This window comes from Rhodanobacter sp. C03, from assembly GCF_002001175.1.
In the GTDB taxonomy this organism is placed as follows: Bacteria; Pseudomonadota; Gammaproteobacteria; order Xanthomonadales; family Rhodanobacteraceae; genus Rhodanobacter.
In genome coordinates, this window is the sequence record NZ_MUNT01000006.1 from 804,995 (window position 1) to 859,903 (window position 54,909).

General features: G+C 64.1%; 59 protein-coding genes and 1 pseudogene (2 of these 60 only partly in view). 27 read left to right on the top strand and 33 right to left on the bottom strand.

What is annotated here, in order from left to right; translation table 11 throughout:
* The 10 genes from trpB to prmB form a co-directional block, all read right to left on the bottom strand.
* A protein-coding gene (gene trpB / locus B0E48_RS11875; RefSeq protein WP_077518279.1) for a tryptophan synthase subunit beta crosses the window boundary here: on the bottom strand, nt 1–335 show its 5' end (the start). It extends 877 nt beyond the left edge of the window; 335 of the gene's 1,212 nt are visible here — the first part of the coding sequence; the start codon lies at nt 333–335; its stop codon lies off the left edge, out of view.
* 78 nt (nt 336–413) lie between these two features.
* The gene (locus B0E48_RS11880) at nt 414–1,040 is read right to left on the bottom strand and encodes a phosphoribosylanthranilate isomerase (protein ID WP_077518280.1); all 627 of its coding nucleotides are present in this window, start codon (nt 1,038–1,040) and stop codon (nt 414–416) included.
* Nucleotides 1,037–1,819: a tRNA pseudouridine(38-40) synthase TruA gene (gene truA / locus B0E48_RS11885; RefSeq protein ID WP_077518281.1), complete on the bottom strand. Its 783-nt coding sequence runs from the start codon at nt 1,817–1,819 to the stop codon at nt 1,037–1,039. The genes B0E48_RS11880 and truA overlap by 4 nt, the downstream gene beginning before the upstream one ends.
* 102 nt (nt 1,820–1,921) lie before the next feature.
* Nucleotides 1,922–4,321: a FimV/HubP family polar landmark protein gene (locus B0E48_RS11890; protein WP_077518282.1), complete on the bottom strand. Its 2,400-nt coding sequence runs from the start codon at nt 4,319–4,321 to the stop codon at nt 1,922–1,924.
* Between the two features lie 164 nt (nt 4,322–4,485).
* On the bottom strand, nt 4,486–4,791 hold the full coding sequence (locus B0E48_RS11895) for a hypothetical protein (protein WP_077518283.1): 306 nt from the start codon (nt 4,789–4,791) through the stop codon (nt 4,486–4,488).
* A 2-nt stretch (nt 4,792–4,793) separates the two neighbouring features.
* Nucleotides 4,794–5,825, bottom strand: coding sequence for an aspartate-semialdehyde dehydrogenase (locus B0E48_RS11900; protein WP_077518284.1), 1,032 nt, complete (start codon nt 5,823–5,825; stop codon nt 4,794–4,796).
* Nucleotides 5,826–5,841: 16 nt separating this feature from the next.
* Complete coding sequence (locus B0E48_RS11905; protein ID WP_077518285.1) at nt 5,842–6,855, bottom strand: D-glycerate dehydrogenase; 1,014 nt, start codon at nt 6,853–6,855, stop codon at nt 5,842–5,844.
* Nucleotides 6,856–6,870: 15 nt separating this feature from the next.
* Nucleotides 6,871–7,974 (bottom strand): chorismate synthase, encoded by a 1,104-nt coding sequence (gene aroC, locus B0E48_RS11910; RefSeq protein ID WP_077518286.1) that lies wholly within the window; start codon nt 7,972–7,974, stop codon nt 6,871–6,873.
* Nucleotides 7,975–8,032: 58 nt separating this feature from the next.
* A complete protein-coding gene (locus B0E48_RS11915) occupies nt 8,033–8,584 on the bottom strand; it encodes a GNAT family protein (protein WP_077518433.1) in 552 nt (183 codons plus the stop codon).
* Between the two features lie 13 nt (nt 8,585–8,597).
* The gene (prmB, locus tag B0E48_RS11920) at nt 8,598–9,524 is read right to left on the bottom strand and encodes a 50S ribosomal protein L3 N(5)-glutamine methyltransferase (RefSeq protein ID WP_077518287.1); all 927 of its coding nucleotides are present in this window, start codon (nt 9,522–9,524) and stop codon (nt 8,598–8,600) included.
* Between the two features lie 72 nt (nt 9,525–9,596).
* Here prmB and asd point away from each other — a divergent pair, with 72 nt between their 5' ends.
* Both asd and B0E48_RS11930 read left to right on the top strand, forming a co-directional pair.
* Nucleotides 9,597–10,436: an archaetidylserine decarboxylase gene (asd, locus tag B0E48_RS11925; RefSeq protein ID WP_077518288.1), complete on the top strand. Its 840-nt coding sequence runs from the start codon at nt 9,597–9,599 to the stop codon at nt 10,434–10,436.
* 152 nt (nt 10,437–10,588) lie between these two features.
* On the top strand, nt 10,589–11,029 hold the full coding sequence (locus B0E48_RS11930) for a hypothetical protein (RefSeq protein ID WP_254423945.1): 441 nt from the start codon (nt 10,589–10,591) through the stop codon (nt 11,027–11,029).
* 22 nt (nt 11,030–11,051) lie between these two features.
* Here B0E48_RS11930 and B0E48_RS11935 read toward each other — a convergent pair whose 3' ends face one another.
* Nucleotides 11,052–12,536, bottom strand: coding sequence for a transglycosylase SLT domain-containing protein (locus B0E48_RS11935; protein ID WP_077518435.1), 1,485 nt, complete (start codon nt 12,534–12,536; stop codon nt 11,052–11,054).
* Nucleotides 12,537–12,742: 206 nt separating this feature from the next.
* On the opposite strand from B0E48_RS11935, the gene B0E48_RS11940 reads away from it, so the two are divergent.
* A complete protein-coding gene (locus B0E48_RS11940; RefSeq protein WP_077518289.1) occupies nt 12,743–13,987 on the top strand; it encodes a hypothetical protein in 1,245 nt (414 codons plus the stop codon).
* Complete coding sequence (gene greB / locus B0E48_RS11945; RefSeq protein WP_077518290.1) at nt 13,984–14,484, top strand: transcription elongation factor GreB; 501 nt, start codon at nt 13,984–13,986, stop codon at nt 14,482–14,484. Before B0E48_RS11940 ends, greB begins: the two co-directional genes overlap by 4 nt.
* Before the next feature lie 32 nt (nt 14,485–14,516).
* On the opposite strand, the gene phnD is transcribed toward greB, so the two are convergent.
* The 3 genes from phnD to rimO all read right to left on the bottom strand — a co-directional run bounded on the left by phnD (nt 14,517) and on the right by rimO (nt 17,791).
* Nucleotides 14,517–15,563 (bottom strand): phosphate/phosphite/phosphonate ABC transporter substrate-binding protein, encoded by a 1,047-nt coding sequence (gene phnD, locus B0E48_RS11950; RefSeq protein WP_254423946.1) that lies wholly within the window; start codon nt 15,561–15,563, stop codon nt 14,517–14,519.
* 65 nt (nt 15,564–15,628) lie between these two features.
* A complete protein-coding gene (locus B0E48_RS11955) occupies nt 15,629–16,444 on the bottom strand; it encodes a DUF3025 domain-containing protein (RefSeq protein ID WP_077518292.1) in 816 nt (271 codons plus the stop codon).
* Between the two features lie 9 nt (nt 16,445–16,453).
* The gene (gene rimO / locus B0E48_RS11960) at nt 16,454–17,791 is read right to left on the bottom strand and encodes a 30S ribosomal protein S12 methylthiotransferase RimO (protein WP_077518293.1); all 1,338 of its coding nucleotides are present in this window, start codon (nt 17,789–17,791) and stop codon (nt 16,454–16,456) included.
* A 109-nt stretch (nt 17,792–17,900) separates the two neighbouring features.
* On the opposite strand from rimO, the gene B0E48_RS11965 reads away from it, so the two are divergent.
* From B0E48_RS11965 to pcp, 8 genes are read left to right on the top strand one after another with little or no spacing between them, the layout of a single operon-like run.
* Nucleotides 17,901–18,569, top strand: a complete 669-nt coding sequence (locus B0E48_RS11965; RefSeq protein ID WP_077518294.1) for a dienelactone hydrolase family protein — start codon at nt 17,901–17,903, stop codon at nt 18,567–18,569.
* Entirely contained in the window at nt 18,566–18,991 is a 426-nt protein-coding gene (locus B0E48_RS11970; protein WP_077518295.1) for an HIT family protein, read from the top strand. The genes B0E48_RS11965 and B0E48_RS11970 overlap by 4 nt, the downstream gene beginning before the upstream one ends.
* A 7-nt stretch (nt 18,992–18,998) precedes the next feature.
* Nucleotides 18,999–19,697: a 5-oxoprolinase subunit PxpB gene (pxpB, locus tag B0E48_RS11975; RefSeq protein WP_254423947.1), complete on the top strand. Its 699-nt coding sequence runs from the start codon at nt 18,999–19,001 to the stop codon at nt 19,695–19,697.
* Entirely contained in the window at nt 19,694–20,677 is a 984-nt protein-coding gene (locus tag B0E48_RS11980; protein WP_077518297.1) for a biotin-dependent carboxyltransferase family protein, read from the top strand. Before pxpB ends, B0E48_RS11980 begins: the two co-directional genes overlap by 4 nt.
* A gap of 14 nt (nt 20,678–20,691) precedes the next feature.
* Nucleotides 20,692–21,456 carry a 5-oxoprolinase subunit PxpA gene (locus B0E48_RS11985; RefSeq protein ID WP_077518298.1) on the top strand — a complete coding sequence of 255 codons (765 nt, stop codon included), beginning with the start codon at nt 20,692–20,694 and terminating at the stop codon, nt 21,454–21,456.
* 31 nt (nt 21,457–21,487) lie between these two features.
* Nucleotides 21,488–22,183, top strand: coding sequence for a DUF969 domain-containing protein (locus tag B0E48_RS11990; RefSeq protein ID WP_077518299.1), 696 nt, complete (start codon nt 21,488–21,490; stop codon nt 22,181–22,183).
* A gap of 2 nt (nt 22,184–22,185) precedes the next feature.
* A complete protein-coding gene (locus B0E48_RS11995) occupies nt 22,186–23,154 on the top strand; it encodes a DUF979 family protein (protein WP_077518300.1) in 969 nt (322 codons plus the stop codon).
* Nucleotides 23,155–23,170: 16 nt separating this feature from the next.
* Nucleotides 23,171–23,827 carry a pyroglutamyl-peptidase I gene (gene pcp, locus B0E48_RS12000; protein WP_077518301.1) on the top strand — a complete coding sequence of 219 codons (657 nt, stop codon included), beginning with the start codon at nt 23,171–23,173 and terminating at the stop codon, nt 23,825–23,827.
* A 103-nt stretch (nt 23,828–23,930) separates the two neighbouring features.
* On the opposite strand, the gene B0E48_RS12005 is transcribed toward pcp, so the two are convergent.
* The 4 genes from B0E48_RS12005 to apbC form a co-directional block, all read right to left on the bottom strand.
* Complete coding sequence (locus B0E48_RS12005) at nt 23,931–24,407, bottom strand: hypothetical protein (protein WP_077518302.1); 477 nt, start codon at nt 24,405–24,407, stop codon at nt 23,931–23,933.
* Between the two features lie 97 nt (nt 24,408–24,504).
* Entirely contained in the window at nt 24,505–25,071 is a 567-nt protein-coding gene (gene dcd, locus B0E48_RS12010; RefSeq protein ID WP_077518303.1) for a dCTP deaminase, read from the bottom strand.
* A 96-nt stretch (nt 25,072–25,167) separates the two neighbouring features.
* Nucleotides 25,168–25,707, bottom strand: coding sequence for an NADPH-dependent FMN reductase (locus B0E48_RS12015; RefSeq protein WP_077518304.1), 540 nt, complete (start codon nt 25,705–25,707; stop codon nt 25,168–25,170).
* A complete protein-coding gene (apbC, locus tag B0E48_RS12020; RefSeq protein ID WP_077518305.1) occupies nt 25,704–26,798 on the bottom strand; it encodes an iron-sulfur cluster carrier protein ApbC in 1,095 nt (364 codons plus the stop codon). The genes B0E48_RS12015 and apbC overlap by 4 nt, the downstream gene beginning before the upstream one ends.
* A gap of 162 nt (nt 26,799–26,960) precedes the next feature.
* On the opposite strand from apbC, the gene B0E48_RS12025 reads away from it, so the two are divergent.
* A complete protein-coding gene (locus B0E48_RS12025; protein ID WP_077518306.1) occupies nt 26,961–27,407 on the top strand; it encodes a DUF2147 domain-containing protein in 447 nt (148 codons plus the stop codon).
* Between the two features lie 95 nt (nt 27,408–27,502).
* On the opposite strand, the gene B0E48_RS12030 is transcribed toward B0E48_RS12025, so the two are convergent.
* From B0E48_RS12030 to B0E48_RS12040, 3 genes are read right to left on the bottom strand one after another with little or no spacing between them, the layout of a single operon-like run.
* On the bottom strand, nt 27,503–28,294 hold the full coding sequence (locus B0E48_RS12030) for a DeoR/GlpR family DNA-binding transcription regulator (protein ID WP_077518307.1): 792 nt from the start codon (nt 28,292–28,294) through the stop codon (nt 27,503–27,505).
* The gene (locus tag B0E48_RS12035; RefSeq protein WP_077518308.1) at nt 28,287–28,949 is read right to left on the bottom strand and encodes an HAD family phosphatase; all 663 of its coding nucleotides are present in this window, start codon (nt 28,947–28,949) and stop codon (nt 28,287–28,289) included. The genes B0E48_RS12030 and B0E48_RS12035 overlap by 8 nt, the downstream gene beginning before the upstream one ends.
* 26 nt (nt 28,950–28,975) lie before the next feature.
* Nucleotides 28,976–30,130: an MFS transporter gene (locus tag B0E48_RS12040; RefSeq protein ID WP_077518309.1), complete on the bottom strand. Its 1,155-nt coding sequence runs from the start codon at nt 30,128–30,130 to the stop codon at nt 28,976–28,978.
* 181 nt (nt 30,131–30,311) lie between these two features.
* Between B0E48_RS12040 and B0E48_RS12045 the strand changes: the two genes are divergently transcribed.
* On the top strand, nt 30,312–30,854 hold the full coding sequence (locus tag B0E48_RS12045; protein WP_077518310.1) for a metal-dependent hydrolase: 543 nt from the start codon (nt 30,312–30,314) through the stop codon (nt 30,852–30,854).
* 62 nt (nt 30,855–30,916) lie between these two features.
* Nucleotides 30,917–33,040, top strand: coding sequence for a methionine--tRNA ligase (metG, locus tag B0E48_RS12050; protein ID WP_077518311.1), 2,124 nt, complete (start codon nt 30,917–30,919; stop codon nt 33,038–33,040).
* A 66-nt stretch (nt 33,041–33,106) separates the two neighbouring features.
* Here metG and B0E48_RS12055 read toward each other — a convergent pair whose 3' ends face one another.
* Nucleotides 33,107–33,718, bottom strand: a complete 612-nt coding sequence (locus B0E48_RS12055; RefSeq protein WP_077518436.1) for an ATP-dependent Clp protease proteolytic subunit — start codon at nt 33,716–33,718, stop codon at nt 33,107–33,109.
* A 172-nt stretch (nt 33,719–33,890) separates the two neighbouring features.
* Here B0E48_RS12055 and B0E48_RS12060 point away from each other — a divergent pair, with 172 nt between their 5' ends.
* On the top strand, nt 33,891–34,511 hold the full coding sequence (locus B0E48_RS12060) for an RnfABCDGE type electron transport complex subunit B (RefSeq protein ID WP_077518312.1): 621 nt from the start codon (nt 33,891–33,893) through the stop codon (nt 34,509–34,511).
* Nucleotides 34,508–35,146, top strand: a complete 639-nt coding sequence (nth, locus tag B0E48_RS12065; RefSeq protein ID WP_077518313.1) for an endonuclease III — start codon at nt 34,508–34,510, stop codon at nt 35,144–35,146. Before B0E48_RS12060 ends, nth begins: the two co-directional genes overlap by 4 nt.
* 12 nt (nt 35,147–35,158) lie before the next feature.
* Here the strand turns inward: nth and B0E48_RS12070 are convergent, their stop codons facing one another.
* Entirely contained in the window at nt 35,159–35,767 is a 609-nt protein-coding gene (locus B0E48_RS12070; protein ID WP_077518314.1) for a class I SAM-dependent methyltransferase, read from the bottom strand.
* A gap of 161 nt (nt 35,768–35,928) precedes the next feature.
* Between B0E48_RS12070 and B0E48_RS12075 the strand changes: the two genes are divergently transcribed.
* Nucleotides 35,929–37,536, top strand: coding sequence for a DUF1800 domain-containing protein (locus B0E48_RS12075; protein ID WP_077518315.1), 1,608 nt, complete (start codon nt 35,929–35,931; stop codon nt 37,534–37,536).
* A gap of 53 nt (nt 37,537–37,589) precedes the next feature.
* Complete coding sequence (locus tag B0E48_RS12080; RefSeq protein ID WP_077518316.1) at nt 37,590–38,792, top strand: DUF1501 domain-containing protein; 1,203 nt, start codon at nt 37,590–37,592, stop codon at nt 38,790–38,792.
* 8 nt (nt 38,793–38,800) lie between these two features.
* Here B0E48_RS12080 and B0E48_RS12085 read toward each other — a convergent pair whose 3' ends face one another.
* Together B0E48_RS12085 and B0E48_RS12090 are read right to left on the bottom strand one after the other, a co-directional pair.
* A complete protein-coding gene (locus tag B0E48_RS12085; RefSeq protein WP_077518317.1) occupies nt 38,801–39,703 on the bottom strand; it encodes a sensor domain-containing protein in 903 nt (300 codons plus the stop codon).
* Nucleotides 39,703–40,065 carry a PadR family transcriptional regulator gene (locus B0E48_RS12090; RefSeq protein WP_077518318.1) on the bottom strand — a complete coding sequence of 121 codons (363 nt, stop codon included), beginning with the start codon at nt 40,063–40,065 and terminating at the stop codon, nt 39,703–39,705. The genes B0E48_RS12085 and B0E48_RS12090 overlap by 1 nt, the downstream gene beginning before the upstream one ends.
* Nucleotides 40,066–40,214: 149 nt before the next feature.
* On the opposite strand from B0E48_RS12090, the gene B0E48_RS12095 reads away from it, so the two are divergent.
* The 4 genes from B0E48_RS12095 (at nt 40,215) to B0E48_RS12110 (ending at nt 45,150) form a co-directional block, all read left to right on the top strand.
* Nucleotides 40,215–41,165: a peptidylprolyl isomerase gene (locus B0E48_RS12095; protein WP_077518319.1), complete on the top strand. Its 951-nt coding sequence runs from the start codon at nt 40,215–40,217 to the stop codon at nt 41,163–41,165.
* Between the two features lie 120 nt (nt 41,166–41,285).
* Nucleotides 41,286–41,873 (top strand): phospholipid methyltransferase, encoded by a 588-nt coding sequence (locus tag B0E48_RS12100; RefSeq protein WP_077518320.1) that lies wholly within the window; start codon nt 41,286–41,288, stop codon nt 41,871–41,873.
* Between the two features lie 122 nt (nt 41,874–41,995).
* Nucleotides 41,996–44,152 (top strand): AsmA family protein, encoded by a 2,157-nt coding sequence (locus tag B0E48_RS12105; protein WP_077518321.1) that lies wholly within the window; start codon nt 41,996–41,998, stop codon nt 44,150–44,152.
* A gap of 68 nt (nt 44,153–44,220) precedes the next feature.
* Nucleotides 44,221–45,150 (top strand): DMT family transporter, encoded by a 930-nt coding sequence (locus B0E48_RS12110; RefSeq protein ID WP_077518322.1) that lies wholly within the window; start codon nt 44,221–44,223, stop codon nt 45,148–45,150.
* 15 nt (nt 45,151–45,165) lie between these two features.
* Here the strand turns inward: B0E48_RS12110 and B0E48_RS12115 are convergent, their stop codons facing one another.
* On the bottom strand, nt 45,166–46,062 hold the full coding sequence (locus B0E48_RS12115; protein ID WP_077518323.1) for a LysR family transcriptional regulator: 897 nt from the start codon (nt 46,060–46,062) through the stop codon (nt 45,166–45,168).
* Nucleotides 46,063–46,193: 131 nt separating this feature from the next.
* On the opposite strand from B0E48_RS12115, the gene B0E48_RS12120 reads away from it, so the two are divergent.
* Nucleotides 46,194–46,835, top strand: coding sequence for an NAD(P)-dependent oxidoreductase (locus B0E48_RS12120; RefSeq protein WP_077518324.1), 642 nt, complete (start codon nt 46,194–46,196; stop codon nt 46,833–46,835).
* Between the two features lie 102 nt (nt 46,836–46,937).
* On the opposite strand, the gene B0E48_RS18070 is transcribed toward B0E48_RS12120, so the two are convergent.
* The 5 genes and pseudogenes from B0E48_RS18070 to B0E48_RS12145 form a co-directional block, all read right to left on the bottom strand.
* Entirely contained in the window at nt 46,938–47,156 is a 219-nt protein-coding gene (locus B0E48_RS18070; protein WP_254423948.1) for a GDCCVxC domain-containing (seleno)protein, read from the bottom strand.
* A gap of 55 nt (nt 47,157–47,211) precedes the next feature.
* A pseudogene (locus tag B0E48_RS12130) lies at nt 47,212–47,808 on the bottom strand (cytochrome c); the annotation flags it as partial.
* Between the two features lie 8 nt (nt 47,809–47,816).
* Nucleotides 47,817–48,746, bottom strand: a complete 930-nt coding sequence (locus tag B0E48_RS12135) for a copper resistance protein B (protein WP_077518327.1) — start codon at nt 48,744–48,746, stop codon at nt 47,817–47,819.
* Nucleotides 48,743–50,506, bottom strand: a complete 1,764-nt coding sequence (locus B0E48_RS12140; protein ID WP_077518437.1) for a copper resistance system multicopper oxidase — start codon at nt 50,504–50,506, stop codon at nt 48,743–48,745. The genes B0E48_RS12135 and B0E48_RS12140 overlap by 4 nt, the downstream gene beginning before the upstream one ends.
* Nucleotides 50,507–50,582: 76 nt before the next feature.
* The gene (locus B0E48_RS12145) at nt 50,583–50,996 is read right to left on the bottom strand and encodes a hypothetical protein (RefSeq protein ID WP_077518328.1); all 414 of its coding nucleotides are present in this window, start codon (nt 50,994–50,996) and stop codon (nt 50,583–50,585) included.
* Nucleotides 50,997–51,137: 141 nt separating this feature from the next.
* Between B0E48_RS12145 and rlmJ the strand changes: the two genes are divergently transcribed.
* The 3 genes from rlmJ to B0E48_RS12160 all read left to right on the top strand — a co-directional run bounded on the left by rlmJ (nt 51,138) and on the right by B0E48_RS12160 (nt 53,908).
* Nucleotides 51,138–52,073: a 23S rRNA (adenine(2030)-N(6))-methyltransferase RlmJ gene (rlmJ, locus tag B0E48_RS12150; RefSeq protein ID WP_077518438.1), complete on the top strand. Its 936-nt coding sequence runs from the start codon at nt 51,138–51,140 to the stop codon at nt 52,071–52,073.
* 349 nt (nt 52,074–52,422) lie between these two features.
* Complete coding sequence (locus B0E48_RS12155) at nt 52,423–52,935, top strand: Slp family lipoprotein (RefSeq protein WP_077518439.1); 513 nt, start codon at nt 52,423–52,425, stop codon at nt 52,933–52,935.
* 64 nt (nt 52,936–52,999) lie between these two features.
* Entirely contained in the window at nt 53,000–53,908 is a 909-nt protein-coding gene (locus B0E48_RS12160; RefSeq protein WP_077518329.1) for a cation diffusion facilitator family transporter, read from the top strand.
* A 30-nt stretch (nt 53,909–53,938) separates the two neighbouring features.
* On the opposite strand, the gene B0E48_RS12165 is transcribed toward B0E48_RS12160, so the two are convergent.
* Both B0E48_RS12165 and B0E48_RS12170 read right to left on the bottom strand, forming a co-directional pair.
* Nucleotides 53,939–54,643: an aquaporin gene (locus tag B0E48_RS12165; protein WP_077518330.1), complete on the bottom strand. Its 705-nt coding sequence runs from the start codon at nt 54,641–54,643 to the stop codon at nt 53,939–53,941.
* Nucleotides 54,643–54,909, bottom strand: the 3' portion of a protein-coding gene (locus B0E48_RS12170; RefSeq protein WP_077518331.1) for an arsenate reductase ArsC. The gene runs 117 nt beyond the window's last position; only the last 267 of its 384 coding nucleotides appear in the window; its start codon lies beyond the right edge, outside the window — the gene reads right to left on this strand; the stop codon is at nt 54,643–54,645. The genes B0E48_RS12165 and B0E48_RS12170 overlap by 1 nt, the downstream gene beginning before the upstream one ends.

Here is a 54,909-nt window from a genome sequence, read left to right on the forward strand (position 1 = left end):
TTGCCCATGCGCTTGGCGACCAGCGCCTGGCCCACGGTGTTGTTGATCTTGTGCGCGCCGGTGTGGTTCAGATCCTCGCGCTTGAACAGGATGCGCGCACCGCCGACATGCTGCGACAGCCGCTCCGCGTGATAGATCGGGCTGGGCCGACCGACGTAGTGTTTCAGGTCGCGGTCGAGCTCGGCGATGAAATCCGGATCGTCGCGCAGGCGCAGATAGGCTTCGGTCAGTTCGGCCAGCGGCGCCATCAGGGTCTCGGCGACATAGCTGCCGCCGTAGTTGCCGAAGCGCCCGTGCGCATCCGGGTAGGCGTTGAAATCCACGATCTTGCTCATGCTGTCATTCGCGTGTAGGAGCGCACCCTGTGCGCGAAAAGGAACTACCTCGACGTCCATCGCGCTCAGCGGGCGCTACTACGGGGAGGCTTGCCGCACTGCGGCAATGAAAGCGGCCATCTTAGCGGCATCCTTGATGCCGGGCGAAATTTCGATACCGCTGGCCACGTCCACCGCCCACGGGCGCGCTGCCTGCACGGCGGCGGCCACGTTGTCCGGATGCAGCCCACCAGCCAGGATCAGCGGTTGCGCCAGCTCGTTCGACAGCAACGACCAGTCGAAAGCCTTGCCGCTGCCACCCACCTCACCAGGATCGTGACCATCCAGCAGCAGGCCGGCTGCCTGCGGGTAGTCATGCAGCCGTGGTAGCGCGGAAATCCCTGCGCCCATCGCGATGGCTTTCAGAAACGGACGATCGAACTGCGCGCACCATTCGTCGGACTCGTTGCCATGAAACTGCAGCAGCGTCGGGCGCACTTCGTCGAGTACCTGTCGCACCAGGCTCGCCTCGTCGTCCATGAACAACGCGACGGTGGCGACGAACGGCGGCATCGCGGTGACGATCTTCCGCGCCTGCGCCAGGCTCACCTGCCGCCGGCTGCGCGCGGTGAACACCACGCCGATCGCATCGGCACCGAGCCGGGCGGCCAGCAGCGCGTCCTCGACGCGGGTCATGCCGCAGCACTTGATCCGCGTCCGCCTCACGGATCGGCTCCGACCAGGCACACATCCGCTGGCAAACCCCAATAGCTCTCGTAACGCGGGCCGATGAAGGTCAGTCCGGTGGCTGGTGCCGTTGGCCCGGCCAGCTGGCGGTCGGCGCCCGCAAGCAATTCAGCGATCCATTCGACAGGCTGTTCGCCGCGACCGATCGGCAGCAGCGAACCCACGATATTGCGCACCATGTGATGCAGGAACGCATTGGCCTCGATCTCGACGAAGACCTGCTCGCCCTCGCGCAGTACGCTTACCGCCAGCACCGTGCGGCGCGGGTGCGCGGCCTGGCAGGACAGTGCACGAAACGCGCTGAAGTCATGTTCGCCCAGCAGCGCCTGCGCCGCCTGGTGCATGCGCCCGGCATCCAGTGGCAGGCGCTCCCAGGTGACGTAGCGCGCATCCAGCGCCGCGCGTACCGGACGATTGAGGATCTGATAGCGATAGCGACGGCTGCGCGCGGCGTAGCGCGCGTGGAAACTTTCCAGCACCGGCTGCGCCCACAGCACAGCCACGCTGGTAGGCAGGTTGGAGCACGCACCCAGCACCCAGCCGCGCATGTCGCGCACAGCTTCGCTGTCGAAATGCACCACCTGGCAACGGCCATGCACACCGGCATCGGTGCGCCCTGCGCAACTGATCTCGACCGGGTGCGCGGCAACCTTCGACAGCGCCTGTTCCACCGCCCCCTGCACGCTGGCGTCGACTTTCAGGCGCTGCCAGCCGGAGAAATCGGTGCCGTCGTATTCGATGCCGAGCGCGATACGCATGAGGGTGTGCAAGGGATTCGCTGAAAGACCCGAAGATTAGCAGCCCGCCAACGAAATCGGGCCGGCAACGCCGGCCCGATTGTACGTACGCACCTGACTCGATCAGTGCAGACTATCGAGCAGCCGCTTGGCGACGTCCTGCTGCATCTGGCTGCCTTCCTTCAGCACTTCGCTGAGCATGGCGCGAGCGCCGTCGGCATCGCCCATGTCCAGATAGGCACGGGCCAGATCGAGCTTGGTGTCGACCGGGTCGTCGTTGAATTCACCCAGGTCGCTGCCGTGGTCGTCCACATGATGTGCATTGGCCGAATCGTCGAAATGCCAGCTCGATGTCGGCTCGGCCTCATGCTTGCCCGAAGCATGAGTGTCGGTCATCAGCGGAGCAACCGTCGGCGCATGCTCCGACGCAGTCGCCTGATGCGCTGCGGAATCCGCAACGCCGGCCGGATGGGTCAGGTCGAAGTTGAAGCTGTACTCGCTGACCTTCTTCGGCGACTGTGACGGCAACGGGGGCATCGACGGGATCGCTGCCGTCGCATCGCTCCCAGCGGCATAGTCGTCGATGTCGAACGGGTGATGGGCGTCGGTGTCTTCATGCGCCGGCAGTTCGACGTGGTGGTCGAACAGCGGATGACCCGGTACCAGGTCCTCGCCCATGTGCACCACGTCCTGCCACTCGTCCTGCTGCGGATCGGTGATGTGGGCGTGCATCGCTTCGGCGGCCGCCTCGAAATGATCGACGTCGCGGCGCGAGTAATACAGGGTGACCAGTTCCAGATGCAGGCCGATATCGTCCGGATGCTCGGCCAACTGGTCGAGCAATTCTTCCTGATCGATGTCGTCGCCATGGGCAAGGCCCTGATCACCTGAAGGTGACGTGCCGAAACGATCGGCCAGCGACGGCGCGGACTTTGCCGCGAACGCTGCGGCCGGCTTGCGCTTGCGACCGCGCAGGCCCAGCAGAAGGAGCAACAGGATGGCACCGGCACCCGCCGCCCAGGCCCATGTCTGCATGTACCAAGGCTGCTCGACTACCGCGGTCGGGTTCGACGAAACAGTCGGCTTCGCGGCCGGCTTGACCTCCGGCTTGATCGCTGCCGGCGCCGCAGCGGCTGCCGTCGACGCGCTGGCTGGTGCGCTGGACGCGGCGACCGCCGGGGTCGCCTTCATCTCGGCGGAGCTTGCTGCGACAGGCGCTGTGCTGGCACTGGCAACCGTACCGGCCGTGGCTGCTTCCAGCTTGGCCGACGCCGACGTTGCCACTGCCGGGGCGGCTGCCACGCTGGCGCTCACCGCGGGCTTTACCGTCGAAGCGGCGCTTGCCAGTGCCGCAGCGGGCATACCGGCTGCCTTGCGCGCGGCCGCCAGCTTGTTCTGCAATTCCGCGATCTCGCTGTCCTTGAGCGACAGCAGATGTTCGTTCTTGCTGTTGATGTCCGTCAGGTCCTTCAGACGGGTCTTCAGATCGGCACTCTGTTGCTGCAGGCTGGCCAGGCTTTCCTGGTTGCGCATCAGATCCTGGCGCAGGCTGGCGGTGGCCTTGTCATCCTTGCCTTCAGCACTGCCCTGGGCTCCGCCGCCTTTGACGTCCTTCGCTGGTACCAGCGCAAGACGGTCACCTTCACTGGCGGACGTGCTGCCTGGTGCGCTGGAGGCCGATGCACGGGTCGCTGCATCAGCCACGACAGACGGCTTGCCCGGCGTGCCGGCGCGCCAGTCGCTGTTCTGGCGACGGACTTCGGCGACTGCAGCGGCAATCGTCATGGCCTGCGCTTCGGCCGAGGTTGGTACGCGCAGCACCGCACCACTCTTCAGTGCATTGATATTGTCGTGATAGAACGCGTCGGGGTTGGCCTGCTTGAGTGCGAGCATCATCTGCTGGACGTCCACACCGGATGGTGCAGTGCTGCGTGCGATTGACGACAGCGTCTGGCCGTGCGCGACCGGACCGTACTGGCCGTTGCTGACAGCAGCAGGTGCGGCCGACGCCGCAGGTGCCGGCTTCGCTGCAGCCGTCGTGGCGGCGTGGCTGCTCCGGCTCGGTGCAGCATGCGTCGGGGCAGCTACTACTGCAGGTGCAGGTAACGATGCGGGTGCAGCCGTCGGCGCACCCGGAGGATCAAGCAAGATGGCGAATTCGCGCACGCTCTTGCCAGCGTGACCGTTCACTTCAATCAGCAGATCGAGATAAGGATCGTCCACCGCCACGCTGCTGGTGATACGAATCACCGGATGGTCGGTGCCGGCATTGGCGACGCTGAAATGCAGCGGGATCGCAGTGCGGCCGCCAGCAATACCGGCGCGGGTGAATTCATCGCTGGAAGCCAGCTGCACGGTGAGGTTCTTCAGCTCCGCCGGATTGGCCGGATGCAACGGGATTTCCGCCAGCAGCGGTTGCCCCAGGGCCGATTTGACCTGGATCTGGCCCAGGTCCAGCGCCATCGCCTGGCTACCGCCCAGCGCCAGTGCCATCAATATCGACATCTTCAACGAACGATTCATCGCGTGCTCCCCCGAACGATCCCTGGCGCCATTCTTGGTGTTGCCGCCGTGATGGCTGCCGCCCCAAACGAGATGCCACTTTAGTTATATGCAGGCCAATCAACAATAGCCGGGGCGAATACTTGCAGTGTATTGCTGCAGTGCGTTCTCACCGCCGCAACCCCTCAGTGCTGCTTGACCGGCGGCTTGGCCCGCAACGCATCGAGCTGCTTCTGCAAGTCGGCGATCGCCTGATCCTGCTGCTGCAGGCGCTCACTGGCCTGCTTGCTGTCCGACTCCTGCCGCGCGACATCCTGCTCCAGCCGCTTCACCTCGGCCTGGTGCCGTGCCAGGCGTTGCCGCGTCTGTGGCAGCGATGCCGATGCCGCAGACGTCGATCCGGCCGGAGCTGGTACCGGCTTGGGGTCAGCAGCCCAGGCGGCAGCCGACAGCATGAAACCCATCACACCCAGAATTTGCAGATAACGCATTGTCAGAGATAGTCCTCGATCAGCAGTTCGGCGATCTGCACGGCATTCAGCGCCGCGCCCTTGCGGATATTGTCCGAGACGATCCACATATCCAGCCCGCGCTCGTGCGAAATGTCCTCGCGGATGCGCCCGACATACACCGCATCATTGCCAGCCGCCTCGCCCACCGGAGTCGGGTAGCCGCCCGGCTTGCGCTCGTCCACCAGCACTACGCCCGGCGCCTGCCGCAGCAGTTCGCGGGCCTGTTCGGCGGTGATCTTGTCGCTGGTCTCGATATGCACTGCCTCGGAATGACCATAGAACACCGGCACGCGTACCGCGGTCGGGTTCACCTGGATCGACTCGTCCTCCAGGATCTTGCGGGTCTCCCACACCAGTTTCATCTCTTCCTTGGTGTAGCCGTTCGGCTGGAAGTCGTCGATCTGCGGGATCACATTGAACGCGATCTGGGCGGGGAATTTCTTGCCCGGCTCCACGCTTTGGAAGTTCAGCAGCGCCGCGGTCTGCTTGCCGAGCTCTTCCATGCCCGTACGACCGGCGCCGGATACCGACTGGTAGGTGGCCACGTTGATGCGCTCGATCTGCACCGCGCGATGGATCGGCGCCAGCGCCACCAGCATCTGCATGGTCGAGCAGTTCGGGTTGGCGATGATGCCGCGGCTGGTGTACTGCGCGATCGCATGCGGGTTTACCTCGCTGATCACCAGCGGGATATCGTCCTGGTAGCGGAACTCCGAGGTATTGTCGATCACCACCGCACCCGCCGCCGCCGCACGCGGCGCATGGTCGCGGCTGACCGAACCGCCGGCGGAGAAGAACGCGATGTCGACGCCTGCGAAATCATAGGTATCGAGCAGCTGCACCGTGATCTGCTCGCCAGCAAACGTGACCTTGCCGCCAGCCGAACGCTCGCTGGCCAGCGGTACCAGCTCGCTGACCGGAAAATCGCGCTCGGCGAGGATCGCCAGCAGGGTCTCGCCGACCGCACCGGTGGCGCCGACCATGGCGACTTTGTAACTGCTTTTCTTGCTCATGGATGTGGTTCTTTGCTCAGGAAGGAGTGGGGTTGGCCGCAGCCAGCACCGTGGGGTTGAGGATGGTCGGCGGCCGCCCGGCGTGTGGGCCATGACCGAAGAACGCCAGCACGTTGTCGACCGCGAGTGCCGTCATGGCGCGCCGTGCATCATGACTGGCGCTGGCTATATGCGGACTGAGCAGCACATTGTCCAAGGCCAGCAACGCCGGATGCACGTTCGGCTCGCCCTCGAACACATCCAGCGCAGCCGCGGCCAGGCCGCCGCGAGCCAGCACGTCGGCCAGCGCAGCATCGTCGACGATGCCACCACGGGCGACATTCACCAGCACCGCGGTCTGTTTCATCTGCGCCAGCTCCGGCGCGCCGATCGCGTGCCGGTTCTGCGGCGTCAGCGGCAGCACCAGCACAAGGAAATCCGACTCGCGCAGCAGCTGTGACTTGTCGACATAGCGGACGTTGCATTCGCGTTCGATGGCTGCCGGGAGTGCCGAGCGGTTGTGATAGATGACCTGCATGCCGAACCCGGCCGCCCGGCGTGCGACGGCCTGGCCGATGCGGCCCATACCGAGAATGCCCAGCGTGCGGCCGCGCACGTCCATGCCGAGCCACTGCGTGAATTTCGTGGCCTTCCATTCGCCCGCGCGCAGCCAGCGCTCGGCCGCGCCGACCCGGCGTGCCGCGCCCAGCAGCAGTGCCCAGGTGTAATCGGCCACGCTTTCGTTGAGTACGTCGGCAGTGTTCGAGGCGGCAATGCCGGCAGCTGTCAATGCAGCCAGGTCGAGGTTGTCGTAACCGACGCTGAGGTTGGCAACGAGGCGCAGCCGTTTCGCGCCGGCGATTTCCACCGCACCGATATGCTCCTTGAGGCCGACGATGGCGGCATCCTGATCCATCAGTTTCACCGCCAGCTCGGCCGGTGAAAACTTGATCTCCTCCGGCTCGCAGGTCACTTCGAAGTGCTCGTCGAGGCCGGCAACGATGTCGGGAAAGGTGGGACGCGAAACCCACACTCTTGGTTTATCGGTCATCTGCGACTCCGCCCTTCACTGTCCGGACTGACCCGGGATCAGCGGTTCGACCGTACCCACATCGCCGCACTGGGCACGATGGCGTAGCGCGTGATCGATCAGCACCAGCGCCATCATCGCCTCCGCGATCGGAGTGGCGCGGATGCCGACGCAAGGGTCGTGACGCCCCTTGGTCACCACCTCGGTGGGCTCGCCAGTGAGGTTCACGCTGTGGCCGGGAATCAGGATGCTGGACGTGGGCTTGAGCACGATCGAGGCGGTCACCGGCTGACCGCTGCTGATGCCGCCGAGAATGCCGCCGGCATGATTGGAGGCAAAGCCATCCATGCTCATCTCGTCGCGGTGCTGGCTGCCGCGCTGGCTGACCGCGGCGAAGCCGTCGCCAATCTCCACACCCTTGACCGCGTTGATCGACATCAGCGCGCTGGCCAGGTCGCCATCGAGTTTGCCGTAGATCGGCTCGCCCCAGCCTGGCGGCACGCCGTCGGCGACCACGTTGACCCGTGCGCCGACCGAATCGCCAGACTTGCGCAGCGCATTCATATAGGTTTCCAGCGCCGGCACCTGCGCAGCATCCGGCCAGAAGAACGGGTTCTGCTCTACTGCATTCCAGTCAAATGTATCCGGCGTGATTTCGCCGATCTGCGCCAGGTAACCACGCACGCGCACACCGTAACGCTCGGCCAGCCACTTCTTCGCAATGACGGCAGCGGCCACGCGCATCGTGGTCTCGCGCGCCGAGGAACGTCCGCCGCCGCGTGGATCGCGGATGCCATATTTCTGCCAGTAGGTGTAGTCGGCATGACCGGGGCGAAACGTCTGCACGATGTCGCCGTAATCCTTGCTGCGTTGATCGGTATTGCGGATCAGCAGCGCGATCGGCGTGCCGGTGGTCCTACCTTCGTAGACGCCGGAGAGAATTTCGACATCGTCCGCTTCGTGCCGCTGCGAGGTGTAGCGACTCCGGCCGGTGGCACGACGTTCGAGATCGGTCTTGAACTCTTCCGCACTGATCGACAGCCCCGGCGGGCAACCGTCGATCACGCAGCCGATCGCCGGTCCGTGGCTTTCGCCGAAAGTGGTGACAGTGAAGAGCTTGCCGAAGGAATTGCTGGACACGAGGTCTGGACGTCCGAAGGAAACCCGCACAGCTTAGCGCGACAGCGCCCTGATCGGGTCAGCGGGCCGACTGCACGGCTCGCCACTCGCTGGCCAGCAGCGCGAACACCGCGTCGTCGACCCACTCGCCGTGCAGCCACAGACTCTCCCGGTGATGCGCTTCCTGACGCATGCCCAGCGCGCGCAGCATCGCCATGCTGGCGAGGTTACGCGGATCGACCGAGGCATGGATGCGATGCCGCCCCAACTGCCCGAACACCAGCTCGAACACCGCGCGCACCGCCTCGCAGGCGTAACCGCTGCCCTGATGGGCCGGCGCGATGCTGATTCCGAACTCGACCGAACCCTCGACATCCGCTGGCAGATGAATGCCCAGATCGCCGATCAATTCTTCACCCTCACGCAGACGGATCGCGCGCTGAAACCAGCTGTCCGGCATATCCAGCGACGCACCGGCCTGGCGTTCGATGAAGTCCGCCGCTTCGGTCACACTGGCCGGACGCCAGCCCTGGAAACGGGATACCTGCGGATCAGCGCGATAGCCGAAGAACGCTTCCGCGTCGGCTGGACGCAAGGCACCGAGCCGCAGGCGCGGTGTGTTCAGTTCCATGCAGCGAAGTCCTTCAGGCGACGCGGCGCGCTGCAGCCGCCGCACGGATCACCGCGGCATGCTCGACCAGATCGCGCCGCTCCAGCGCGAAGATGCCCATCTGGCCGACCTTGAACTCGATCCAGATGAATGGAACTTCCGGCAGCAATGCGGCCAGTGCATGCTCGCTCTCGCCCACCTCGACGATCAGCAGGCCGTCGTCAGTGAGATGGTCAGCCGCCTCGTCCAGCATGCGCAGGCACAGATCGAGGCCATCGACACCAGAGGTGAGGCCCAGCTTCGGCTCATGAGCGTACTCACCCGGCAACGCGGTGTACTCGTCCTCGGTGACATACGGCGGGTTGGAGACGATCAGATCGTAGCGACGTCCCTTCACCCCGGCGAACAGGTCCGACTGGATCGCCTCGACGCGGCCCTCGACGTGCTGGAACACGATGTTCTCGCGCGCCAGCGACAACGCCTCGTCGCTGATATCGACGATATCGACCCGCCACTCCGGGTTGTATTCGGCGATCGCGATGCCGATGCAGCCCGAACCGGTGCACAGATCCAGCGCGCGCTCGATGTGGCGCTCGTCCAGCCACGGCGCGAAGCCCGACTCGATCAGTTCGGCAATCGGCGAACGTGGCACCAACGCGCGGCGATCACTCTTGAACTTCAGCCCGGCAAACCAGGTTTCGCCGACGAGGTAGGCCACCGGCAGGCGCTCGGTCACGCGACGCTCGATCAGCGCCAGCACGTCCTCGCGCTCGGCCGCGGTGAGCTTGCCGGCACCATAGGCCGGCGGGATATCCGGCGGCAGGTGCAGGCTGGCCAGTACCAGATGGGTGGCCTCGTCGATCGGGTTGTCGTGGCTGTGCCCGAAGGTGAGTCCGGCGGCCGAGAAGCGACTGGCGCCATAACGGATGAAGTCGATGATGGAGGCGAGTTCGGCGGTCACGGCGATCCAGGTGCAACGGAATGGCCGGCCATTATACGGCCTGCAACCAGCCTCACCCCGTATACTGGGCGGATGACTTTCAACGTATTCCTGCAGTACATCCTGCCGCACCGCCTCCTGTCGCGCGTCGTCTACTGGGCCACGCGCTGGACGTTCGCGCCGTGGAAGAACTGGCTGATCGGCACCATCGTGCGCAATTACAACGTGAACATGGCCGAGGCGGCGCAGCCCGATCCGCTGGCCTACCAGCACTTCAATGCGTTCTTCACGCGCAAGCTGCGGCCCGACGCGCGCCGTGCGGATGCCGATCCAGCGGCCCTGCTCTCGCCCGCCGATGGCCGCATCAGCCAGTCCGGCGCCATCGTCGACGGGCGCATCTTCCAGGCGAAGGGTCAGGACTACACCGCCGCCGAGCTGCTCGGTGGCGACGAGGCCACCGCCGCGCCGTATCGCAACGGCCGCTTCGTCACGGTCTACCTGTCGCCGCGCGACTACCACCGCGTGCACATGCCGCTGAAAGGCACCTTGAAGGAAACCGTGCACGTGCCGGGCCGCATCTTCAGCGTGGCGCCGTTCGCAGTAGCCGCGATCCCGCGCCTGTTCGCGCGCAACGAACGGCTGGTCTGCCACTTCGAGGGCGAGCACGGCCCGTTCGTGGTGGTGATGGTCGGCGCGATCCTGGTTTCGTCGGTGGCCACCGTGTGGGATGGCCTGGTGATTCCGCCGTATGCCTCGTCGATCCGGCGCAAGTCATTCGCCGGTCAGAACATCACGCTGGAGCGCTTTGCCGAGATGGCGCGCTTCAACATGGGTTCCACCGTGATCCTGCTGCTGCCCGAGGGCACGATCGAACTCGATGCGCTGCAGCCGCAACAGGCCGTGCTGGTGGGGCAACGTCTGGGCCACGGTTGAGCCAACCCACCTCGGTTCAGACCCTCGATCACCGGAAAACCTGACGCCACGCGTCATTTTGTGACGCTTTGCGCGCTATCCCGGAGGCCGCCCCGGTACGCTCACGTCTTCGCCGCACGTCAGTGCCGTCGACACCAGCATCGAGGGGACTCATGCAACTACTCACTCCGTTCTTCGTGATGATGCGGACACGCCAGCTTGGTCGCCAGCTACGCGACATCGAGCGCAGTATCCGCAACTTGCCCAAACGCAGCCGCACACGGTTGAGTACGCTGACCCTGCGTGAGATCGGCCAGGCCTCGCGCAGCGATTTCCCGCATCTGTATGGCACGCCGCCCGAAACGCGCTACCAGCCCTGGGGCCAGGGCACCGAGGTCGGCTACGAGCGCGCCTGCTCGACCAACCCCGAAGTGGCGCTGCGCGGCATCGCGCTATGGCTGGCGGTGGCCTACCACGAGACCAAGAACTCCCCGCATGCCAGCCTGCAGCCGCAGCACCGACAGCTGATGCAGCTGTTGCGTGAGCTGAAGGAAGTCCACAGCAGCGGCAGCGCGGCGGTGGACAGCTGGATGCAGAACAGCGCGGTAGCCTGATATCAGGCCACCGCGCGCCACTTCATTGGCAAACAGGCAGTTTGAGCGTCTGCCCAACAGCAAGCTTATGGTGCTTGAGCCCATTCATCTCGGTGACCTCCTGCACGCTTGAACAATGCAGGTCGCGCACGATGCTGATCAGCGTATCGCCACGGCGAACCTTGTAATGGCGATCCTTGCGTACCACCGGCGCCTGCACCGGTGGTGCCGAGGGTGTCTGAACCACCGGCACTACGGCGGTATGCAGGTCGTGAGCGAGGATCGGCCACGGACCATCGACACAGCGCGACGCATAGACCCGCTCCAGCGGCTTGGGCACCTGCAACGAGCTGCCGATCGGCTGGGTCACCTGTGGATCAAGTCTGGGATTGAGATTTCGCAGCGTGCGGAACCAGCCCTCTTCCATGCCGGCAGTCGAGCCCAGGCAAACGGTGAGCTCGGACAATGAAGCCGGCCGCTGCAACGTGATCGAGCCCGGCAAGCCATCAATCCGCGGGAAACGCAGGTTGTAGCTGTCCGGATGCAGGAAAAGCCACGCCGCGGCAAGCACGGACGGTACGTAGTCACGGGTTTCCTGCGACAGCTGGTTGTAGACGCGCGGATCGTAGAAGCTCACCGAGGTGTCGTCGCCAACCGCGCGACGCATGCGGCCCTCGCCACCGTTATAGGCGCCGATCGTGAGTTCGAGGTTGTTGTTGAATACCCCCAACTGCTCGTTGAGGTACTCGGCATTCGCCCGTGCTGAGGCTGCCGGATCGAAACGCGTGTCGAAGCCGTTGTCCATGCCCAGACCAAAGCGCATGCCGGTGGCATACATGAACTGCAGCGGGCCAGCCGCACCCGAGCGCGACACCGCGTGCACCTTGCCACCCGACTCCTTCGCCATGATGCCGAACAGCAGCGCCTCGGGCAGATCGGCTTTCTGGTACTGCGGCCACATCTGGTAACGCAAGTACTGGTAGTTGACGTAAGCATCCATCAACTGTGGCCGCCACTGGGTCAGCCACATCTCCAGCGCAGCCTTCACCGGGCCGTTCATCGCGATCAGCTCGGACAGTTTCTGCCCGTGCAGCAAGGTCACGCTGCGCTGCGCCTCAGGCAGGCTGGCCGCGCCGGTCTTGCCGGCGGCCAATGCAGCCTGCGACGGATCGACATCGCTGTTCAGATCCTGCCCGTCGTCGAAGTCGCCATCCTTCAGGCGCAGCAGACGGTCGAACACCGAGAAGAACCGCTGCGGATCGCAACCTGACGTATTGCCGCAGCGTGCCGACGCGGCCTTCAGCTGATCCAGTGATTGGGTGAGCGTCAGCTGCGAGGCCTCCAGGTTGCCCGCACGCGACTGCTGCAGAGCAGTCTCGTAGCCCTTGCTGGCCTGATCGAGCTGACCGTAGAGTGCGTTCACGGGTGCGGAGGGCCTGCCACCAGCGCTCGCACAGGCGGCCAGCAGGCCGAAGGCCAGTGCAAACGGTGTCAGGCGCAGGGAACGAACAACGGAACGCAACAACATCACAGACTTCACCCGCGCAAAGCGCCAACCATAACCGGCACGGCAGCTCGACTCAACGCATTCGCGCGGTTGCACGACCGTGTTGGCTACAATCGGGCGATCTCCAGCGGATGGAATGCCATGACTGGGCTCATGATCGGACGAAAGATCCTGGACAGACCGCCTGCCTGCATCTTCGGCAACAAATCCTGAGCACACGTAGTCCCATGCCGAGAATCGAACTGCTCGATCCGCACGTGCCACTTTCGCAGCAATTGCTGAGCGCGCTGCGCTATCCGTTGATCGGCAGCGCCCTGCCTGCGCTCACCGCGTTTACCCTCGCCCATTACCTTGGGCTGCTTCCGGGAGCGGGCTGGTTCCTTGAACTTGTGGTCTGGGCAGCAACATACCTGTATGCACTGGAGTGCCTGGGACATAGTGCCAACGGTTACGCGCTGCCGCCGGAATTCGCCGAACCAGGCCACGGCGGCTGGGCGCTGGTAGCGATCCTGCTGTGGTCCACCCTGCTGACCCTCGCGGTAAAACTGAATTTCGATGGTGGCGCATGGATGGTCACACTACTGATGGCGGTGAGCCTGCCAGCCATCGCCATGTCGCTCGCACTCGACGGGAGCGTTGGTCATGCCTTGAATCCGCTTACCTGGATCCAGGTGATGTCGCGTTTCGGTTCGTCCTATCTGCTGCTGATCGGCGTGCAGGTGCTGATTGCGTTGATCGTGGGTGCAGCGCAGCCCGCATTCGAACATGTGCTGCCACGAGTTTTCTCGCTGCCGCTGTTCTACCTGGTCGCCAACTACGCCACCCTGTTCAACTTTCACCTGATGGGTACCTTGATCCACCAGCGCCACGAAAATTTCGGCCTGCAACCGCAGGCACATGTGCTGGCCCGGGAAATCCACCAGGACGCCGATCAACTGCTGCTCGACGAGGTGGCGGCACTCGCACCCGAACAGCCGCAGGCCGCGCTTGAGCTGCTGGTGCCACGCCTGCGTGATCACGCAGCACCGGCCCCGGTACATGGCGCCTATCGCCAACTGTTGCAACGCCAGGGCCTCACAGATGCGTTGCTGGTGCACGGACAGATCTGGATGGCTGCGCTGATTGCCCAAGGTGAGTCGCGCCGCGCACTCGGCGTACTGCAGGAGTGCTGCAGCATCAATGCCAGCTTCTTTCCGGACGATCCGCGCACCTGCGGCGAGTTGGCCGACCTGGCTGTACGGCTGGGCATGAGCCGGCTCGCCCTGCACCTTTGTCGCAACTACCTCGTGCAATGGCCACGCGACACACGAGTACCGCATTACGGTCTGCTCGCTGCACGTCTGCTTGGCGAACACGCCGACCAGCACGCCGAAGCGGCGCAACTGCTGAACCAGCTGGCCGCCGTGTGGCCCGATCATCCATTGCACGCCGACATCGACACCCAGCGGCAACGACTGGCGAACCCCGCATGAGTCGCTGGCGGCCGCCCTCGCCCGGCTCCACCGCGATCATCACCCGCGACGGTTTCGAACGGCTCAAAGCCGAACTCGACCACCTCTGGCATGTGCTGCGCCCGGAAGTGGTGAAAGCGCTCGCCGCAGCGGCCGCGGAAGGCGACCGTTCGGAAAACGCCGAATACATCTATCGCAAGAAGCAGCTTGGCGAGATCGATCGCCGCGCACGTTATCTGAGCAAGCGCATCCCCTCACTCAAGGTGGCCGAAGGCGCGCCGAGCGATCGTGGACTGGTCTTCTTCGGTGCACGGATCGAACTGGAAAATGTCGACACCGGCGATATCCTCAACTACCGAATCGTCGGCCCCGACGAGACCGACGCGAAACTGGGCTGGATCAGCATCGACTCGCCGATGGCACGTGCAGTACTCAAGAAGCGCATTGACGATGAGTTTGCCGCCGAACTACCTGGCGGCCCGGCGCAGTTTGCGGTGATGGCCGTGGATTACGACTAGAGCGCTCAAATGAACAACCCTTTCCTCTGCGTTCAGTGCCCCAGCAGCGCTCGCGTATCCCGCTGGTAGTCCTGCTCAATCTGGACCAGCTGTGCCTGTTGCGCCTGCGGACTCACCCATTGCCCATGCTCAGCCCGCTGTCGCAGCAACGCGTACTGCATGTCGACGAACGGCTGCAGTACCTGATTGCTTTGCGCAGCGAAGCCACCCAGATCGGGAATGCGCGCCAGCTGGGCGCGCTCACGCACCCCTGTCTCGCCGGAAGCTTTGCCATAAGTGAGGATGAACGCCGTCAGTTGTTCGCGTAAGGGTGATGGCAACCCGTCCCGTAATACCAGCACACCGGACGGAATCAGCGGCGAGCGCCAGATCACCTTGAGCTGCGCACCCTCGCTCGGGAAATGACGCCGGAACAGATCCATGTCTGGATTGTTGCTGCTGGCCACGTCCACTTCACCGTTGACCACGGATAGCAGATTGCTCTGGTGATCGGCCACCCGCACGCTGGCGAAGAACGTGTCGGAATTGAGACCATGAGGTGCGAACACACCCGCTTCCGGCACGATGTAACCGGTGACCGACAGCTTCTCACTGCGGGCGTAACGCCAATGGTCAGGCTTGGCCAGCAGGTCTTCTAGATTGTGGATCGGGCTGTCGCTGCGCACCACCAAGGTGCCGGTGTTGCCCCTGGCGCCGTCACTGCGCACGAACTGGGCAAATACCTGCATGTGCTGATGCATCACCGCCTCGACCGCCAGCTTGCCGGAGAGAAACGCGATATCCACCTGCTGTCCGCCGATGGCATCGGAGAGACCGGTATAGCTGCTCACCGACACCGTGGTCACCGGGTGGCCCAGCCGTTTCTGCAACTCCTCCAGCAGCAGTCGCCACTGCTCCAGCGATTCGGACGCACTGCCGATCGGCAGGATGCCGAAACGGATCGGTGATGCCGACTCGGGCAACTGTCCTGATGCCAATGCGTTGCCGGCGAACAACAGCAGGCCGAGGATCAGTCCTCGCGAAACGATGCATGCCAGACGATGGTGATTACGCAATCGATGCAGCCAAGACGTATCCAATGCCATGATCCCTGAGCCGCGCCCTGTCCCCTGTATATAGTCGGGATTACGGATCGGGGCAAGGATCAACCAGGTTGCCGATGCGCTGGCGGATACTCACGCCCGACACGGCGCGGCTGATAGCAGACCGTGCCAAGATGAAATGCCTCGTCGGCATTGTCGGCATGCCATCCCGGCAGCCCCGACAACGGTAGCGGACGCAGCTCCAGCGGGTCGCGCAGCAGCTGGCCTGCAGTGATCGCGGCGACACATTCCGCACGAACTTGCTGGACATCCATCTCGCCTGTCGACTGGAACACCAGCGCCTTGCCCACCAGCAGCTTGTCCGGATTCAACGCATGTTCCAGCACGGCATGGCCGAACAATTCCAGCAGGATCGCACCGTCCAGCCATGCCTGCCGCTGTCGCCAGAACAATCCATGCCAGTCATGCGCATCCCACAGTGCGAGCAGCGCAGGATCTTGCAGCACGACGATCACGCCAGCCTCGTCGAAATGGGTCATCGCGTACTGCGGACGTGAGCGGTCCTTCGGCCCCATCCGGGCGATCTCGGCCATCTGGCGCTGGTTCAACGCCTGCTTGATCGCCGGATAGCGCAGCCACACCAGCGCATTGAGCAGGTCATGCCAGTTGCCCGTTCGGGTGGCGATCTGTCCACGCTCGGCGATGCGCTGCTCGTAGTGCAGGCCATCGGCCAGCAGTTGGTGATCCTGCGCCACGAAGCGGGTACATGCATCCGCCGGCCACAGGGCATTGAGTGCATCGAGTGCGGGCCAGTCCGGGTCTTCCAGAAGGTCGGCGTACTCGCACCATGCCTGCAGCGGCATGCGGCCAAACACCTGCGGATCGACCGTGCCGCGTGCCGGCGCGATGTAGCGCATGACGCTGGCTTACATCAGCTTGAGTTTGGGATGCGCGAGCCGTGCATGCAGGTCATGCTCGCTGGCGCCCTCGACCACCACGTCGACGAACTGACCCGGTTTCAGGGTCTGGCCATCGGCGATCAGTACCGTGCCGTCGATCTCCGGCGCATCCGCCGCCGAACGCGCCACCGCACCCTCGGCACCGGCCTCGTCGACCAGCACGGTGATGGTGCGACCGATCTTGCGTTGCAATTTCGCCGCGGAGATTTCCGCCTGCACCGCCATGAACTGTTCGAGGCGATCTTCCTTCAGTTCCTCAGAGACCGGATCGGGCAGCTCGTTCGCCTTGGCGCCATCGACCGGCGAATACGCAAACGCACCGACGCGATCGAGCTCGGCCTCGCGCAGGAAATCCAGCAACTCCTCGAACTCGGCATCGGTCTCGCCGGGGAAGCCGACGATGAAGGTGCTGCGGATGGTCAGATCCGGCACGACTTTGCGCCAGTTCTGGATGCGCTCCAGCGTCTTGTCGATATTGCCCGGGCGCTTCATCAGCTTGAGGATGCGCGGACTGGCGTGCTGGAACGGGATGTCGAGGTATGGCAACAGCTTGCCGGCAGCCATCAACGGCATGATCTCGTCCACGTGCGGGTACGGGTAGACGTAGTGCAGGCGCGACCACACGCCCAGCTCGGACAGGCCTTCGCACAGTTCGGTCATGCATGTGCGGTAGCTCTTGTCGCGCCACTGGCGCTCGGCGTACTTGATGTCCACGCCGTAGGCGCTGGTGTCCTGCGAGATCACCAGCAGTTCCTTGACGCCGCCCTTGACCAGGCGCTCGGCTTCCAGCAGCACCTCGTCGACCGGACGCGAGACCAGGTTGCCGCGCATCGACGGAATGATGCAGAAACTGCAGCGGTGGTTGCAGCCTTCGGAAATCTTCAGATAGGCGTAATGCTTCGGGGTCAGCTTGACGCCAGTGTCCGGCACGATATCGAGAAAACGGTTGCGCTGCGGCGGCAACGCGGTATGCACCGCATTCATCACGCTGACGTAGTCCTGCGGGCCGCTGATCGACAGCACGTCCGGGTACGCCTCGCGGATCAGCGCTTCACGCTTGCCGAGGCAGCCGGTGACGATCACCTTGCCGTTCTCGTGCAGGGCGGTGCCGATCGAATCCAGCGACTCCTGCACCGCCGCGTCGATGAAGCCACAGGTGTTCACTACCACCGCATCGGCTTCGCCGTAGCTGGGCACGATCTGGTAACCCTCGACCTTCAACTGGGTGAGGATCCGCTCGGAATCGACCAGCGCCTTGGGGCAGCCGAGGCTGACGAAACCAATCTTGTGTGCAGCTTGAGACATGAGCTTGGGTTACCGTGAAAACGTGCGCGAAAACAGGTGATTATACGCGAGCGCGCCAACGATGCCGCGGCAGCTAAGATCACGGCTTCGAAACCGCGAGCATCCAGCCATGGGCCAGCAGATCAACCTACCCACCACGCGCACCCAGTGCATCGGCGCGTATCTGGCCCAGCCGCAGGGCAAACCGAAGGGCGGCATTGTGGTGATCCAGGAGATCTTCGGCGTCAACGCGCACATGCGCAGCGTGGCTGATCGCTTCGCCGAGCACGGCTATACCGCGATCGCACCGGCGTTCTTCGATCATCTGGAAACCGGTGTGGAACTGGGCTACGACGAAGCCGGCTATGCCAGGGGCAAGCAGCTGGTCACCGAACTGGGGCTGGATCGCGCGGTGGAAGATGTCGCCAGCGCCGCCGAGGCGATCGCGTCCGCAGGCAAAATCGGCACCGTCGGCTATTGCTGGGGCGGCACGGTGGCGCTGTTGGCCGCGCTGCGCCTTGGCCTGCCGTCGGTGAGCTATTACGGCGCGCGGAACCTGCCGTTCCTGCACGAAACACCGAAGGCGCCGGTGATGTTCCACTTCGGCGAGAAGGACCAGCACATCACGCCGGAGATGGTCGCAAAGCATCGCGAACTCCTCCCGCAGATGGAAACCTTCACCTACCCGGCCGATCACGGTTTCAACCGCGATGTCGGTGCCAGCTACGACGAGGCCAGCGCAAAGCTGGCGTTGCAGCGCACCCTGGCGTTCTTCGAAAAATACCTGGCTGGCGCATGAGCAAGCTCGATTTCCTACTCGATGCCCGGCTTGATGCAGACACGCGGTTGGTCGCATCGCTCGCCCTGTGCGATGTGCGATTGATGAACGACGCGCGCTTTGCCTGGCTGGTGCTGGTGCCGCGCCATGCCGGACTGGTGGAGATCACCGATTTGGCCGCCGACGAACAGACCCTGCTGTGGCAGGAAGTGAATCGCGCCTCGACAGCCCTGCGCGCGGTTGCCCCGTGCGACAAGCTCAACCTAGGCGCGCTCGGCAATATCGTGCGCCAACTGCATGTCCATGTGGTCGCGCGCTGCGAGGGGGATGCGGCATGGCCGGGTCCGGTGTGGGGCCATGGCTCCGCCGAGCCGTATTCCGACACCAGCGTGGCCGCACGAATGGATGCGCTGCGGCAAGCGCTCGCCAAGATCGCCGGATAACGCTGCGATGCCGCCGGCCATCCAGTTCGAAGCGCTGGCCGACGATGCACTGCTGCTGCGTTTTGGCGAGCGCATCGACATCGAACTCAATGCATGTGTGCAGGCCGCAACAGCCTGTCTGCGTCAGCGCTTGCCGCAAGTGGAATGTGTGCCGGCGTATGCCAGCGTGCTGTTGCGTTTCGACCCGCAGCATTGGTCCGGCGGCGACCCGCATCGGCAGGTGCAGGCGGCCGCCTGCGCAGCACTGGAAGAACCGAGTTTGGTCACCGCCGCACCACATGAGCTGGTGATCCCGGTCTGCTACGGCGGCGAGCACGGCCCGGATCTGGCCGAGGTTGCTGCCCACTGTCGGCTCGATGCGGACGCGGTGATCGATCGCCACACTGCCGCCAGCTACCGAGTGGCAATGCTCGGCTTCGCGCCAGGGTTTCCCTACCTGCTCGGGCTGGATCCCCAACTGGCGGTACCGCGCCGCACAGACCCGCGCCAACGCGTGCCGGCTGGCAGCGTGGCGATCGGCGGCAGCCAGACCGGCATCTATCCGGAGACGCTGCCCGGCGGCTGGCAACTGATCGGATGCACGCCGTTGCTATTGTTCGATATCACGGCAAACACGCCATCGTTGTTCACTCCAGGCGATCGCGTGCGCTTTGAGGCGATCGACGAAGACCAGTTCCGCGACCTGGCAGCGGCCAACCCGGCATGAACGTCACCGTCATCAAGCCGGGCTTGCTGAGCAGCCTGCAGGACGCCGGACGCCCCGGCCATGCCGCGCTCGGCGTGGGGCGTGCCGGCGCGATGGATCCGCCCGCGTGGCAGCTGGCCAACGCGCTGGTCGGCAATGTCGGCGGCGAGGCCGCGATCGAATGCACCCTGACCGGCTCCAGCTTGCGCTTCGAACAAGCGGCAGTGATTGCGCTGACTGGCGCACCGATCGCAGCCCACGTCGGTGAGCACAGCGTGCCGATGTGGACCACCTGCCACTTGGCCGCCGGCAGCGTACTGCACCTGGGCGGCATCGCCAGCGGCTGCCGCAGCTATCTCGCCGTGCGCGGTGGCTTCGACGTACCGGCCCTGCTTGGCAGCCGTAGCAGTGACCTGCATGCGCACATCGGTTACGCACACGGCCGCGCGCTACGCGCCGGCGACGTGCTGCCGGTTGGCACTACCGCCCCCTTAGCCGGTTCAGCCGCTGGCGGCGAGGTGCAGCCGCTCGGCTGGAGCCTCGACCCGCAACCCTGGTTCGATTTCGCCCAGCGACCGCTGGCGCTGTTGCGCGGCAGTCACTGGGCGCAACTGGATGCAGCGTCACAACGGCTACTGTTCGATGGAAAATTTTCCCTGAGCAAGGACAGCAACCGCACTGCCAGCCGCCTGGACGGCCATACGCTGCAACTACAGACTCCGCTGGAGCTGATCTCGGAGGCGGCACTTCCCGGCACCGTGCAACTGCCACCGTCCGGTCAGCCGATCGCCCTGCTGGCCGAAGCACCGGTGACCGGCGGCTACCCGCGGATCGGCCAGATCGCCATGGTGGACCTGCCACGACTGGCGCAACGGCGCCCGGGCGATACCGTATGCTTCCACGAGACCACACTGGACGAGGCGTTGACGCGGCTGGCCGCACATCGGCAGCGGCTGGCACGCCTGCTCGGCACGATCGCACAACGACTGGAACACACGTGATTGAGTCAACCCGCATGAACCGCATCGACCTCAACGGTGACCTCGGCGAATCGTTCGGCGCCTGGCACATGGGCGACGACGACGCGCTGCTAGCCCTGCTCAGTTCGGCCAATATCGCCTGCGGCTTCCATGCCGGCGATCCGGAGATCATGCGCCACACGGTGGCGCGGGCGGTGGCGCACGGCGTGGCGATCGGCGCGCACGTCTCGCTGCCCGACCTGCAGGGTTTCGGCCGCCGCGAGATCAGCGTCACACCCGCCGAGGCGCACGCGCTGACGCTGTACCAGATCGGTGCCCTGCACGCGTTCACCTGCGCGGCCGGCACTCGGTTGACCCACGTCAAACCGCACGGTGCGCTGTACAACATGGCCGCGCGCGATGCGGTGCTCGCCAACGCGATCGCCCATGCCGTGCGGGACTTCGATCCGCAGCTGCGGCTGTTCGGGCTGGCCGACTCGGCCCTGGTCGAGGCTGGCCAGGCGCTCGGTCTGGCGGTCGCCGCCGAAGCCTTCGTCGACCGCCGCTATCGCGCCGACGGCTCGTTGCAGCCGCGCCGCGAAGTCGGTGCGGTGATCGAGGATATGGATCAGGCGTTAGCACAGGCACTAGGCATTGCCCGCGACGGCGTGGTGCACACGCTGGATGGCCAACGCGTACAGCTGCATGCCGATACGCTGTGCCTGCACGGCGATGGCGCGCATGCCGTGCAGCTGGCGCGCAAGCTGCGCAGCGAACTTGAAACGGCCGGTCTGCGGATCGCCGCACCGGGCGCCGCATGATGTCCTCCCCACGGCGCAGCGGTGACCGCTCATGAATTACTGGCCCCTGCTCGGCGTCGCGGTGATCGTGGTCGGCTTTCTGCTGCGCTTCAATCCGGTACTGGTGGTGGTTACTGCGGCGATCAGCAGCGCCCTGCTGGCCGGCCTCACGGTACCTGCTCTGCTCGCCCTGCTCGGCAAGAGCTTCGTGTCCAGCCGCATGCTGCTGATCTTCGTGCTGACCCTGCCGGTGAACGGCCTGCTGGAACGTGCCGGATTGCGCGAGCACGCGCAACGCTGGATAGGTCGCCTGCACGGACTGACCCTGGCGCGACTGCTGATCGGCTACCTGCTGCTGCGCCAATTGCTGGCAATGGTCGGCCTCACTGGCGTAGCGGGCCCCGCGCAGACAGTGCGCCCGCTGCTCGCGCCGATGGGTGAAGCGGCGGTGGAAAATATCCTGCCCACACTGGACGATGCCGACCGCGACGAGCTGCGTGCCGTGGCTGCCGCCACCGACAACATCGGCCGCTTCTTCGGTGAGGACGTGTTTGTTGCCGTGGGCGGAGTGCTGTTGATTCAGGCCTTCTATGTACAGCACGGCATCGAGCTGACCCCGTTGTCGATCGCACTGTGGGCATTACCCACGGCGATCGCAGCCTTCATCATCCAGTCCGTGCGCGTGTGGCTGTATCAGCGCCGGCTGCAGCGCCGTGCCGCCGACGCACGCGCCGAATCGGCAGGCTGAGCATGCTGCGCATCGAATACGCCTACTGGCTGATCGCCGCCTTTCTGCTCTACACCGGCCTGCGCAATCTGGGCGAGCGGCACGGCTGGCACGCAGCATTCTGGCTGGTGCTCGGCACGCTGTTCGGCAGCGGCGATTACGTATTGGCGCAACAGGCCGCAGGTCATGTGTTGCCGGCGCAGATCGCCGGTGCCGGGGTGATCGCGCTGGCGCTGCTGGCGCCACGGCTGCGTCGCCACGCGCATGTCGAAGGCAATAGCGCCGAGCAGCGTCTGCAGTCGGCGATCCGGCTCGGTCACAAATTGTTCGTGCCCGCCCTGCTGATTCCGCTGGTGACCTTGCTGGTGGCGTTGTTCGGCGCGCATCTTTTCATTGCTGGGCATGCCGTATTCGCCACAGCGCAGATGACCCTGACCGGGCTGGCGCTGGCCTGCCTGGTCGCGCTGTTCGCAGCATCGCAAGTGGCGCAGGCACCGGTGCACGACGGCGTGGCCGAAGGTCGGCGTCTGCTTGACGCGATCGGCTGGGCGACACTGCTGCCGCTGTTGCTGGCGGCGCTGGGCGAGGTGTTCACGCAAAGCGGCGTGGGCGCGGCGATCGCCGCACTGGCCGGCACCTTCCTGCCGACCGGGAGTGCCTTTGCCTGCCTGCTCGCCTTCGCACTCGGCATGGTGCTGTTCACCGTGATCATGGGCAATGCGTTCACGGCGTTTCCGGTGATGATGGCCGGCATCGGACTGCCACTACTGATCCATCAGCATGGCGCGCACCCGGCGATTCTCGGCTCGATGGGCATGCTGTGCGGCTACTGCGGCACCCTGCTGACGCCGATGGCCGCCGACTTCAACCTGGTGCCGGCGGCACTGCTGGAACTGCGCAATCCGTACGGGGTGATCCGCGCGCAGGTAGGGAGCGCCTTGTGGATTCTTGCCATCACCTTCATGTTGATGTGGCTGCTGGTATTTCGCTGAATTCGATGAGGTACATATGAGCGCAGCCCTACCACGCATCCTGCTGACCGGTTTCGATCCGTTCGGCGGCGAAAGCATCAACCCGTCATGGGAGGCCGTGCGTGCGCTGCACGGCAAGCGCATCGGCGGCCACCGGATCGTCTCGCTGCAATTGCCGACGGAGTTTGCCGGTTCGCTGCGCATGCTCAAGGCGGCGGTACGCGAACTGACTCCTGTGATCCTGCTTGGCGTCGGTCAGGCCGGCGGCCGCGCGCAGCTGTCGATCGAGCGGGTGGCGATCAACCTGCAGGATGCACGCATTCCCGACAACGCCAGCGCACAGCCGATCGACGAGCCCGTGATCGCCAGTGCACCTGCTGCGTACTTCAGCACGCTGCCGATCAAGGCGATGCTGGCTGCACTGCATGCGCAGGGCCTGCCGGCCGAGATATCGAACAGCGCCGGCACCTACGTGTGCAACCACATCGCCTACGCCATGCTGCATCTGGCTGCCAGGAAACGCGGTGCGCGCGCCGGCTTCATCCATATCCCGTACCTGCCGGAGCAGACGGTGGCGCGACATGGGGCCGCCAGCATGGCGCTGGACGACGTGGTGCATGGTCTGGAGATCGCGTTGCGCACGGCAGTCACCACACCGGTTGATCGCAAGCTCGGTGCTGGCACGCTCGACTGAGCGCCCCGATACCGATAGCGCCGGTATTTGTCACTCACGAAAAAGCCCGCGGATTGCTCCGCGGGCTTTCGATGGAAAGTACCTGCGTCCGGTGCTGCCGCAATCAGTACTGACTGCCGCCGCCGGTATGATCCTGCGGCGCCGGGGCCGCTGTCGGAGCGCGCTCGTGGTGATCCTGCAGTGCACGTGCCTTCATGTCCTGCGGGTTGATTTCGGTCAACGTGCCCTTGTCGTCGTAGTACGCGTGGAAGCCGTAATCGAGCTGCAAACGCGCCAGGTACTGCAGGTGAATCTTGCGGATCTTCGAATCATCGCCGTTCTGCAGCAGCACGGTCTTGGGCAACTTGCCCTGATCCTTCAGGTAGGCGAAATGGCTGCCCAGATCGACCGCCGACAGCACGGCACCATCAACCACGAACTGGCCTTCCTTGTAGGCCTGGATGGTCGCGTCGAACTGCCCCTGCATCGAGGCCGTGGTGACCCCCTTGGTGCCACCAAAATGGCAACCGGCAAGCAGCAACGTGCTGCCCAGCATGATCGCGGCGGTGGCGCGCGTCAGCCATGTGGAAAAACGAATCATGCAGGTCTCCTGGAGGTCAATCGATTCAATCAGGTGGAGTGTAACGCCGGCTCGCGGCAATCGGAGCGCGGCCCGGACACATCGTTCAGGCGCGCGCTCAGGTACGCGGCAGGGTAACGCCCTGCTGGCCCTGGTATTTGCCGCCGCGATCCTTGTAGCTGGTCTCGCATTCTTCGTCGGATTCGAGGAACAGCATCTGCGCCACACCTTCGTTGGCGTAGATTTTTGCGGGCAGCGGCGTGGTGTTGGAGAACTCCAGCGTCACGTGGCCTTCCCATTCCGGTTCCAGCGGCGTCACGTTGACGATGATGCCGCAGCGCGCGTAGGTGCTCTTGCCGAGACAGATCGTCAACACCTTGCGCGGGATGCGGAAGTACTCGACCGTGCGTGCCAGCGCGAACGAGTTCGGCGGGATGATGCAGACGTCCGCTTCGACATCGACGAAGCTCGACGGGTCGAACGCCTTCGGATCGACGATGGTCGAGTTGATGTTGGTGAAGATCTTGAACTCGCGTGCGCAGCGCACGTCGTAGCCGTAGCTGGAGGTGCCGTAGGAGACCAGTTTCTGGCCATCGCGGAGCTTGACCTGGCCAGCCTCGAACGGCTCGATCATGCCGTGACTCTCGGCCATGCGACGGATCCACTTGTCGGATTTGATGCTCACGCGATCTCCAGTCTCGAATCGGGCTGCGGCAGGACAGGAGCCCGGCCAAAGATGCGCAAAATACCACGGCACGGGTCGCGTAACCTGTTCAAGGCATCACGTGGCGGACAGTTCCGTGGCAAGCGCCGCCAGAACACCACGCAATTCGGCGCAGCGCGCCTCGTTGCCCAGAATCGCCCCAACCTCACAGCCGGCGCCCGACAATGGCACCGTCATGCAGGCTGACTCCAGCAATTGCGCAGACATGGTGCCGAGAATTTCGCGCAAAGCGGCCTGCGCATGAGACGAACCACGGCCAGAGGTATTCAGCAGCGCCACCAGCTTGCCTGGAAACTCCAGGCTGCCGACCAGCCAGTCGAGCAGATTCTTGAACGTACCGGGCACGCCGTGCGCGTACTCGGGACAGGCGATCAGCAACGCGTCGCTGCGACCGATCGCGCTGCGCAACGCCTGCACCGAAGCCGGCAACGGCTCGACTTCATCGTCCGGGTTGAACAGCGGCAAGCCGCCGAGACCGCCATACAGTTCGAGTTCGAGCGCGTCCGGCGCCAGTTGTTGTGCCGCCTGCAGCACCGCCGTATTCGCCGAGATCCGGCGCAAACTGCCCGACAGGCACAACACGCGTCGTCGCATCATGCAGCGGGCGCGCCCTGCACCACGATCTTGCCCAGCCCCAGCGACTTGTTGCGTGGCTGGCGCGACAAACGGCCAGCCGCATTGCGCGCAATCTCGCGGTAACGGGCCGTCAGATCGGAATCCGGCATCGCCACCACCGTGGGTGTGCCACCGTCGGCCTGCTCGCGGATGCGGATATCCAGCGGCAGCGAACCCAGGTAAGGCACCCCATACTGCGTCGACATCCGCTCGCCACCGCCTTCGCCGAAGATGTGCTCCTCGTGGCCGCAACTGGAGCAGACATGCGTGGCCATGTTCTCCACCACGCCAAGCACCGGCACCTCGACCTTCTCAAACATCTTCAGCGCCTTGCGCGCATCCAGCAAGGCGATGTCCTGCGGCGTGGTGACGATCACCGCGCCGGCCACCGGCACCTTCTGCGACAGCGTGAGCTGGATGTCCCCGGTGCCTGGCGGCAAGTCGACGATCAGATAATCCAGTTGCTCCCAGCGCGTGTCGGTGAGCAGCTGCATCATCGCCTGCGTCACCATCGGGCCGCGCCAGATCATCGGCGTATCCGCTTCCACCAGAAAGCCGATCGACATCACCGGCATGCCATGCGCCTGCATCGGAATGATGCTCTTGCCATCCGGCGACTCCGGCTTGCCATGCACGCCCAGCATGGTCGGCTGACTGGGACCATAGATGTCGGCATCCAGCACACCAACCTTCGCGCCCTCGGCCTGCAGCGCCAGCGCCAGGTTCGCCGACACCGTGGACTTGCCCACGCCGCCCTTGCCGGATGCCACCACGATGATGTTCTTCACGTTCGGCAGCGGCCCCAGCGTGCCCTGCACCTTGTGCACGTGGACGCGGCTGCTGATCGAGACGGCCGCCGATTCGATCGCCGGGTCGCTCTCCAGTGCCTGGCGCACCCGACCAGTCATGCTGGCGATCGCTCCGGCGGCCGGATAACCCAGCTGGATATCCACCGATACACGCGCACCGTCGACACCGACCGCGCGCACAGCCTCGGCCAGCGGCGCGCCAGTATGGGAGTCGATCAGCTCGCCGAGAATGCGGCGCACCAGGGCTTCGTTCGCCTGTGTCATGGGGACTCGAATGATGAGGGGGACTGTCCATTATGCCAGCCCGCATCACGACACCGGCTGACTTGGATCAGCCCTCGCGCAACGCATGGCGCAATGCAGCTTGACGCTCCGAACCGGCCCCGGCACGCTCCAGACCATACGCTTTCGTACGGGAGGATCACCATGAAGCACGCTGTTCGCCTTGCCATTGCCGCTGCTCTGCTGCTTGGAGCGGGTGCCGTTTACGCCGCCAACGACACGCCGGTCGGCACCTGGAAAACCATCGATGACGCGACCCACAAGCCGAAATCGATCGTGCAGATCACCGAGACCAACGGCGAGCTGCAGGCCAAGGTGCTGCAGGTGCTGCAGTCCGATGATGGCCCGCATCCGGTCTGCAGCAAGTGCGATGGCTCACGCAAGAACCAGCCCGTCGAAGGCATGACGATCATGTGGGGCGTCAGCAAGGACGACGACGTGTGGGATGGCGGCAAGATCCTCGACCCGAACAACGGCAAGACCTACAAGGTCAAGCTCACCGTCACGGATGATGGGCAGAAGCTCGACGTGCACGGCTACATCGGGTTCTCCCTGCTCGGCCGCAGCCAGGTGTGGGAGCGCCAGCAATAAGCACTGCGCCGACGACTCTGTCCGTGTCGTACCGAACCCCATGCCGGCACATCCTGCATGGGGTTTTTCATGAGCCGCGATCGAGCCCGGCGGACTCATGCTGCAGCGTCGGCCCGATGCACCACCAGACAGTGCGAGCTGAAGCTTGCGCGCAGCGCACGACCAACATCGTGTTCGACCACCAGATGCTGCACTTCCTCGATACCGGCCACCCGATGCGTCGCCACGGTGCCGAGCTTGTCGCTGGTAGCAACGACGACCGTCTCGCCGCTGGCCTCGACCATCGCCCGCTTCAGCAGGACTTCCTCGCTGTCAAAACCCCATAGCCCTCCGATAGCATCAACCGCGCAGGCGCCGGGAAAGCACAGATCGGCACGTACGCGCTGAATCTCCTGCACCGCCTGTGCGCCGATGGCAGCACCAATCCGTACATCGACCCGGCCACCGATCAGCAAAATTTCGAAGCCTTCGCGCTCCAGCAGGATCTGTGCGATATCCGGTGCATTGGTCACCACGGTCAGCCCTAAATCCTGCGGCAACGCAACGGCGATCGCCGCATTGGTCGAACCGGCATCGATCAGCAGTACCTGCCCCTGCCGCACCAGGGTCACCGCCTTGCGCGCCAATGCCAGCTTGCGACCGGCATGCTCGTGGCGCCGCTGCTTGAGCGGCGCCACGGCGGCGGACAACGGCAGCGCGCCACCGTATACACGCTTGCACAAACCTTGTGCGGCCAGCTCGCGCAGATCGCGCCGGACCGAATCCTCGGACACTGCGAATTCCGTCGCCAGCTCCAGCGCCACCACGCGACCGCGCTGACGCAGTCGATCGAGTATCCATTGCTGGCGCTCCTGCGGCAGCATCTCGCCCGGATTCACCTTAGCCATGCTCACGCACCTCCGACGATGCGGCGTCGAGCAAGCCCAGCGCAACCAGTTCGGCGCGCAATGTCGCGGCATCACGAAAATGCAGCGCATGCATGCCGAGCTTCGCCGCCGCAGCCACATTGCGCGGAGCATCGTCGATAAAGACTGCGCGTTCCGCTTGAACACCGTAACGGTTCAACAGCACGTGGAAGATCGCCGGATCGGGCTTGATCATCCGCTCCGCCCCGGATACCACGATGCCCTCGAATACCTGCAGGAACGGATAGCGCTCGAAGGCCAGCGGAAAGGTCTCCTGCGACCAGTTGGTCAAGGCGTACAGGCGCATGCCGCGCGCGCGCAGCTCATGAAGTATCGCCAGGCTGTCGTGCAGCGGGCCGCGCAGCATCTCGTCCCAGCGTGTGCGGTAGGCGGCGATCAACGCGGCGTGTTCGGGGAATTCCTCGCTACACAGCCGGATGGCCTCGTCCCACGGACGCCCGGCATCCTGCTGCTCGTTCCACGGCGAATTGCACACCTCGGCCAGGAACAGCTCCATCGCCTGCTCGTCATCGAACAACTGGCGATACAGATAGCGCGGATTCCAGTCGATCAGGACGCCGCCGAGATCGAAGATCACCGTGTCCACTGCCGCATGCCCCGTTCCTCGTTCGCTCATTTCATCATCCTCGTTATGCATGTCATTCAACGCCGCACGATCCGCGCCGAGGCTGCCACCAGCACCAGCATGCCCGCGACCACGGCCAGCGCTACCGGCAGGTTGCTGGCATGGGCCAGGAAACCGATCAGTGCCGGGCCACTGAGCAGGCCGGCATAGCCCAGCGTGGTCACCGTGGCGATGGAAATGGCCGGCGGATTGCCCGGCAGGCGCCCCGCTGCACTGAACATCACCGGCACGATGTTCGATGCGCCCAGGCCAATCAACACGAAGCCGAACAGCGAAACCGATGGCCACGGCGCCATTGCCGCCAGCAGGAATCCGACCGCTGCTGTACTGGCACCGACGCGCACCGTCCACACCGGACCCAGTCGACCGACAACCCGGTCGCCGGCAAGCCGGCCGGCCGCCATCGCCACCGAGAAACATGCGTAGCCGATGCCGGCGGATGCCGCGGAGAAACCGCGGAAGTCGCGCAGCAACACGGCACTCCAGTCGAGCATCGAACCCTCGGCCAGGAAACTGACGAAGCACAGCACGCCGAGCAGCAACACCAGCCCGCGCGGCAAACGGAATACTGCAGCCCGTTCGGCTGCATCGTCCACGCTTGAAAACAGGCTGCCGCGCTGGCTGAGCACGATCAGCGCCAGCAACAGCGCGATCGCCATAGCGCCGGTCCACAGTGGCAGGCCCAACGCCAGCAATGCACTCATGATCGCGGCACCAGCGAGGCCACCGATGCTGAAAAGCCCATGAAAACCCGACATCAACGCGCGACCATCACGCCGCTCCACCTCGACTGCATGCGCATTCATCGCCACATCTACCGCACCCAGCATCGCGCCGAAGTACAGCAGTGCCAACGTCAGCGTCAGCACGTTCGGCACGATCGCGAGCAGCGGAATCGCCACGCATAGCAGCAGCCCGGCCACGCTGATCACTTTGCGGTTGCCATAACGATGGGTCAGCAAGCCGACCAGCGGCATCGACAGCATCGAGCCACCACCGAAGGCCAGCAGCACCAGGCCAAGACCCGCATCGTCCAGACCCAGCCGCGCCTTGGCATACGGCACCATCGGCGCCCAGCTGGCCATGCCGATGCCGGACACCAGAAAGATCAGGCGGGTGGCGCGGGTAGCTGCCCCGAGCCCTTCCCGCCCTGTCGATAGCGCCTCACTCATCACATTCAATGTTCCGGTCCATGCATATAAATCATGCACAAATGTACATAACCAAGTTAAATCGTGCAAATGACAGGTCCGCATTCCGCCCCGAATCCGCCATGACAGCCACTCCATCTCGATCCATGCTCGCTCCTCACGCTCAACTCTCACGTAACCGAGCCAAACAGGTCGACAACCCATGCCAACCATCATCAGCCATGCCGTCGTGCCTCTGTTGTTCGGTGCCGCCGCCGGACACCGCCGTATCAGCCGCCCCTTGCTGGCAGCTGGAGCGATTGCCGCGATGCTGCCGGATGCCGATGTGCTGGGCTTCAAACTGGGCATTGCCTATGCCGATGCGTTCGGTCATCGCGGTGCCTGCCATTCCGTCGCCTTCGCCTTGTTGCCTGCCCTACTCGCGGCGACGCTACACAAACCGCTACAGACATCAGCTTGGCGAGCTGCGACGTTCGTCGGCCTGTTGGCCGTATCGCACCCCTTGCTGGATGCGCTTACCGATGGCGGGCTCGGAGTTGACTTGGCGCGGCCGCTCGATCAGCACCGGTTCTTTTTTCCATGGCGTCCAATCGAGGTCTCGCCGATTGGCGCACGGTTCTTCAGCATGCGTGGCTGGCAGGTGATCCAGTCCGAGATGGTCTGGGTCTGGCTCCCTGCCGCCCTGCTCGCATTGCCGCTATACCTGCTGCGGCGTCGATGGGATGCCGCCCCGCGCAAGCCCTGAGATACGGCCAGCCGCAGGCCCGCATGCAATAATGCGCAGTCATTCCGGAGTGCCTGTCTGCCATGAGTCGTCGTCTGCTCGTCACCCACGCTTTGCCCTATGCCAATGGCCCGCTGCATCTGGGCCATATGCTTGGCTATATCCAGACGGATATCTGGGTGCGCGCGCAGCGGATGATGGGCAACGAAGTGCATTTCGTTGCTGCTGACGATGCCCACGGCACGCCGATCATGCTGGCCGCCGAAAAGGCCGGCATGACGCCAGAGGCGTTCATCGCCGGGATCCGCCAAGGCCATGAGGCCGACTTCGCGGATTTCCAATTCAGCTTCGACCACTACCACACCACGCATTCGGACGAGAACCGCGAGCTGGCCTCGCTGATCTACACGCGCCTGCGCGACAGCGGCTATATCGCCAAACGGAACATCAAGCAGCTGTTCGATCCCGAAAAGCAGATGTTCCTGCCGGATCGTTACATCAAGGGTGTATGCCCGAACTGCGGCACGCCGGATCAATACGGCGACAACTGCGAGAACTGCGGCGCCACCTACGCGCCGACCGACCTGATCAACCCGTATTCGGTGATGTCGGGCGCCACGCCTGTGTTGCGCGATTCGGAGCATTACTTCTTCGAGCTGAGCAAGTTCGAAGGATTGCTGCGTGACTGGTTCGCCGGCAAATTCACCGGCGGCAAGCCGGTGGCGAATAGCGGTGTCGCGGCGAAGTTGCGGGAGTGGCTGGACGGTGGCCTGAAGGACTGGGACATCTCGCGTGATGCGCCCTACTTCGGCTTCCCTATACCCGATGCGCCGGGCAAGTTCTTCTACGTGTGGCTGGACGCGCCGGTTGGATATCTGGCCAGCTTCAAGGCGCTATGCGACCGCACCGGCCTGAAGTTCGATGACTTCCTCGGTCCCGACAGCACCGCCGAGATGCACCACTTCATCGGCAAGGACATCATCAACTTTCACGGCCTGTTCTGGCCGGCGATGCTGCACGGCGCGCGGTTCCGTACGCCCACCGCGTTGCACGTCAACGGTTACCTGACGGTGAACGGCGCGAAGATGTCCAAGTCGCGCGGCACCTTCATCCAGGCACGTACGTATCTCGACGCTGGGCTGCATCCGGAATTCCTGCGTTACTACTTCACCACCATGCTCAGCGACGCGCCGGTCGATGTGGATCTCGATCTCAAGGCATTCGAGGAGCGCGTCAACTCGCACCTGGTCGGCAAGTGGGTGAACATCGCCAGCCGCACCGCCGGCTTCGTGCAAAAGTTCTTTGACGGCAAGCTGGCCGACCATTTCGATGCCGAAGAAGCCGCGCTGTGGCAAACCCTGCTTTCGCACTACGACGGCATCGACCATCTGTACGAAGACGGCGAATTCGCCGAGGTCACACGGCGCTTCGTGCTGATGGCCGATCTGGTCAACGGCCACATCGCCGCCAAGGCGCCGTGGCTGATGGCCAAGGACGAAGCACAGCGCGACGCGCTGCATCAGGTGTGCTCGTTCGCGCTGGCGGCCTTCCGCGTGCTCGCTGGTCTGCTCAAGCCGGTGATGCCCGCCACCGTGGCCGCCGCCGAACAATTCCTCGCTGCGCCGATCACCAGTTTCGACGATGCCCGTCGCGAACTGCACGGCCACACCGTCAACGCGTTCGAGCCCTTGCTCGCCCGCATCGACCCCAAGCGCATCGAGGCGATGGTGGAAGCATCGAAGGAATCGCTTGGCGGTTCCGTTGCTGAAGCCAAACCCGCGCCTGCAAAAAAATCCAAGGAACCCGGCAAGACCATGAGCGAAGCAAGCAGCACTGCGAACGCCCCCGCCAGCGGTAACGCCGTCGATGGCACGGCCATCATCGGCATCGACGATTTCGCCAAGCTCGACCTGCGCATCGGCAAGGTCATCACTTGCGAATTCGTTGACGGCTCCGACAAGCTGCTGCGCTTCGAACTGGATGCCGGCCCATTGGGCAAGCGACAGATCTTCTCCGGCATCCGCGCCGCCTACGGCGAACCGGAAAAACTGGTCGGCCGCAACGTGGTGTTCATCGCCAACCTGGCGCCGCGCAAGATGCGCTTTGGCGTGTCCGAAGGCATGATCCTGTCGGCCAGCGACGGCGGCAGCGACCTTTTCTTGCTTGACGCCGACAACGGCGTGACCGCTGGCGCAACGGTCAAATAGGCGATTCCTTCCATAAAAAAACCTCCCGCTGCGAGGCGGGAGGTTTTTTTATCCGATCAGATCAGCTCACACCAGTTCGCTGGCATTCGCGATGATCTTGCCCACCAACCCGTAAGCCTCGGCGGCTTCCGCGGACATCCAGTAATCGCGCTCGGTGTCCTTGGTCACGCGCTCCACTGTCTGTCCGGTCTCGCGCGCGAAGATCTCGTTGAGGCGTTGGCGCATGCGGATGATCTCGCGTGCATGGATCTCGATCTCGCTGGCCGAACCGCCGGCGCCACCGGAGGGCTGGTGCAGCAGGAAGCGGGTATTGGGCAGGCTGAAGCGGTTCTCGCGCTTGGCCGCGGCATAGATCAAGGCACCCGCGCTGGCTACCCAGCCGGTACCGACGATGCGCACTTCAGGCTTCACGAACTTGATCATGTCGTAAATGGTGTCGCCTGATTCGACGTGGCCACCCTGGCTATTGATGAAGATGGTGATCGGCTCGTCGCTCTCGTACTGCAGCGCCAGCATGCGCGCTGTAACGCGTTCGGCCAGCTTCTGGTCAATGCCGCCATAGATCAGGATGGTGCGCGCCTTGAACAGGCGATCCTCGATCTGCGGCGGCCGTTTTTCCGGCGTTACGGTTTCGGCTTCCTTGGCGAGCGAAGCCGGGGTGCGGTCGATGGAATGCATGCGTGGTTCCTTGATGATCGTGCCGAAGCACCGATGATGGCACTTCCATTCGGACCCGTGTTTGCGGCCGATGGTCTCCTTCATACGAGATGGCGACAAATGGCAACACTTCAAGCTGGGGATGCGCCGGCGGTTTGCGCGACAATGGGCCACTATGACGTTGCATCCCTCCATGAATGATTCCGTTGCCAGCCTCGCCGACCGCATCGACGCGATCCTGCCGCAGACGCAGTGCGAGCAGTGCGGCTATCGCGGCTGCCGCCCGTATGCGGAAGCGATCGCGCATGGCGAAGCCGAGATCAACCAGTGCCCGCCGGGCGGCACGGCAGGCATCGAGAAGCTGGCCGCGCTGCTGCAACGGCCGCTACTGCCACTAAATCCCGAACATGGCGTCGAGAAGCTGCGCACGCTGGCGCGCATCATCGAGGCCGACTGCATCGGCTGCACCAAGTGCATCCAGGCCTGCCCGGTCGATGCGATCGTCGGTGCGTCGAAGCTGATGCATACCGTGATCACTGACGACTGCACCGGCTGCGAACTGTGCGTGCCAGCCTGCCCGGTCGACTGCATCGTGCTGTTGCCGATGCCGGTCGAGCAGATCGATACGGCACATGCCGATGCGGCACGCGTGCATTTCCAGCGCCGTGAGGTTCGACTGGAACGTCAGCGCGTGCAACGCGAAGCCGAGCTGGCCGCACGCAAGGCGGCGGTAGACGCCACAGCCGGCCCGATCAATCCCGTGCTGGCGGCGCTGGCCCGCGCCAAGGCGAAGCAACAGGAGCCGAAGCCGTGAAGCGCGCCGACGTGATCGACATGTTCACGCGATTGCGCGAACTCAACCCGCATCCGACCACCGAACTCGTCTACACCACGCCGTTCGAACTACTCGTTGCCGTGGTGCTGTCGGCACAGGCCACCGATGTCGGCGTGAACAAGGCGACGAAGAAACTCTATCCGGTAGCGAACACGCCGCAGGCGATTCTTGCTCTCGGTGAGGAAGGCCTGAAGCGCTACATCAGCACGATCGGCCTGTTCAATGCGAAGGCGAAGAACGTGATCGCGCTGTGCCGGCTCCTGATCGAGCAGCACGCCGGCGAGGTGCCACATGACCGCGAAGCACTGGAAGCATTACCCGGTGTCGGTCGCAAGACCGCCAACGTGGTGCTCAACACGGCGTTCGGCGAACCGACCATCGCGGTGGACACACATATCTTCCGCGTCGCCAACCGCACCGGGCTGGCACCGGGCAAGGACGTGCGCGCGGTCGAGGACAAGCTGGAGAAGGTGATCCCCGCCGAGTTCAAGCAGGATGCCCATCACTGGCTGATCCTGCACGGCCGCTACGTGTGCAAGGCACGCAAGCCGGATTGCCCGCACTGCGCGATCCGCGACCTGTGCCGGTACAAGGACAAGACGCTGGCCGACTGAATCAGGCAGCCATCAGGCCGGCAGCTGCGCCCGCTCCAGCGCTGCGATGTGGCGTTCCAGCCGCGGTCCCAGGTAGCAATGTGAGCCGCAGGGCAACAAACCGACCTCACCGAATTCGCGCAGATACCAGGCCGGGGCGCGCGACACGAAACCGTGGTGGTCGCCGGCCACATCATCGCGACTGGTGAACACCTCCAGGAACGCCACGCCGTCGAGCATCTCGCCAATACCCTGCAGCCCGGCACGGATCTCGGCCGGCTTCAGATAATGCAGCACGTCAGTGCAAACGATCAGGTCGAAGCGGGTATCGAAGCGCAACTGTTCGAGCTGGCCGAAACGCGCCAGGCCGATGTTGCGGCTGCGGCCATAGCGCGCCACCACGTATTCGCTGGCATCCAGACCGCGATAGGCGATGTCCGGCCGCAATGCGCGCAGCGGCGCCCGCCAGGTGGCCTCGCCGCAGCCGACATCGAGCACGTTGCGGATCGGCCGACCGAGGTAGTACTCCGCCTGAGCCACCACCATCGCTACCTTGCGCTTCAGTTCGGTCGGCGAACCGACCGCGTGTTTAGGATCGCGGTACCACTTGTCGAAATAGTCGCGATCATAGGTCTTGGGCATGGCAGGCTCCGGCGGGTGTCGCATGGTAACCGCCGTCGCGTGCGATGGGCACTTCGGCTGAATCGCGCCCGAATCTGGGTTATCCGTCACGTTGCGGCAGTCATCGAAACGGCACCCCATGCGTTAAGACTACGCAACACCCATCACCGGAGTACGGACGCATGCCCGCCGCCGCCCCGTTTCGCTGCCGTACGCTGGTCCTCGGCTTGCTGTTGACGCTGGCTCCCGCACTGGCTTGTGCCGGCGACGGGAACCCGCCGAGCCGGATGCCTACCACGACAGTCACAGCGAAGCTGGACGGCCTGCGGCTGGGCGACATCGCCTGGCTGCGTCGCGACAGCTTCGGTCTCGACAGTGCCACGCTGGCGCGCTACCGCGAACTGGGCCGCACGCGCTTCCTCGATGAGCAGTTGGCCGGTGGCGACGACAACCTGCCGCCGCAGGTCGCCGCGCAGATCAATAACCTGACTGTCATCAGCACGCCGCTGGCGCAGCAGCTAGCCGACTACCAGGAGCGTGCGCAGCAGTTCAAACAGGCACCGGCTGGTCCGGCCAAGGACGCCGCGAAGACCGCGTTCCAGCAGTACCGCCGCGACATCTACCAGCAGGCCGCACAGGCTGAGATGCTGCACGCGATCTACGGTGGCGACCAGTTGAAAGAGCAACTGGTGTGGTTCTGGCTCAACCACTTCAGCGTATATGCGGAGAAAGGACCGGTACGCCTGTTCACTGCCGACTACGAGGAGCACGTAATCCGCCCGCATGCGCTGGGCAAGTTCAAGGATCTGGTCATGGCCACGCTGCAGAGCCCGGCCATGCTGGAGTTCCTCGACAACGTGCACAACGTCAAGGACAAGACCAATGAGAACTACGCGCGGGAGTTGATGGAACTGCATACGCTGGGTGTGAACTCCGGCTACACCCAGCAGGACGTGCAACAGCTGATGCGCATCCTCACCGGCGCCGGCCTGCTGCCGGCAAAGCCGGCCGCGCGCCGGAATCTGTTCGCCCGGGCACGACCTGGCCTGGTGCGCGACGGCCTGTTCGTGTTCAACCCGAACCAGCACGATTTCGGCGACAAGAATTTCCTCGGCCAGACCATCAAGGGCAGCGGCTACGACGAGATCGCCGAGGCCGTGGATCTGATCGTGCGCCAGCCCGCCTGCGCGCACTTCATCTCGCAGCAGCTTGCCACCTACTTCATCGCCGACCAGCCGCCGGCATCGCTGGTCGATGCGATGGCGAACACGTTCCGGCGCACCGACGGCGATATCGCCGCGGTCATGCGCACGATGCTGCTGTCGCCGCAAGCGGCCGCCCTCGACGAACACAAGTTCAAGGACCCGATGCGCTTCCTGGTCTCGGCGATGCGGTTTACCTACGACGGCGAAACGATTCCGAACGCGGTGCCGCTGGTGAACTGGCTGAGACAGATGGACGAGCCGCTGTACGGCCGCATCACGCCCGATGGCTGGCCGCTGGATTCGACCAGCTGGACGGGCTCGGGCCAGATGAGCAAACGCTTCGACTTCGCCCGCGTAATCGGCAGCGGACGCAACCGGCTGTTCATCGACAACAGCGATCCTGCACTGCCCGGTACTCCTGCGAATCCGCCGCGGGATGCGCCCGCCTTGCGCGACTCGGCGCTGTACCGTGATGCGGTCGCGCAAGAACTGTCCGTCGCCACCAGCAACGCGCTGAACCAGGCCAAGTCACCGACGGAGTGGAATACGTTCCTGCTGTCGTCGCCCGATTTCAACTACCGCTGACGTTCTCCCCCTGCCTGCATGGACGAGCTTGCCGACCATCACCGAGGTGCTCCATGAATCGCCGCGAATTCCTGCTTGCCGCCGCCAGTGCCACCGCTGCGTTGCCGGCCCTGTCGTTCTCCGGAAAATTGTTCGCCACGCCGACCACTGCACCGCGCTTTCTGCTGGTGTTCCTGCGCGGTGGCTACGACTGCAACAACCTGCTGGTGCCCCACAGCAGCGACTTCTATTACGAATCGCGGCCGACGCTGGCGATCGCCAGGCCGGATGGCGGCAACCCGGACAGCGCGATCGCACTGGATGCAAACTGGGGACTCAACCCGGTGCTGCGCGACTCGATCTATCCATTTTGGCAGCGCAAGCAGATCGCGTTCGTGCCGTTCGCCGGCACCGATGACCTGTCGCGCAGCCATTTCGAGACGCAGGACAATATCGAGTCCGGCGAGCCTACCGCCCAACGCGGCAATTTCCGTTCCGGCTTTCTCGCGCGGCTGTCCAGCACCCTGCCCAATGTGCCGCCGATCGCGTTCACCAATTCGCTGCCGCTGAGTTTCCAGGGCGCTGGCCATGACATTCCCAATATCTCGCTGAAAGGTGATACCAAGCCGCATTTCGACGCGCGCCAATCGGCGATCCTCACCCAGATGTATCAGGGCACTTCATTGGCCGCCGCTACTGCGGACGGCCTGGCGCTGCCGAACACCGTCTCGCAGGATCTGCGCGATGAAATGGTTCACGCCAGCCGCGGCGCACCGAGCGCGAAAGGCTTTGCCAGCGAGACGCAGCGCATCGCCACGCTGATGCGCGATCGCTACCGGCTCGGTTTCATCGACGTAGGCGGCTGGGATACCCACGTGAACCAGGGCAGCATCACCGGCGGCCTGGCCAACAACCTGCGCAATCTCGGTGACGGCCTTGCCGCCTACGCCGACGCACTCGGCGACGAGTGGAACAACACCGTGGTGGTGGTGGTTTCCGAGTTCGGTCGCACCTTCCGCGAGAACGGCAACAAGGGCACCGACCACGGCCACGGTACCGTGCACTGGGTACTCGGCGGCAAGGTCAACGGCGGCCGGATCGCCGGCGAGCAGATTGCCGTCAACCAACAGAACCTGCTGCAGAACCGCGACTATCCCGTGCTCAACAATTACCGCGATGTGCTTGGCGGCATGCTCGGACGTGTGTGGAACCTGTCAGGCAAACAATTGCAGACCGTGTTCCCGGGCGCGCAGCCACGCGATCTGCAGCTGGTTTGAGGCAACACTCACGCCACCGTACTGGGTACCAGCAGGTGCTTGGCGATCTGTCCGTGCAGGCGGCCGATGCCGCGTACCAGATGCAAGGTGGCGAACAGCAGCACGATGCCAACAAGAGAGAGCGCAATGGTGCCAGCCCACCCCGGGCCGTAATAGCTGAAACCATCGACATCCATGTTGATCACGTTGAAACCGAAGGCCTTGACGAAGGGCGAACCAATGAAGGCCAGTGACACACTCAGCAGTGTCACCGCGATGGTGAAGTAGATGATGCCCAGCGGCAGCATCAGCAGCATGTAGAACAACGTGCCCCAGGTACGGCCGTCAGTGAACATCGCGCCGATGCGCTTCAGCAGCGGCTGCCCTTGCTGCGACGGATACGGTGGGCGGCGCGGCATGCGCACACCCAGCATGGTTTCCACGATGCGCCCCTCCAGCAGCGAAAGGCCGCGCACGCTGCCAAGGAACAGCAGGAAGAACGGGATGCCGATGACCAGGAATGACAAACCGGCCGAAAGCGACAGGCCAGTCACCGCCCAGGTGAAATAGAAGATCCCGGTGACCAGCGCCAGCAACAGGTAGAACAACGCGCCGTAAGTATGTGGATCAGCCGCGACGCCGAAGAATCGTCCCAGCACCGAATGGCGTTGCGGCGACGGCGGCGGTCGGATCGCGCGCTGGATCCTGATTTCCTGGTCACGGTAGATGTCCGCCACTTCGTCCGGTGCGCCGTAGCTGCCAACTACATGTTCCAGCATCGCCGCTTCATCGCGACCAGGCTGGTCAGCCAGTTCGGCACGCAGATGTTCCTCGGCGTCGTACAACGCATCCTGGACCAAGGCCGGATCGGCGCCGCGCAAGGCAGCACGAAGCTGTTCCAGATATTCATTGATCGTGCGTGGCGCGTTCATTACACCCCTCCTTGCAAGACGTTATCGACGGAATCACGGGTCGCGGTCCAGGCCGCCACCCACTCGCGCAACACTTCGCGCCCCGGTTTGGTGATGCGGTAATAGCGGCGTGGCGGCCCGCTGACCGATGGCTCGACTTCACTGCCCAGCAGTCCTGCTGCTTCCAGATTGCGCAATACGGGATACAGCGCGCTCTGCTTGCCAGCCAGCACGCCCTCACCCACTTCTTCCAGTCGTTTGGCGATCTGGTAGCCGTACATCGGCTGGCGCGACTGGCCGAGCACCGCCAGCAGCACCAGCGACACGGTGCCGCTGGAAAGCTCCTTCTGGAACTTCTTCAACTGGCTGGCATTGTCTTCCATTCACTCACCCGCACTGCCGCTTAGACTTGAGTGAACTATAGTGTGAACTTGATACTAGTGCATGGGCCTGAAGTCATGCCTCTGGCAATTCGGCACCCGGGCTCTGCTAAGTTGCCTTTCTGCCGATCAATCGCCTGAAGGGGTACCGCATGTTTCGTCGCCACCATTTCGTCGCAGCCACTGCATTGAGTGCCAGCCTGCTGGCATTGTCCGCACTCGCGGACCAGGGCAAACCCACACCGACGACCCAGGAGTTGCTGGCCAAATCCAGCGCGGCCGAATGGCGCCAGCCTGACCCGAACAATCTGCTGGTGATGCAGCTGGCCAGCGGCCGGGTATTGATCGAACTTGCACCAGACTTCACCCCGCTGCATGCCGCGAATATCCGCACCCTGATCAAACAACATTATTTCGACGGGCTGTCGATCGTGCGGGTGCAGGACAACTTCGTGACCCAATGGGACGACCCGGCAGGCGACGATGGTGGTGACCCGAAAAAGATACGCTCGCTGGGCCACGCCAAGAACACCTTGCCGCCCGAGTTCACGCGCCCGATCGATCCGAAACTGCCGTGGACCGCGCTGCCGGATGGCGACGTCTATGCGCCCGAAGTCGGATTCTCCGAAGGTTTCCCGGTCGCACGCGATCCGGCCAGCGGACAGGAATGGCTGACCCATTGCTACGGCATGGTCGGTGTGGGCCGCGACAACGGCCCGGAAACCGGCAATGGCAGCGCCTTGTATGCGGTGATCGGCCAGGCACCACGCCGGCTGGATCGCAACCTGGCCGTGATCGGTCGCGTGCTGGAAGGCATGCCCCTGCTGTCCGGCCTGCCGCGTGGCGCCGGCCCGATGGGCTTCTACGCCAAGCCGGAGCAGCGGATCACGATCCAGTCCGTGCGCCTGGCTGGCGATCTGCCCCCCGCACAACGCCCGTCGGTGGAAGTATTGCGTACGGACAGTGCCACGTTCGCGGACCTGATCGAGACCAAGCGCAACCGCCGCGATGCGTTTTACGCGGTCCCCGCCGGCAAGGTCGATCTATGCGGCGTCGATGTACCGGAGCGCGCAGCCAAAACCGCCGTGCCGGTTAAACCTTGATCGAGGTCATGTCTGCGGTTGACTCTTCCATGAAAACATTGTGTTCAGCCCTGTCGGCTAATTTGCAAGCGTATATACCCGTTTGCATGCGTACCCATCACCCTCGGAAATTTTGATGCCGTGAGCGATACCCTGACCTTTTTGCGAGCATGGCTGCGTGCCCCACGCAGCATTGGCGCGCTGCTGCCGTCAGGACCCTCGCTGGCACGGCTGATGACGACGCACGTCAACCATCTCGATGGCCCAGTGATCGAACTGGGCCCGGGTACCGGGGTGTTCACCCGCGCGCTGGTAGCGCGTGGCGTACCGACCCATCGGCTGGCACTGATCGAAGCCGACCCGATCTTCGCGAACGCCCTGGCGCAGCGCTATCCGGGTGCGCATGTCCTGAGCATGGACGCTGCGCAGCTGGGCGAAGCACTTCCACTGTTCGGCGAGGAGCGCGCCAGCGCGGTGATCAGCGGATTGCCCTTGCTGTCGATGCCGGCAAGCCAGGTCGCAGCGATCATCCAGGGCGTGTTCGAGCAGCAATTGCACGCCGATGGGGCGTTCTACCAGTTCACCTATGGCCCGCGCTGCCCGTTGCCGCGTCGCCTGCTGCAACGGCTGGACCTCGAAGCGGTGCGCATCGGCAGCGTGTTGTTCAATCTGCCGCCCGCCGCGGTGTATCGCATTGGTCGACGCCAGCGCAACCGCGTCGCCGCGTAAAGCGCTTGCGCATGAATCCCTGCTGAGTCTTTCGCGGGCTTCCATACATAACCTTGCCATTGGCTGCGCTATCAGTACAGGCCAGAGCTCGCTGTTGCAGGGCGTCGTGCGGGAAGCCACCGATGAAACGCAGCCGCAAGGTATTGAGCTGGATCGTGGGTGCACTGCTGGTATTGGTCGTCGTCATGGTGGTCGTCATCGCCACCTTCGACTGGAACCGGCTCAAGCCCTACCTCAACGAAAAAGTCAGCCAGGCCATCGGCCGCCCGTTCGCGATCCATGGCGATCTGAGCGTGGCGTGGCAGCGCGAACCGGCCGAGGGCGGACTGGCTGCACTGGTGCCATGGCCCGAATTCACCGCGCGCGATATCCAGATTGCGAATCCGTCCTGGGCAAATCAGCCGCAGTTCGCGCATCTGGATGGCTTGCGCTTTCGCCTGTCACCACTGGGGCTGCTCGCCCATCGCATCAGCATTCCGTCGCTGCAACTGGTGCAGCCGAGCATCGATCTCGAACGCAACAAGCAGGGACAGGCCACTTGGGACTTCAGCTTGCCGCAGAGCAGTGCGCCGTCGGCGTGGGCGCTCGACCTTGGTGCGATCGGTTTTGATCGTGGCCAAATCACACTGGACGATGCCGCCGGCCGGATAAAACTCCAGCTCAGCGTCGAGCCATTGCAGCAGGCGATCCCCTATGACCAGATCGTGATGCAGGAATCGGCCGATGCGCGTGCGCAAGCCGGCAAGACGGCGGGCACGGCTGCAGGCAAGGCAGTGGCCAATGCCGGAAATAACGATACGGACAGCGAAAGCCATGTCGCCAGCAAGACCAGTTACCAGTTCGCGTGGAAGGCTGATGGCACGTATCAGGGTGTGCCGGCCAGCGGCAGCGGCCGGATCGGGGCAGTGCTGGCCTTGCAGCAGAACAGCCAACCGTTCCCGCTGCAGGCCCGGTTGCACATCGGCGACAGCCATATCGCCCTGGTCGGCACGCTGACCGATCCGACGCATCTGGCGGCACTTGATCTCAAACTGTGGTTCGCCGGCTCCAGCATGGCCAAGCTGTATCCGATCATCGGCGTCACGTTGCCGGACACACCGCCGTATGCCACCGAGGGCCGTCTCAAGGCCGAATTACACCGCAATGGCAGCCATTTCAGCTATCAACACTTCCGTGGCCGTGTCGGCGGCAGCGACCTCGCTGGCGATCTCGATTACACCACGGGCGGCGCGCGGCCGAAGTTGAGCGGTACGGTGAAATCGCAGCTGCTGCAATTTGCCGATCTCGCGCCACTGATCGGAGCCGACTCCAACACCGAAAAACAGCAACGCGGCGACGCCACCGCGCAGCCTGCCGACAAGGTACTGCCGGTCGAACCCTTCCGCACCGATCGCTGGCAGGCGATGGATGCGGACGTGCAATTCAGCGCTGCGCGCATCGTGCACGGGCCAAGTCTGCCGATCGAGTCCTTGAGTACCCATCTGATCATGAGCAATGGTCAGCTGCAGCTGGATCCGCTGAACTTCGGGCTGGCCGGTGGCAGCATCAGCAGTCATATCCGTCTTGACGGCAGCAGATCGCCGATGCAGGGCACGCTGAAACTCAACGCGCGTCATCTCAAGCTCAAGCAACTATTTCCGGAATTCGCGCCGATGCAGACCAGCTTCGGCGAGATCAATGGCGACGCCGATCTCGGTGTGCGTGGCAACTCGGTGGCCGCCCTGCTGGCCCATGCCAATGGTGAGTTGAAGTTGCTGATGAACGATGGCGCAATCAGCAAGACGCTGCTGGAAACCGCGGGCCTCAACGTCGGCAACATCATCATCGGCAAACTGTTCGGCGACAAGACGGTGAAGATCAATTGCGCCGCTTCGGATCTGGTCGTCACCGACGGCCTGTTCGATGCACGGCTGTTCGTGTTCGATACGGAAGATGCCACCATCAACGTCAGTGGCACGGCAAACATGGCCAGCGAACAGCTCAACCTCGACGTCACGCCCCACACCAAGGGTTTTCGCATCTTCTCGCTGCGCTCGCCGCTGTACGTCAAGGGCACATTCAAGAATCCCGACGTCGGAGTGCAGAAAGGTCCGTTGCTGATCCGCGGCGCTGGCGCCGTTGCACTCGGTGTATTCGCCGCTCCGGCCGCTGTCTTGCTCGCCCTCGTCGCACCCAGTCACGACACCGGCAATGACAACACCTGTCGCATCGTGCTGCAGCAGCTGCACAGCTCGGGCCGGATGATGCCGTCGAACAAGGCAGCTGCAGGCAGCAGGTAGCCGCATCGAAGTGCACTGCGCATGGATGCCAGCGCTAGAATGCGGGTACTCCATCGCGTGAAATCCCCATGCAACCCGTCAACCAGGCCCGTCTGCAGATTCACTTCTGCGTATTGCTGTGGGGCTTCACCGCGATCCTCGGAAAGCTGATCACGTTGCCGGCCTTACCGCTGGTGTGGTGGCGCATGCTGCTGGTAGTTGCTGCGCTACTGCTGATGCCGAAGGTCTGGCGAGGTCTGCGCGCGATGCCGGCCCGACTGATCTGGGCGTACGCCGGCATCGGCGTGCTGGTGTCGCTGCACTGGCTGAGTTTCTATGCGGCGATAAAGCTGTCGAACGCCTCGGTCGGCGCCACCTGCATCGCGCTGGGGCCGGTGTTCCTCGCCTTCATCGAGCCGTGGATCGCCAAGCGCAGGTTCGATCCGCGCGAGCTGATGATCGGCGTGGCCGTGGTGCCGGGTGTGATGATGGTGGTCGGCGGCGTGCCACATGGCATGCGGCTGGGCATCGCGGTCGGTGTGCTGTCGGCGCTGTTCGTGGCACTGTTCGGCTCGCTCAACAAGCGGCTGGTCGAGCACGGCGATCCGCTCACGGTGACCTGCATCGAGTTGGGCACCGGCACGCTCTTCCTCACTGCGCTGGCACCACTCCTGCCGCATACCGGGCCGGCCTTCGTGCTGCCGAATCTGCATGATGCGCTGCTGCTATTGGCGCTGTCATTCGGCTGCACCTTGCTGCCATTCACGCTGGCGCTGGTGGCGCTGCGCCACATGAGCGCTTTCGGTACGCAGATGGTGACGAACCTGGAGCCGGTCTATGCAATCGTGCTGGCGATCGTGCTGCTGGGGGAACAGCACGAACTGGACCGCTGGTTCTACGCCGGTGTGGCGGTAATCCTCGCGGCAGTATTCGTGCATCCGCTGCTGAATCGTCGGCAGCGCGGCACCAAGCAGCCCGAATTGCTCGGCACCACCGAAAGCCACAGCATCGTCGACTGACTATTGCCGGATGACTCACACGCCGGCGAGTCGTTCGCGCAGATGGTCGATGAAGCTGCGCACTTTTGCCGGTGGCTGCCGCCCCGGATAGACCGCGTGGATGCCGCCTTCGGGCAACCGATACTGCGCCAGCAACACCACCAGCCGGCCGGCGCGGATGTCTTCTTCGGCCAGGTAATCCGGCAGCACTGCCACGCCGGCACCGGCCAGCACCATCGCATGCACCGCCGCCGCGTTGTTGGCCTGGGCCACCGGCTTCATGCGCACCGTGCGCCGGCTGCCACCACTGCTGACGAAGGTCCAGCGCAACGGCGTCGCAAGCACCGACATCGCGATCCAGCCATGCATCGCCAATTGCTCCGGACGACGCGGCGTACCGTGGGCGGCCAGATACGCCGGTGTGGCCACCACCATCTGACGGAAACTGCCCAGACGCAGTGCATGCAGACTGGAATCACGCAGCCAGCCTACGCGTATCGCCAGATCGAAGCGCTCGGCAATCAGGTCGTTGATCCGGTCGCCGATCACCAGATCGACCTGCACTTGCGGATGCAGCTGGCAGAAACTCGCCAGTGCCGGTGCCACTACGGCCATGCCATAGTCGGTCGAAGTGGTGAGGCGCAAGGTCCCGCTGGGTGTATCGCGATTGCCGCCTACCCGCGCAATCGCCGCCTCGGCATCGGCAAGCAGGCGCACGCAATCGGCGTGGAAGAGCGTGCCGGCCTCGGTCAACGACATGCGCCGTGTACTGCGCAGCAGCAGTGTGGTGCCCAGCTCCTGTTCCAGCCTGGCAAGATGCTGGCTGACCATCGCCTTGGTCAGCCCCAGCTGCTCGGCTGCCGCGGTGAACGAGCCGGCACGCACCAGCGCCACGAACACTGCCAGCCGGTTGAGATTGACTTCATTCGCCACAGGCTCACCGCTGTCAACTATAAGTTTACAGTGAATTATGCATTGGATGGTTTATCAAACCAATCGTGACGCGCATGCTTTGCTCCATCAGCCGCCGACTATCCATTGCGCGGCACCTACCGGAGCCACCCATGAAAATCGCACTGTTCGGCGCCACCGGCCACCTCGGCCAGGGCATCCTCCATGAAGCACTGTCGCGTGGTTATGACGTCGTCGCCGTGGTGCGCGACCCTAGCCGCCTCGCCCAGCGCAACGACAGGCTGAAGGTCGTCACCGGTGACGTCGCCCAGCCCGCCAGCTGGCTCGATGCAGTGCGCGGCGTGGATGCGGTGGTCGCCAGCCTGTCCGCGCGCCGCGACGGCAACCCCGACAGCGTGCCCGCCAATGTCGGCGTGCTGCTGGACAACCTGCCGAAGGCTGGCGTGAAGCGCCTGCTATGGGTCGGTGGCGCCGGCTCGCTGGAAGTGGCGCCGGGCGTCAAGGTGATCGACGACCCGCATTTCCCCGACGCCTGGAAACCGGAAGCGACCGCACAGGGCAGCGCACTTGACGTGTTCCGTGCCAGCAAGGCCGACGTGGACTGGACCTATGTCAGCCCGGCCGCCCTGATCGAGGATGGCGAACGCAGTGGCAAGTACCGTGTCGGCGGCGACCAGTTGCTGGTCGATGGCAACGGCGTCAGCCGCATCACCGTTCCTGACTACGCGGTCGCGCTGCTCGATCGCATCGAGAAGCACGATGCGTTGCGCCAGCGCATCACCGTCGCCTACTGAGCGAACCTGCAGGGCACTCGGATAGCTGCGCAGGATCGACGGCACGGCTTCCAGTTCGGCGCTGCTGCTCCTGTCCGCCAGCAGCGCCGGACTCCTACCGGATCAATGACCGCAGCAGGACGTCCGCAACTGCACCGGCGGGCACGGCACGCTACCGTACGAGCAGAACACGCAGCAGTCGCCGGGTTTGGGCCGAAGCAGTTCGCCACACCCGGCGCAGTCGTAAAAGAACTGGCAGGCGTCGGCCGGCATCGTCTCGGTAACCTGGTGGCCGCAATGCGGACAGGTCAACGTACTCTGCAGGATCATTTCAGTGGCCATGCTGCGTGTCCCCGTCATCGGTGGTGGCATCGCGAGTGGAATCCTTGAAGGTCGGTTTGGCGGACATCTGCATGCCCTGCATATCCGCCGCACCATGCGCATCAGTCTCGCCGTGCCCGTGGTCTTCGTCCATATCCTCGTCCGGCGGCGCCCTGGCCACGATGTCCTGGTATTGCGCCGGCGAGAGACCGGGCAGTTTCTGCAGGAACGCCACCATGCTCCAGATGGTGGCGTCGTCGTGGCTGGAGCCCCATGCCGGCATCGCGCTCATCTTGATACCGTGCTTGATCACCCAGAACGCTTCGCGCGGATCGGAACGAAACTTCGCCAATTCGGGCGGTTGCGGATACAGCCCCGGCCGCATTTCGGAGTCGGCCATGCCCGGTGCCAGGTGGCAGCCGGTACACATCGCCGCGTACTGGCCGGCGCCCTTGAGGATCAGCTGCGGGTCGTCGAGGTTCGGCACCGTGAGGGCCTTTGAGCGCCATTCGATCGAACGCTCGCGCAACGTCTGCATCAACGCATGGACCGGCCGCGTGTGGTGATCGTCGGCGCCAATGTTGTAGATGCCGGAGTAGACGAACGCGCCGACTCCAACGACGCCGATGACAACCAGCGCCACCGTGGTCGTGATGATGGTGAAGTGTTTCATGGCTGTCCTCAGAACCAGATATGCACGCCGGCAACGAATTGCCGATCCATCGACGGCTGGCCATCCAGCCGTGCGTAATCAGCGGTCACGCCATAGCGATGGATCCACACGATGCCGATGTAGGGCGCAAACTGCCGACTGACTTCGTAGCGCAGGCGAAGGCCCAGCTGGGTATTGGAGAGGCCGCTGCCGATATGGCTGGCTGGATCGTCGCTGCCGTAGAGATTGAGTTCGAACTCCGGCTGCAGGATTAGCCACTGCGTGAACAGCAACTCGTACTCCGCGCGGAAGCGTGCGGCAGTACGGCCTGATGGCCCAAGGTAGCCTGTCGCTTCCAGCTCGAACCAGTACGGCGCCAGCCCCTGGATGCCGAATGCGGCCCACGAGCGATGCGGACCTTCGCCCACGTCCTGTCGTACGCCGAGCTGGGTGTTCCAAAACGCAGCGACGGCATGGCTCCACAACGCCTCGACCTGGCCCTCTTCGATGCGGCCATGATCGGCATCGCCCTCACTGCGCAGCCACAGCTTGTCGCTGTCGTTGCCATACCAGCCTTCCATATCCCACGCGTTGCCGGTGGCATAACGGCCGTCGGTGAGCTCGAGCTGATCGATCTTCAGCATGCCCAGCGGCTGACTGTCGCTCATGTCCATGCCTGGCATGCTGCTCTGGCCGATGCCATTGGAATAGTCCGGACTGCGCGTGTTCGTCGTGGTCGTGGCGCTGTTAGCCATGGTCGACATCGAGTCGTGACTCGCTTCCGGCTTCACGTCATGGTCCACGCCCGGCATAGCCGAGGAATCCATCTGCATCGGCGGAGCCGCCGGCGTGTCCGCACTTTGCGCCGCAGCGAGCAGCGGCCATGCGAGCAGCATGCAAGCAAACAGCATGCGACGACGCCAGCGAGTAGCGGTGGATATCTTCCTGCGCATGCTCATGACACCACCACCTCGCGCATCATGCCCGCCTCCATGTGATAGAGCATGTGGCAGTGATACGCCCAGCGCCCCGGCGCGTTGGCGGTCACCGCGTAACTGATGCGTTGCGCCGGCTGCACGTTGATGGTGTGCTTGCGCACCTGGAATTCACCGTCGGCATTTTCCAGCTCGCTCCACATGCCATGCAGGTGGATCGGGTGATTCATCATGGTGTCGTTGACCAGCACGATGCGCAGCCGCTCGCCGGTGTTGAAATGCACGGGTTTGGCATCGGAGAACTTCACCCCGTCGAACGACCACATGTAGCGATCCATGTTGCCGGTCAGGTGCAGTTCGATCTCGCGGCCGGGTTCGCGCGTATCGATCGGGCCGCCGATCGTGTGCAGGTCGGCATAGGTCAGCACACGCCGGCCGTTGTCGCGCAGACCGACGCCGGGATCGTCGAGATTCGTGCGCGGCGTGTTCACGCGCATGTCGACACCCGGACCCACTTCCGTGCGTGCATGGCGCACCGCCGGCGCCGCGCCCATGTCCATGTCAACCATGTCAGCCTGACTCATATCACCGTGATCCATGCAGGCCATGTCATGCGATGCATGCGCCCCGCCCATATCGCCCATCATGTCCTGCATGCCGAGCCAGACGCGTGCATCCAGCGCTGGCACCGCAGCCTCCATGCGCGGTCGCGGCGCCAGCGTGCCGCGCGCGTAGCCGCTGCGGTCGATCGACTGCGCGAACAGCGTGTAGGCATGCTCGTCCTGCGGCTCCACGATCACGTCATAGGTCTCGGCGACCGCAATGCGGAATTCGTCGATCGCCACTGGCTCCACGTCCTGGCCATCCGCGCTGATCACGGTCATCTTAAGACCCGGAATGCGCACGTCGAAAATCGTCGCCGCCGAGCCGTTGATGAAGCGCAGGCGGATCTTCTCGCCGGCGCGGAAGATCCCGGTCCAGTTGCCGGCCGGCGCGGTGCCGTTGATCAGATAGGTATAGGTGCTGCCCGACACGTCGCTCAGATCGGTCGGATTCATGCGCATCGCATTCCACATGCGCCGCTGCGCCAGCGCCGGCGCGAGTCCCTCGCGATGCACGTCGCGCATGAAATCGGCGACGGTAGGCTGGGCATGGTTGTAGTAGTCGCTCTGCTTCTTCAGCTTCGCGTAGACATGCTCGGGGTTTTCATCGGTCCAGTCATTCAGCATCACCACGTAGTCGCGATCGGTGGGATGGCGCTCGGGACCGTCCGGCTCGACCACCAGCGCACCATAGAGTCCGGTCTGCTCCTGGAAGCCCGAGTGCGAGTGATACCAGTAGGTGCCGGACTGGCGCAGGGTGAACCGGTAGACGAAGGTCTCGCCCGGCGCGATGCCGGGAAAACTGATCCCCGGCACGCCGTCCATCTGGAACGGCAGCACGATGCCGTGCCAGTGGATCGAGGTGGGCACGCGCAACCGGTTGGTGACGCGCAGCGTGACGGCCGAGCCCTGGCGCACGCGCAGCACTGGCCCCGGCACGCTGCCATTCACCGTGGTAGCGAGCCGCGGCGCCCCGGTGTAGTTCACCGGCGCCTCGAGCACATCGAGTGAAAAATCGGTGCCGCCCGGCACGGTCGGCTCGCCGGCGCTGGTCAGCGCCCAGACCGGCGACGAGCGCCACAGCCCGATGCCGGCAAACGCGCCGCCCAGCGCCAGGCCCTGCACGAAACGACGGCGGGAATAGCTCGGCAGCGCGTCTGCCGAGGGATAAACAGGTTTCATGGTGCAACTCCACATAGCGCGCTCCGGCGTAGCCGGAGTCAGTCATGGCCAGCGTCGCGCAGTGAAGCGCGACAGGTCAGGTCAGCTTGGGGAGTGCGACCAGTGGAGGTCGCAGCGGTGGTGCATGCATGAGCTTGGGCGCGACCACCAAGCCCAGTGGAACAGGCATGGCAGCCGGTGCTACAGGGGGAAACGTTGCCATTGCCATGACCGGCAACGCCGTACCGCACGTCGCCGCACAATGACAGGCGTTCGTCGTGCCGTGACCGGCATGGTCCCGACCGTCGCAACACTCGGCCTTGGCCGACATGGTGTGATGCGCATGATCGGAAGCCTGCGCCAGATGCGCAGCATGGCCGGCAGCAGGCGCCATGCCCATCATCCCGCCTGGTGCCGCATGCACGGGCGCCACTGCAAGCATCAGCCACGCCAGCCATGCCATCACCCGAAGGTGCGGCAAGCGTGCGAGGTGGCGAAGCGTATGGGGCATCGGCGCAGCTTAGGCGCTGCGTTGTCCTGCCTCAACTCTGGACCTGCATCCATCCGGCTTCGCGCCCGGGTATCGAAGCCTCACAACAGGAACCAGCCACCCGCCCGTCTATACTTGGCCACCCTGCCCGCCGTGACCGCCATGAATTACCGCCACGCCTACCACGCCGGCAACTTCGCCGATGTCCTGAAGCACACCGTGCTGCTCGCGCTGATCGAGGCGATGCAGGCCAAGCCGACGCCGTTCTGCTACATCGACACGCATGCCGGGAGCGGCAGCTACGCACTGGACGGCTTCGAGGCGAAGAAGACCGGCGAGCACAAAGACGGCATCACCCGCCTGCATCCGGCCGAGAAGGTACCGCCGCTGCTGCAGCGCTGGCGCAGTCTGATCCTCTCCGGCGAAGGCAACGAACAGGGCCTGAAACACTACCCCGGCTCGCCACTGCAAGTCGCCCGTCTGCTGCGCCCGGATGACAGCGCACAGCTGTGCGAACTGCATACGGATGAAGCCGCCAAGCTGCGCGAACTGCTGCATCGCGACCCGCGCATGCATGTGCATCAGCGCGATGGCTACGAGGCGCTGAAGGCACTCGTGCCGCCGAAGGAAAAACGCGGTCTGGTACTGATCGACCCGCCGTACGAGGCACAGGAAGCCGAGTACAAGCAGATCGAGAAGGCACTGAAGGAAGCGTTGCTGCGCTGGCCCACCGGCGTCTACGCCGTGTGGTATCCGATCAAGCTGCGCAGCCAGGTGCAGCCCTTCCTGCGCGGCCTCCAGCGCAGCAGCGCGAAGCGCGTGCTGCGTGCCGAACTGCTGGTGCACCCGGATGATTCACCGCTGCGCCTCAACGGCTCCGGCATGGTGATCCTCAACGCGCCATGGAACCTCGACGACGTGCTGCGCGAACCGCTGCGCGCGCTGGCCAGCCTGCTGTCACAGGAGCGCCCGGCCGAATGGAAGCTGGACTGGCTGCGACAGGAAGGTGCCGAGCTGCCCGCGCCCAGCCCGTTGCCACCGTCGCGTCTGGCAGCAGCGCGGCCGCCGCTGCGCGGTGCTCCGACGCGCAAGCGCTGATGGCAGGAATACCAAGGAAAGCCTCCTCGAACCTCGTCATGCCGGTCCACTCAAATCTCGTCATTCCGGCGAACCCCACAAAAGGTGGCAAGGGCCGGAGGAGCTCTAAAACAGCGAAGCTGGTCATCGCTTTACTCACAGCGAACCTGGTCATCCATTAGGCCTATCGCAAGATCAACAGCGATTCCGGCCTTCGCCGGAATGACGACAGAAAAGAATTCGAGCTTCCACATATTCCGCTTCCGGCATCGCTGCACGACCTGCCCACGCTGCTTGATGTAGCGTAGGCAACCAACCTCGCCCCATCATGCAGACCGTTCTAGCTCAGTAGCCCTTTGGAGTTTTGACCATGTCCGTCACTGCCCACTCCCTGCGCCACCTGTCCGCTCCGCTGCTTGCGCTGACCCTGGCCGCCTGCGCTCCGGCACCTATCTACCAGAGCGCGCCGAACGCCGTTGTCGCCGTCCCATCCCAGGTGGCGCAGTCTCCCGAGCATTTCACCGGCAACCAAGTGATCTGGGGCGGCCGCATCGTGCAGGTACAGAATTTCCCCGATCACAGCGAAGTCGAATTGCTGGCCTACCCGCTGGATTCCTCGCAGCGACCGCAGGCGAACGACAGCGGCAATGGCCGCTTCATCGCCGTGATGCCCGGCTTCGTGGAGCCGCTCAGCTATCCGCCAGGTGCGCTGATGACGGTCAGCGGCAAGCTCAACGGCAGCCGCGCCGGCAAGGTTGGCGAGGCTGACTACGTGTTCCCGTTGGTCGTCACGGCGCAGTCGCACGTGTGGACACCGGCGGAAATGGAAAAGGGCCGCAACAACATCCACTTCGGCGTCGGCTTGGGCGTCGGCATCCGCTGAACCGGCCTCACCGCGTCCGCGTGACCGCTACACTGCCCAGCCCCAGCCCAAGGATTCGCATCGCATGTCCGGTCACGCCAATTCGCTGAAAGCGATCCTGCTCGCGCTTGGCGCGAACTTCGCGATCTTCGTCACCAAGCTGTTTGCGGCAGTTGTTACCGGCTCCGGCGCGATGCTGGCCGAGGCCGTGCACTCGCTCGCCGACTGTGGCAACCAGTGTCTGCTGCTGCTCGGCATGCGCCAGGCGAAACGTCCACCGTCGGAGGAATTTCCGCTGGGTTGGGGTCGCGCACTGTACTTCTGGTCCTTCCTCGTTGCGATCCTGCTGTTCAGCGTGGGCGGCATGTTCTCGATCTACGAGGGCATCCACAAATTCACCAACCCCGAACCGTTGAAGTGGCCGTGGCTGGCGCTGGGCGTGCTGGTATTCGGCATCGTCGCCGAAAGCTTCTCGATGCGCGGCTGCATGCAGGAGGTCAACAAGGCACGCGGTACGCAGGATCTGTGGACATGGTTCCGCGAGACCCGTTCCAGCGAACTGCTGGTGATCTTCGGTGAAGACCTTGCCGCCCTGATCGGCCTGTGCCTGGCCACACTGGCGATCGGCCTGACCATGCTCACCGGCAACCTGATGTTCGATGCCGCCGGCACCGTCGCGATCGGTGTCCTGCTGATTGTCGTGGCCATACTGGTGGCGATCGAGGTCAAGGCGCTGCTGATCGGCCAGGGCATGGAGCCGCGCCGCCGCGATGAGCTGATGAACTTCCTGAAAAGTCGCCCGGAAGTCGCCGAAGTGCTGAACCTGATCACCCTGCAAATGGGCCCCGACGTGATGGTGGCGGTGAAGGCGCGCATGCAGCCGGTCGCCAGCGACCGCGCACTGATCGACGCGATCAACAGCGTCGAGGCCGCGATGAAGGTCGAGTTCGACGATGTGCGCTGGAGTTTCTTCGAGCCGGATATCGCCGACTGATTGGAAAGTCCACTTTTGGCCAACCGGAGCTCAGGTCGCGCCGACCTTGGCAGCTTCGGTTGTCGACGGAGATGGTTCTGGTGCCAATCTGCGCAGTGCAGCAGCCACTGCGCAACCCAGCAGAGCACCGGCTATCTGCGCGAGCACAAAGCCTGTGACATCCTGAGGTCGTATGCCTGCAAACGTCTGCGTCAACGCACGCGCAAGCGTCACGGCCGGATTCGCGAAGGATGTGCTCGCGGTAAACCAGTAGGCGGCGAAGATATAGCTCGCCACCAGAGCCGGGACAGCAGCTGGCCGGTGACGACGACCCAACAGGATGGTCAGCATCAGCCCGAATGTGGCCATGCCTTCGCTGATCCACTGTGGCGGCCCGGCGCGCACGTGCATGCCGACCTGGATCAGTGGCAGGCCGAACATGAGGTGGGCAAGCATCACTCCCGCTACCGCGGCGACCAGCTGCGCCACGACATAAGCCAGTGCATCGCGATTGCCGATCTCGCGATGGATGCGCATGATCAGCGTGACCACCGGGTTGAAATGCGCACCCGAGATCGGCCCCAACAACTCGACAAGAACGTAAAGGACGCAGGCCGTCGCGGCAGCATTCGCCAGCAGGGCGATCGCGTTGTTCCCGTTCGCAAGGGCCACACCCATGATGCCCGAGCCAACCACCGTGGCCAGCAGCAGCGACGTGCCGATGAATTCTGCCAGCAATTTTCGCCAGAGGTTCATCAGAGCGTTGCCAGCAGGGTTCGGACGCGGAATGCGATGTCGTCGCGGACTGCACGATAGGCGTCATCATCCATGTGCTTCGGATCAGCCAAGCCCCAGTCTTCCCGACGCTTGGTCGGCACCCAGGGGCACTCGTCGCCGCAGCCCATTGTGATCACGGCGTCGAACTCACCCTCAACTTCGCCGAGCGATTTGGAGGCATGCGTTGTCAGGTCGTAGTCCAGTTCCGCCATGAACCGGACGGCCTTCGGATTGATCAGCCCTGA

Excerpts from the sequence above, each read along its gene's own strand:
- B0E48_RS12080 (WP_077518316.1), top strand. The coding sequence starts at position 37,590 with ATGAATCGCCGCGAATTCCTGCTTGCCGCCGCCAGTGCCACCGCTGCG.
- B0E48_RS12005 (WP_077518302.1), bottom strand. The coding sequence starts at position 24,407 with ATGATTCGTTTTTCCACATGGCTGACGCGCGCCACCGCCGCGATCATG.
- B0E48_RS11895 (WP_077518283.1), bottom strand. The coding sequence starts at position 4,791 with ATGCGTTATCTGCAAATTCTGGGTGTGATGGGTTTCATGCTGTCGGCT.
- rimO (WP_077518293.1), bottom strand. The coding sequence starts at position 17,791 with ATGTCTCAAGCTGCACACAAGATTGGTTTCGTCAGCCTCGGCTGCCCC.
- B0E48_RS11965 (WP_077518294.1), top strand. The coding sequence starts at position 17,901 with ATGGGCCAGCAGATCAACCTACCCACCACGCGCACCCAGTGCATCGGC.
- B0E48_RS11900 (WP_077518284.1), bottom strand. The coding sequence starts at position 5,825 with ATGAGCAAGAAAAGCAGTTACAAAGTCGCCATGGTCGGCGCCACCGGT.
- B0E48_RS11955 (WP_077518292.1), bottom strand. The coding sequence starts at position 16,444 with ATGCGCTACATCGCGCCGGCACGCGGCACGGTCGATCCGCAGGTGTTT.
- B0E48_RS11915 (WP_077518433.1), bottom strand. The coding sequence starts at position 8,584 with ATGGAACTGAACACACCGCGCCTGCGGCTCGGTGCCTTGCGTCCAGCC.
- B0E48_RS12145 (WP_077518328.1), bottom strand. The coding sequence starts at position 50,996 with ATGCCCCATACGCTTCGCCACCTCGCACGCTTGCCGCACCTTCGGGTG.
- rlmJ (WP_077518438.1), top strand. The coding sequence starts at position 51,138 with ATGAATTACCGCCACGCCTACCACGCCGGCAACTTCGCCGATGTCCTG.
- B0E48_RS12060 (WP_077518312.1), top strand. The coding sequence starts at position 33,891 with ATGAATGATTCCGTTGCCAGCCTCGCCGACCGCATCGACGCGATCCTG.
- apbC (WP_077518305.1), bottom strand. The coding sequence starts at position 26,798 with ATGACACAGGCGAACGAAGCCCTGGTGCGCCGCATTCTCGGCGAGCTG.
- B0E48_RS12155 (WP_077518439.1), top strand. The coding sequence starts at position 52,423 with ATGTCCGTCACTGCCCACTCCCTGCGCCACCTGTCCGCTCCGCTGCTT.
- metG (WP_077518311.1), top strand. The coding sequence starts at position 30,917 with ATGAGTCGTCGTCTGCTCGTCACCCACGCTTTGCCCTATGCCAATGGC.
- B0E48_RS12085 (WP_077518317.1), bottom strand. The coding sequence starts at position 39,703 with ATGAACGCGCCACGCACGATCAATGAATATCTGGAACAGCTTCGTGCT.
- truA (WP_077518281.1), bottom strand. The coding sequence starts at position 1,819 with ATGCGTATCGCGCTCGGCATCGAATACGACGGCACCGATTTCTCCGGC.
- greB (WP_077518290.1), top strand. The coding sequence starts at position 13,984 with ATGAGTCGCTGGCGGCCGCCCTCGCCCGGCTCCACCGCGATCATCACC.
- B0E48_RS12135 (WP_077518327.1), bottom strand. The coding sequence starts at position 48,746 with ATGAGCATGCGCAGGAAGATATCCACCGCTACTCGCTGGCGTCGTCGC.
- B0E48_RS11930 (WP_254423945.1), top strand. The coding sequence starts at position 10,589 with ATGCAACTACTCACTCCGTTCTTCGTGATGATGCGGACACGCCAGCTT.
- asd (WP_077518288.1), top strand. The coding sequence starts at position 9,597 with ATGACTTTCAACGTATTCCTGCAGTACATCCTGCCGCACCGCCTCCTG.
- B0E48_RS12045 (WP_077518310.1), top strand. The coding sequence starts at position 30,312 with ATGCCAACCATCATCAGCCATGCCGTCGTGCCTCTGTTGTTCGGTGCC.
- B0E48_RS12160 (WP_077518329.1), top strand. The coding sequence starts at position 53,000 with ATGTCCGGTCACGCCAATTCGCTGAAAGCGATCCTGCTCGCGCTTGGC.
- B0E48_RS11905 (WP_077518285.1), bottom strand. The coding sequence starts at position 6,855 with ATGACCGATAAACCAAGAGTGTGGGTTTCGCGTCCCACCTTTCCCGAC.
- B0E48_RS11970 (WP_077518295.1), top strand. The coding sequence starts at position 18,566 with ATGAGCAAGCTCGATTTCCTACTCGATGCCCGGCTTGATGCAGACACG.
- B0E48_RS11985 (WP_077518298.1), top strand. The coding sequence starts at position 20,692 with ATGAACCGCATCGACCTCAACGGTGACCTCGGCGAATCGTTCGGCGCC.
- B0E48_RS12105 (WP_077518321.1), top strand. The coding sequence starts at position 41,996 with ATGAAACGCAGCCGCAAGGTATTGAGCTGGATCGTGGGTGCACTGCTG.
- B0E48_RS12030 (WP_077518307.1), bottom strand. The coding sequence starts at position 28,294 with ATGGCTAAGGTGAATCCGGGCGAGATGCTGCCGCAGGAGCGCCAGCAA.
- B0E48_RS11995 (WP_077518300.1), top strand. The coding sequence starts at position 22,186 with ATGCTGCGCATCGAATACGCCTACTGGCTGATCGCCGCCTTTCTGCTC.
- B0E48_RS12025 (WP_077518306.1), top strand. The coding sequence starts at position 26,961 with ATGAAGCACGCTGTTCGCCTTGCCATTGCCGCTGCTCTGCTGCTTGGA.
- B0E48_RS11990 (WP_077518299.1), top strand. The coding sequence starts at position 21,488 with ATGAATTACTGGCCCCTGCTCGGCGTCGCGGTGATCGTGGTCGGCTTT.
- B0E48_RS11935 (WP_077518435.1), bottom strand. The coding sequence starts at position 12,536 with ATGTTGTTGCGTTCCGTTGTTCGTTCCCTGCGCCTGACACCGTTTGCA.
- B0E48_RS11980 (WP_077518297.1), top strand. The coding sequence starts at position 19,694 with ATGAACGTCACCGTCATCAAGCCGGGCTTGCTGAGCAGCCTGCAGGAC.
- pcp (WP_077518301.1), top strand. The coding sequence starts at position 23,171 with ATGAGCGCAGCCCTACCACGCATCCTGCTGACCGGTTTCGATCCGTTC.
- B0E48_RS12040 (WP_077518309.1), bottom strand. The coding sequence starts at position 30,130 with ATGAGTGAGGCGCTATCGACAGGGCGGGAAGGGCTCGGGGCAGCTACC.
- B0E48_RS12015 (WP_077518304.1), bottom strand. The coding sequence starts at position 25,707 with ATGATGCGACGACGCGTGTTGTGCCTGTCGGGCAGTTTGCGCCGGATC.
- B0E48_RS18070 (WP_254423948.1), bottom strand. The coding sequence starts at position 47,156 with ATGGCCACTGAAATGATCCTGCAGAGTACGTTGACCTGTCCGCATTGC.
- B0E48_RS12165 (WP_077518330.1), bottom strand. The coding sequence starts at position 54,643 with ATGAACCTCTGGCGAAAATTGCTGGCAGAATTCATCGGCACGTCGCTG.
- B0E48_RS12075 (WP_077518315.1), top strand. The coding sequence starts at position 35,929 with ATGCCCGCCGCCGCCCCGTTTCGCTGCCGTACGCTGGTCCTCGGCTTG.
- pxpB (WP_254423947.1), top strand. The coding sequence starts at position 18,999 with ATGCCGCCGGCCATCCAGTTCGAAGCGCTGGCCGACGATGCACTGCTG.
- B0E48_RS12110 (WP_077518322.1), top strand. The coding sequence starts at position 44,221 with ATGCAACCCGTCAACCAGGCCCGTCTGCAGATTCACTTCTGCGTATTG.
- B0E48_RS11940 (WP_077518289.1), top strand. The coding sequence starts at position 12,743 with ATGCCGAGAATCGAACTGCTCGATCCGCACGTGCCACTTTCGCAGCAA.
- B0E48_RS12035 (WP_077518308.1), bottom strand. The coding sequence starts at position 28,949 with ATGAGCGAACGAGGAACGGGGCATGCGGCAGTGGACACGGTGATCTTC.
- B0E48_RS12055 (WP_077518436.1), bottom strand. The coding sequence starts at position 33,718 with ATGCATTCCATCGACCGCACCCCGGCTTCGCTCGCCAAGGAAGCCGAA.
- B0E48_RS12070 (WP_077518314.1), bottom strand. The coding sequence starts at position 35,767 with ATGCCCAAGACCTATGATCGCGACTATTTCGACAAGTGGTACCGCGAT.
- B0E48_RS12095 (WP_077518319.1), top strand. The coding sequence starts at position 40,215 with ATGTTTCGTCGCCACCATTTCGTCGCAGCCACTGCATTGAGTGCCAGC.
- B0E48_RS12120 (WP_077518324.1), top strand. The coding sequence starts at position 46,194 with ATGAAAATCGCACTGTTCGGCGCCACCGGCCACCTCGGCCAGGGCATC.
- B0E48_RS12090 (WP_077518318.1), bottom strand. The coding sequence starts at position 40,065 with ATGGAAGACAATGCCAGCCAGTTGAAGAAGTTCCAGAAGGAGCTTTCC.
- B0E48_RS11890 (WP_077518282.1), bottom strand. The coding sequence starts at position 4,321 with ATGAATCGTTCGTTGAAGATGTCGATATTGATGGCACTGGCGCTGGGC.
- B0E48_RS12140 (WP_077518437.1), bottom strand. The coding sequence starts at position 50,506 with ATGAAACCTGTTTATCCCTCGGCAGACGCGCTGCCGAGCTATTCCCGC.